The 56,229-nt window shown below is 73.0% G+C and carries 52 protein-coding genes and 1 pseudogene (2 of these 53 cut by a window edge); 28 read left to right on the top strand and 25 right to left on the bottom strand.

The genetic code is table 11. From position 1 onward, the window contains the following. Positions 1-328: the end of an NAD(P)/FAD-dependent oxidoreductase gene (locus HDA32_RS12855; RefSeq protein WP_179643407.1), read on the top strand. It extends 797 nt beyond the left edge of the window; the window shows 328 of its 1,125 coding nt (coding positions 798-1,125); its start codon lies off the left edge, out of view; the stop codon is at positions 326-328. A gap of 58 nt (positions 329-386) precedes the next feature. Here HDA32_RS12855 and HDA32_RS12850 read toward each other — a convergent pair whose 3' ends face one another. Together HDA32_RS12850 and HDA32_RS12845 are read right to left on the bottom strand one after the other, a co-directional pair. Continuing rightward, complete coding sequence (locus HDA32_RS12850) at positions 387-605, bottom strand: hypothetical protein (protein ID WP_179643406.1); 219 nt, start codon at positions 603-605, stop codon at positions 387-389. A gap of 232 nt (positions 606-837) precedes the next feature. Continuing rightward, on the bottom strand, positions 838-2,124 hold the full coding sequence (locus HDA32_RS12845) for an MFS transporter (RefSeq protein ID WP_179643405.1): 1,287 nt from the start codon (positions 2,122-2,124) through the stop codon (positions 838-840). Positions 2,125-2,171: 47 nt separating this feature from the next. On the opposite strand from HDA32_RS12845, the gene HDA32_RS31410 reads away from it, so the two are divergent. Both HDA32_RS31410 and HDA32_RS12835 read left to right on the top strand, forming a co-directional pair. Further along, on the top strand, positions 2,172-3,227 hold the full coding sequence (locus tag HDA32_RS31410; RefSeq protein ID WP_281370386.1) for an ArsR/SmtB family transcription factor: 1,056 nt from the start codon (positions 2,172-2,174) through the stop codon (positions 3,225-3,227). 9 nt (positions 3,228-3,236) lie between these two features. Then, a complete protein-coding gene (locus HDA32_RS12835; RefSeq protein WP_179643403.1) occupies positions 3,237-4,268 on the top strand; it encodes a Gfo/Idh/MocA family protein in 1,032 nt (343 codons plus the stop codon). Positions 4,269-4,320: 52 nt separating this feature from the next. Here the strand turns inward: HDA32_RS12835 and HDA32_RS12830 are convergent, their stop codons facing one another. The 3 genes from HDA32_RS12830 to HDA32_RS12820 form a co-directional block, all read right to left on the bottom strand. Further along, positions 4,321-4,566: a hypothetical protein gene (locus HDA32_RS12830; RefSeq protein WP_179643402.1), complete on the bottom strand. Its 246-nt coding sequence runs from the start codon at positions 4,564-4,566 to the stop codon at positions 4,321-4,323. A 230-nt stretch (positions 4,567-4,796) separates the two neighbouring features. Beyond that, positions 4,797-5,960, bottom strand: a complete 1,164-nt coding sequence (locus tag HDA32_RS12825) for a M20 family metallopeptidase (RefSeq protein ID WP_179643401.1) — start codon at positions 5,958-5,960, stop codon at positions 4,797-4,799. Between the two features lie 84 nt (positions 5,961-6,044). Then, complete coding sequence (locus HDA32_RS12820; protein WP_179646662.1) at positions 6,045-7,553, bottom strand: AbgT family transporter; 1,509 nt, start codon at positions 7,551-7,553, stop codon at positions 6,045-6,047. A 196-nt stretch (positions 7,554-7,749) separates the two neighbouring features. Between HDA32_RS12820 and HDA32_RS12815 the strand changes: the two genes are divergently transcribed. Both HDA32_RS12815 and HDA32_RS12810 read left to right on the top strand, forming a co-directional pair. Then, complete coding sequence (locus HDA32_RS12815; RefSeq protein WP_376766958.1) at positions 7,750-8,838, top strand: Lrp/AsnC family transcriptional regulator; 1,089 nt, start codon at positions 7,750-7,752, stop codon at positions 8,836-8,838. A 200-nt stretch (positions 8,839-9,038) separates the two neighbouring features. After that, the gene (locus tag HDA32_RS12810) at positions 9,039-11,087 is read left to right on the top strand and encodes an acyltransferase family protein (protein ID WP_312863162.1); all 2,049 of its coding nucleotides are present in this window, start codon (positions 9,039-9,041) and stop codon (positions 11,085-11,087) included. A gap of 168 nt (positions 11,088-11,255) precedes the next feature. Here the strand turns inward: HDA32_RS12810 and HDA32_RS12805 are convergent, their stop codons facing one another. The 3 genes from HDA32_RS12805 to HDA32_RS12795 form a co-directional block, all read right to left on the bottom strand. After that, positions 11,256-11,507, bottom strand: a complete 252-nt coding sequence (locus HDA32_RS12805) for a hypothetical protein (RefSeq protein ID WP_179643400.1) — start codon at positions 11,505-11,507, stop codon at positions 11,256-11,258. A 4-nt stretch (positions 11,508-11,511) separates the two neighbouring features. Further along, a complete protein-coding gene (locus HDA32_RS12800; RefSeq protein ID WP_179643399.1) occupies positions 11,512-12,399 on the bottom strand; it encodes a hypothetical protein in 888 nt (295 codons plus the stop codon). A 303-nt stretch (positions 12,400-12,702) separates the two neighbouring features. Beyond that, positions 12,703-12,972 carry a helix-turn-helix domain-containing protein gene (locus HDA32_RS12795; protein ID WP_179643398.1) on the bottom strand — a complete coding sequence of 90 codons (270 nt, stop codon included), beginning with the start codon at positions 12,970-12,972 and terminating at the stop codon, positions 12,703-12,705. Between the two features lie 49 nt (positions 12,973-13,021). Between HDA32_RS12795 and map the strand changes: the two genes are divergently transcribed. Beyond that, on the top strand, positions 13,022-13,786 hold the full coding sequence (gene map / locus HDA32_RS12790; RefSeq protein ID WP_179643397.1) for a type I methionyl aminopeptidase: 765 nt from the start codon (positions 13,022-13,024) through the stop codon (positions 13,784-13,786). 39 nt (positions 13,787-13,825) lie between these two features. On the opposite strand, the gene HDA32_RS12785 is transcribed toward map, so the two are convergent. The 4 genes from HDA32_RS12785 to HDA32_RS12770 form a co-directional block, all read right to left on the bottom strand. Next, entirely contained in the window at positions 13,826-14,602 is a 777-nt protein-coding gene (locus HDA32_RS12785) for a nucleotidyltransferase domain-containing protein (protein ID WP_179643396.1), read from the bottom strand. Between the two features lie 267 nt (positions 14,603-14,869). Then, entirely contained in the window at positions 14,870-15,784 is a 915-nt protein-coding gene (locus HDA32_RS12780) for a putative protein N(5)-glutamine methyltransferase (RefSeq protein ID WP_179643395.1), read from the bottom strand. A gap of 262 nt (positions 15,785-16,046) precedes the next feature. Next, positions 16,047-16,253, bottom strand: a complete 207-nt coding sequence (locus HDA32_RS12775) for a hypothetical protein (protein WP_179643394.1) — start codon at positions 16,251-16,253, stop codon at positions 16,047-16,049. A 45-nt stretch (positions 16,254-16,298) separates the two neighbouring features. Beyond that, positions 16,299-19,607: an ATP-binding protein gene (locus tag HDA32_RS12770; protein ID WP_179643393.1), complete on the bottom strand. Its 3,309-nt coding sequence runs from the start codon at positions 19,605-19,607 to the stop codon at positions 16,299-16,301. 127 nt (positions 19,608-19,734) lie between these two features. Here HDA32_RS12770 and HDA32_RS12765 point away from each other — a divergent pair, with 127 nt between their 5' ends. Further along, positions 19,735-20,613 carry an alpha/beta fold hydrolase gene (locus HDA32_RS12765; protein WP_179643392.1) on the top strand — a complete coding sequence of 293 codons (879 nt, stop codon included), beginning with the start codon at positions 19,735-19,737 and terminating at the stop codon, positions 20,611-20,613. A 26-nt stretch (positions 20,614-20,639) separates the two neighbouring features. Here the strand turns inward: HDA32_RS12765 and HDA32_RS12760 are convergent, their stop codons facing one another. From HDA32_RS12760 to HDA32_RS12750, 3 genes are all read right to left on the bottom strand, one after another. Continuing rightward, entirely contained in the window at positions 20,640-21,095 is a 456-nt protein-coding gene (locus HDA32_RS12760; RefSeq protein ID WP_179643391.1) for an SRPBCC family protein, read from the bottom strand. A gap of 15 nt (positions 21,096-21,110) precedes the next feature. Then, positions 21,111-21,428 (bottom strand): ArsR/SmtB family transcription factor, encoded by a 318-nt coding sequence (locus HDA32_RS12755; RefSeq protein WP_179643390.1) that lies wholly within the window; start codon positions 21,426-21,428, stop codon positions 21,111-21,113. Between the two features lie 107 nt (positions 21,429-21,535). Continuing rightward, complete coding sequence (locus HDA32_RS12750) at positions 21,536-22,081, bottom strand: hypothetical protein (RefSeq protein ID WP_179643389.1); 546 nt, start codon at positions 22,079-22,081, stop codon at positions 21,536-21,538. A gap of 156 nt (positions 22,082-22,237) precedes the next feature. Here HDA32_RS12750 and HDA32_RS31770 point away from each other — a divergent pair, with 156 nt between their 5' ends. The 3 genes from HDA32_RS31770 (at position 22,238) to HDA32_RS12735 (ending at position 25,095) form a co-directional block, all read left to right on the top strand. Continuing rightward, positions 22,238-23,485, top strand: a complete 1,248-nt coding sequence (locus HDA32_RS31770) for a sensor histidine kinase (RefSeq protein WP_179643388.1) — start codon at positions 22,238-22,240, stop codon at positions 23,483-23,485. Then, entirely contained in the window at positions 23,482-24,123 is a 642-nt protein-coding gene (locus HDA32_RS12740; protein WP_179643387.1) for a response regulator transcription factor, read from the top strand. The genes HDA32_RS31770 and HDA32_RS12740 overlap by 4 nt, the downstream gene beginning before the upstream one ends. Positions 24,124-24,282: 159 nt before the next feature. Then, a complete protein-coding gene (locus HDA32_RS12735) occupies positions 24,283-25,095 on the top strand; it encodes a class I SAM-dependent methyltransferase (RefSeq protein ID WP_179643386.1) in 813 nt (270 codons plus the stop codon). Between the two features lie 87 nt (positions 25,096-25,182). Here HDA32_RS12735 and HDA32_RS12730 read toward each other — a convergent pair whose 3' ends face one another. Then, positions 25,183-26,079: an NAD(P)H-binding protein gene (locus tag HDA32_RS12730; protein ID WP_246334323.1), complete on the bottom strand. Its 897-nt coding sequence runs from the start codon at positions 26,077-26,079 to the stop codon at positions 25,183-25,185. 44 nt (positions 26,080-26,123) lie between these two features. Between HDA32_RS12730 and HDA32_RS12725 the strand changes: the two genes are divergently transcribed. The 3 genes from HDA32_RS12725 to HDA32_RS12715 all read left to right on the top strand — a co-directional run bounded on the left by HDA32_RS12725 (position 26,124) and on the right by HDA32_RS12715 (position 29,696). Next, positions 26,124-27,041, top strand: coding sequence for an AraC family transcriptional regulator (locus HDA32_RS12725; RefSeq protein WP_179643385.1), 918 nt, complete (start codon positions 26,124-26,126; stop codon positions 27,039-27,041). 102 nt (positions 27,042-27,143) lie between these two features. Then, on the top strand, positions 27,144-28,019 hold the full coding sequence (locus HDA32_RS12720; protein ID WP_179643384.1) for a phosphotransferase: 876 nt from the start codon (positions 27,144-27,146) through the stop codon (positions 28,017-28,019). A 63-nt stretch (positions 28,020-28,082) separates the two neighbouring features. Further along, complete coding sequence (locus HDA32_RS12715) at positions 28,083-29,696, top strand: MFS transporter (protein ID WP_179643383.1); 1,614 nt, start codon at positions 28,083-28,085, stop codon at positions 29,694-29,696. Between the two features lie 77 nt (positions 29,697-29,773). Here HDA32_RS12715 and bioB read toward each other — a convergent pair whose 3' ends face one another. The 3 genes from bioB to HDA32_RS12700 form a co-directional block, all read right to left on the bottom strand. Then, positions 29,774-30,886 (bottom strand): biotin synthase BioB, encoded by a 1,113-nt coding sequence (gene bioB, locus HDA32_RS12710; protein WP_179643382.1) that lies wholly within the window; start codon positions 30,884-30,886, stop codon positions 29,774-29,776. 565 nt (positions 30,887-31,451) lie between these two features. After that, positions 31,452-32,414, bottom strand: a complete 963-nt coding sequence (locus HDA32_RS12705) for a TIGR03557 family F420-dependent LLM class oxidoreductase (RefSeq protein WP_179643381.1) — start codon at positions 32,412-32,414, stop codon at positions 31,452-31,454. A gap of 206 nt (positions 32,415-32,620) precedes the next feature. Further along, positions 32,621-33,181 (bottom strand): TIGR03086 family metal-binding protein, encoded by a 561-nt coding sequence (locus HDA32_RS12700; protein ID WP_179643380.1) that lies wholly within the window; start codon positions 33,179-33,181, stop codon positions 32,621-32,623. A 349-nt stretch (positions 33,182-33,530) separates the two neighbouring features. Between HDA32_RS12700 and HDA32_RS12695 the strand changes: the two genes are divergently transcribed. Then, positions 33,531-34,901 carry a sugar porter family MFS transporter gene (locus HDA32_RS12695; RefSeq protein ID WP_179643379.1) on the top strand — a complete coding sequence of 457 codons (1,371 nt, stop codon included), beginning with the start codon at positions 33,531-33,533 and terminating at the stop codon, positions 34,899-34,901. Between the two features lie 69 nt (positions 34,902-34,970). Here the strand turns inward: HDA32_RS12695 and HDA32_RS12690 are convergent. Both HDA32_RS12690 and HDA32_RS12685 read right to left on the bottom strand, forming a co-directional pair. Then, positions 34,971-35,548 (bottom strand): annotated as a pseudogene (locus HDA32_RS12690) (Uma2 family endonuclease). A gap of 112 nt (positions 35,549-35,660) precedes the next feature. Further along, on the bottom strand, positions 35,661-36,716 hold the full coding sequence (locus HDA32_RS12685; protein ID WP_179643378.1) for a sigma-70 family RNA polymerase sigma factor: 1,056 nt from the start codon (positions 36,714-36,716) through the stop codon (positions 35,661-35,663). Between the two features lie 74 nt (positions 36,717-36,790). Here HDA32_RS12685 and HDA32_RS12680 point away from each other — a divergent pair, with 74 nt between their 5' ends. The 3 genes from HDA32_RS12680 (at position 36,791) to pabB (ending at position 40,184) form a co-directional block, all read left to right on the top strand. Continuing rightward, positions 36,791-37,153 (top strand): VOC family protein, encoded by a 363-nt coding sequence (locus HDA32_RS12680; RefSeq protein ID WP_179643377.1) that lies wholly within the window; start codon positions 36,791-36,793, stop codon positions 37,151-37,153. Between the two features lie 87 nt (positions 37,154-37,240). Then, positions 37,241-37,825, top strand: a complete 585-nt coding sequence (locus HDA32_RS12675; protein ID WP_179643376.1) for a DinB family protein — start codon at positions 37,241-37,243, stop codon at positions 37,823-37,825. 166 nt (positions 37,826-37,991) lie between these two features. Then, the gene (pabB, locus tag HDA32_RS12670) at positions 37,992-40,184 is read left to right on the top strand and encodes an aminodeoxychorismate synthase component I (protein ID WP_179643375.1); all 2,193 of its coding nucleotides are present in this window, start codon (positions 37,992-37,994) and stop codon (positions 40,182-40,184) included. On the opposite strand, the gene HDA32_RS12665 is transcribed toward pabB, so the two are convergent. After that, positions 40,181-40,675, bottom strand: a complete 495-nt coding sequence (locus tag HDA32_RS12665) for a MarR family winged helix-turn-helix transcriptional regulator (RefSeq protein WP_312863161.1) — start codon at positions 40,673-40,675, stop codon at positions 40,181-40,183. The two genes, pabB and HDA32_RS12665, sit on opposite strands and share 4 nt — an antisense overlap. A 43-nt stretch (positions 40,676-40,718) precedes the next feature. Between HDA32_RS12665 and HDA32_RS12660 the strand changes: the two genes are divergently transcribed. Further along, on the top strand, positions 40,719-42,398 hold the full coding sequence (locus HDA32_RS12660) for an FUSC family protein (protein ID WP_312863160.1): 1,680 nt from the start codon (positions 40,719-40,721) through the stop codon (positions 42,396-42,398). 21 nt (positions 42,399-42,419) lie between these two features. On the opposite strand, the gene HDA32_RS12655 is transcribed toward HDA32_RS12660, so the two are convergent. Then, complete coding sequence (locus tag HDA32_RS12655) at positions 42,420-43,010, bottom strand: DUF1877 family protein (RefSeq protein ID WP_179643374.1); 591 nt, start codon at positions 43,008-43,010, stop codon at positions 42,420-42,422. Between the two features lie 121 nt (positions 43,011-43,131). Then, on the bottom strand, positions 43,132-44,445 hold the full coding sequence (locus HDA32_RS12650) for a lytic polysaccharide monooxygenase (protein WP_179643373.1): 1,314 nt from the start codon (positions 44,443-44,445) through the stop codon (positions 43,132-43,134). Positions 44,446-44,755: 310 nt separating this feature from the next. Here HDA32_RS12650 and HDA32_RS12645 point away from each other — a divergent pair, with 310 nt between their 5' ends. From HDA32_RS12645 to HDA32_RS12600, 10 genes are all read left to right on the top strand, one after another. Then, entirely contained in the window at positions 44,756-45,061 is a 306-nt protein-coding gene (locus HDA32_RS12645; protein WP_179643372.1) for a type II toxin-antitoxin system prevent-host-death family antitoxin, read from the top strand. Then, positions 45,058-45,324, top strand: a complete 267-nt coding sequence (locus HDA32_RS12640) for a type II toxin-antitoxin system RelE family toxin (RefSeq protein WP_179643371.1) — start codon at positions 45,058-45,060, stop codon at positions 45,322-45,324. Before HDA32_RS12645 ends, HDA32_RS12640 begins: the two co-directional genes overlap by 4 nt. A 127-nt stretch (positions 45,325-45,451) precedes the next feature. After that, the gene (locus tag HDA32_RS12635) at positions 45,452-46,141 is read left to right on the top strand and encodes a metal-dependent transcriptional regulator (protein ID WP_179643370.1); all 690 of its coding nucleotides are present in this window, start codon (positions 45,452-45,454) and stop codon (positions 46,139-46,141) included. Positions 46,142-46,220: 79 nt separating this feature from the next. After that, entirely contained in the window at positions 46,221-47,171 is a 951-nt protein-coding gene (locus HDA32_RS12630; RefSeq protein WP_179643369.1) for a metal ABC transporter substrate-binding protein, read from the top strand. Continuing rightward, on the top strand, positions 47,168-47,911 hold the full coding sequence (locus HDA32_RS12625) for a metal ABC transporter ATP-binding protein (RefSeq protein WP_179643368.1): 744 nt from the start codon (positions 47,168-47,170) through the stop codon (positions 47,909-47,911). Before HDA32_RS12630 ends, HDA32_RS12625 begins: the two co-directional genes overlap by 4 nt. Next, positions 47,911-48,801, top strand: a complete 891-nt coding sequence (locus HDA32_RS12620; protein WP_179643367.1) for a metal ABC transporter permease — start codon at positions 47,911-47,913, stop codon at positions 48,799-48,801. The genes HDA32_RS12625 and HDA32_RS12620 overlap by 1 nt, the downstream gene beginning before the upstream one ends. Before the next feature lie 185 nt (positions 48,802-48,986). After that, positions 48,987-49,526, top strand: coding sequence for a GNAT family N-acetyltransferase (locus HDA32_RS12615; protein WP_246334319.1), 540 nt, complete (start codon positions 48,987-48,989; stop codon positions 49,524-49,526). Between the two features lie 231 nt (positions 49,527-49,757). Beyond that, a complete protein-coding gene (locus HDA32_RS12610; RefSeq protein ID WP_179643366.1) occupies positions 49,758-51,143 on the top strand; it encodes an MFS transporter in 1,386 nt (461 codons plus the stop codon). After that, the gene (locus HDA32_RS12605) at positions 51,140-53,227 is read left to right on the top strand and encodes a molybdopterin oxidoreductase family protein (protein WP_179643365.1); all 2,088 of its coding nucleotides are present in this window, start codon (positions 51,140-51,142) and stop codon (positions 53,225-53,227) included. The genes HDA32_RS12610 and HDA32_RS12605 overlap by 4 nt, the downstream gene beginning before the upstream one ends. Beyond that, on the top strand, positions 53,224-54,657 hold the full coding sequence (locus HDA32_RS12600) for an FAD-dependent oxidoreductase (protein ID WP_179643364.1): 1,434 nt from the start codon (positions 53,224-53,226) through the stop codon (positions 54,655-54,657). The genes HDA32_RS12605 and HDA32_RS12600 overlap by 4 nt, the downstream gene beginning before the upstream one ends. Positions 54,658-54,885: 228 nt before the next feature. Here HDA32_RS12600 and HDA32_RS12595 read toward each other — a convergent pair whose 3' ends face one another. Beyond that, positions 54,886-56,229 carry the 3' portion of a DUF4132 domain-containing protein gene (locus HDA32_RS12595; protein WP_179643363.1) on the bottom strand. It continues 4,179 nt past the right edge of the window, so the window shows 1,344 of its 5,523 coding nt (coding positions 4,180-5,523); its start codon lies off the right edge, out of view; its stop codon occupies positions 54,886-54,888.

The raw sequence follows: 56,229 nt of genomic DNA, 5'->3' as shown, positions 1-56,229 counted from the left end.
GACCAGGGAACCGGAGGCCGGATTCGACCACCGGGTGACCGGCGGCGGGCTGCACCACGTCCTCTCCGAGGCGCTGGAGACGGCCCCGGGCCTGGCCGAGGCGACCGTGGTCGAGACCCGCGTCGGGTTCCGGCCGGCCGGTCGCGACGGCCTGCAGCTCCTGGGCGGCATCGAGTCGCTGCCCGGCGTCGTCGTGGCCACCGGCCTGGGCGCCGAAGGGCTCACCTACGGCCCCTACCAGGGGATGGTCGCCGCAGAGCTGGCGATGGGAAACGCCTCCGAGACCGACCTGACGCCGTTTCGTCCCGACCGCGCTGCGGCGGTCTGAAAGGCAGCGGCTCCGGCGGGCGCTCAGATGCCCGGGGCCTTCTTCGACGTCCCCGTGCTCAGAGCCGACGGCGACCACGAAGGAAGTAGGCGAGCGGGCCGATGAAGTCGACGAACGCAGCCATCGTCCAGAACCTCCGCGACCCGTTGATCCGCTCGGCCGGTCGTCGACGTAGGTCTATGAGGGCGGCCCCCGTCAGGCACACCTGGATGACGGCTCCGACCGCGATCCAGTGACGCTGCCTGCCGCTGAGATCGCGCCATCGCCGTCGCGCCATGCCGGTGCCCTCCCTGCGCTTACCGGCCGCCGTCTTCGACTTTACTCCGGTGGCGAAGGCCCAGGCCACCGGCCGGTCGTGGTCGGCGGGCTCTGGGCACGGCGGGCCTGCACTTCACCGGCGTCGAAGGACCGCGGGAGATCCTGAGCCCCTTACTCGTCGATGTGCCGTCGCAGAACCACTGCACCACCACGCGTCCCGGCCGACCGGCGGCCGCCCTCGCTCCTCGCTGTCAGCGGGCCCGTCGTGCGCGCCGGATCCACTCGTCCCGCGGCGATGCCGTCCCCTGCGTGCGGTGGCGCCGGGCGGCGCGGCCGGAGAGCAGCACCACGGCCAGCCCGCACACCCCGGCTCCGACGATGACCAGGTGCGGGGGTGCGAACTCCGCGGCGGCGCCGGCCGCGGCGAACCCGAGCCCCTGCGTGATCATCATCCCGGCCGAGACGACGGTGAGCGCGCGCCCGCGCAGCTCGTCGGGCGTCGCCGCCAGGACGAGCCGGTCCAGACCCAGCGTGTGGGCGAACCCGGTCCCGCACAGCATCAGCAACGCCACCGACACCGCCAGGCCGGGCTCGGCCCAGAAGAGCGGCATCGGCGCGAAGACCACCAGCGCCATCGGCACCATGAACCGGACCCGGACCGAACCGGGGAGCAGGGAGCCGGCCAGGAGCTCACCGGCGATCATCCCGATCGGCGCGGCCGACAGCAGCAGGCCGACTCCGGCGCTGCCGGCGCCGATGGAGGCCGACAGCGGCGCCGCCAGCGCCTCGGGGGCGATCGCCAGGGCCGGCGCCAGCCAGGTCAGCACCAGCAGCGGGCGCAGCCGCGGCAGTCGCAGCACCTCGGCCACTCCGGACAGCGACTCCCGCGCGACGGAGGCGGAGGGGCCGGAGGTCCGCCGGCGCGCCGGGCGCAGCCGGGTCCCCGCGCGCAGGATCACGGCGGAGGCCGCCATGGCGCCGGCGGCGACGAGCAGCGCGGTCGTCGTGGAGACGACCAGCAGTAGCGCGCCGCCCAGCGCGAACCCGGCGATCTGCGCGGTCTGCGCCGCCATGCGCAGCAGCGACCTGCCCAGCGGGTATCCGTCGCCGGCCAGCACATCGGGCAGCGCGGCCGCGCGGGTGCCCTGGAAGACCGGCGCGATGGTCCCGGTGGCCAGCAGCAGCAGGAGCAGCACGGGAACGGGTGTGCCCGGAACCGCCATGCAGGCCATCACGGCCGCGCTCACCGACTGGGTGAGCACCAGCACCGGTCGGGTGGGGAAGCGGTCGGCGACGGCCGAGAGCAGGGTGGCGCCCAGCAGGTAGGGGACGAAGCCGAGCGCGAAGGCCAGCGAGGACAGCAGCGGCGAACCGGTGCGCTGGTAGATGAGCACGGAGAGGGTGATCTGCACGGCGACCTGGCCGAGGATCGCGAGGATCTCGGCGAGGAGGACCACGCGGAACTCCGGCACCGCCATGACCTGGCGGTAGGTGGCCGGTGCCGGCACGGAGCCGTCGATGGGAAGAGGCTGGGTCATGCCGCCCAGGCTCAGCCGGGGCGGGGGCGCCCGCAATGGATTCGGATATGGTCGAATCGTTGGGAGGGGCCATGGCGCGGATCGTCTTCGGGCCGCGCGACGTGCTGCTGGTGCGGTTCGCGATGTCGCCGCTGTGGGAGACGCTGTCGGCGGCGCACACCGTGCTCACCGGCCACCGGCTGGCCCACCACCTGGCCTGGGCACGCCGGGTCGCACTGCCGCCGGAGCCCGTCCTGGCGCCGTTGCGGCTGGTGCTGGCGCAGCCGGGCTGGGTCCCCGACTTCCTCACCCCGCCGCCCGAAGGCCCGCTGACCGGAATCGACACCGAACTGGCGCGGGTGCGGGCCACGCCGCCGGAGCAGGTGATGGCGGAACTGCGGCCGTCCCTGCTGGATCCCGCCCGCGACCTGCCCGCGGACCCCGTCAGCCGGATGCTCGCCGACCCGGGGGCCGCGCGCGACGAGCTCGCCCGGTCGCTGGAGGCGTGCTGGGAGCACCTGGTCCGGCCGTACTGGCCCCGGCTGCGCGCCCTGCTCGACGCCGACATCGCGGTACGCGCCCGCACCCTCGCCGACAGCGGACTGGGGCGGCTGCTCGGCGAGCTGGACCCGAGAGTGCGCTGGGACGGCGGAATCCTGCACATCACGGGCGCCGACCGCGGCCTGCGGCACCTGGAGGGCGACGGCCTGGTACTCATGCCCAGCGCCTTCGTCTGGCCCGACATCATCCTGATCGCGGACCCGCCGTGGCAGCCCACGCTGGTCTATCCGGCGCGCGGCATCGGCGAGCTGTGGCGCCCGGCCGCGCGTCCCCCTCAGGCACTGGCCGCGCTGATCGGCCGCACCCGCGCCCGTCTGCTGGCGGCGCTGGGCGAGGCGGGCAACACCACGGCGCTCGCCGCGGCCCACGGCCTCAGCCGGGCGAGCGTGTCCGGCCACCTCACGGCCCTGCGCGACGCCGGTCTGCTGGAGTCGGCCCGGGTGGGCCGCCGGGTGCTCTACCGGCGGACGCCGCTGGGCACGGCGCTCCTCGGCGACGGAGACGGCGATGTCGGTGGCGATGGCGACGAGGCCGGGGCGGCCGACGGCGCGCCCCGAAACTAGGATGCCGCCATGCTGACAGAGACTTCCCCCGTCCGGTGGGGCATCCTGGGGACGGGCGCGATCGCCGAACGGTTCGTCCAGGGGCTGCGGGCCGTCGAGGGCGCCGAGGTCGCCGCAGTCGGGTCGCGCACCGACGCCACCGCGCACCGTTTCGCCGACCGCTGGGAGATCCCGCGGCGCCACGGCACCCACCGCTCCCTCGCCGAGGACCCCGAGGTCGACGTCGTCTACGTGGCCACGCCGCACCCCGCCCACCACGCGGCGACGCTGCTGTGCCTGGAGGCCGGCCGGCACGTCCTGTGCGAGAAGCCGCTGGCGCTCAACGCCGCGCAGGCGCGGGAGATGGTCGCGGCGGCCCGGAACGCGGACCGCTTCCTGATGGAGGGGATGTGGACCCGGTTCGCCCCCGCGATGCGCGAGATCGTCGCGCTGGTGGAATCGGGGACGATCGGCGAGGTCACGACGCTGATCGCCGACATCGGATGGCGCTCGGAGTACGATCCCGACAGCCGTCTGTTCGCCCCCGCGCTGGGCGGCGGCGCACTGCTCGACGTGGGCGTGTACCCCATCGCCCTGGCCTCGGTGTTCCTAGGCGAACCGGTCGGGATCGACGCCCGCGCGGTCAAGGCGCCCAGCGGGGTGGACTCCCAGGTCGGCCTGGTGATCTCGGGTTCTTCGGGCGCCGTGGGGCTGCTGAGCTGCTCCATCGAGACCGACATGCCCAACCGGGCCGTCATCGTCGGCACGCGCGGGCGGATCGAGGTCGGGGAGTGGTACAACCCCACCGGCTTCGTCCTGCACCTGCCCGGACGCGAGCCCAGGGAGTTCACGTTCCCCCGGCGGGCCAACGGCTTCGAGTACGAGGCGGCGGCCGTCACCGACCTGGTGCGCGCCGGCGCGCTGGAGAGCCCGCTGATGCCGTGGGAGGAGAGCCTGCGCATCGCCGACACCCTCGACGCGATCCGTGCGCGGATCGGCGTGGCCTACCCGGGCGAGCGCGGGACGCCCGACGCCGACGCCGCCGTCGGCGCCCGGCTCTGACCGAGGCTGCCGAAAAGCCGCGGCCGACCGCGGCCGCGAGCCGGGTGCGGTCTCAGCCCGGTTTCACCGAGGTCACCCGGAGTCGGCGGTAGTCGGCCCACCAGGTGCCGTCGTGGTGCAGGGCGGGGCGCAGCCGCACCGACAGCTCGGCGAGGAACGCCTCGGGGGCGATGACGTCGGCCAGCAGGTGGCCGCCGAACATCCTGACCCAGTTCGCCAGGCCCTGCTCGCCGCCCAGGCGGGTGGGGCGGTCGAACAGCCACGCGCCGGTCACCTCGAAGCCGGCGTCGGCCAGCACCCCGGCGTACTACCCCGGCGTATCATTAAATGGAACTCTCTTCCCAAATCATGAGACATGGGGATAGGGTGACGCGGCGTGCCGCCGTGGTATTCCGCACCGGAGTGCACCGGCTGAAGGAGCGGCCGGGGACCACCGCCGGAGAAGGATCCGACCGGCGGGCCGGTCGTCGGGAGCTCGCCGCCGAGGACGGCGGCGTCCGCCGCACGCCCCTCGGCGGGAGCACGAGGTTAACGTCCGCCGCGGGCGATCCGCTCCATCAGGCCGGCGACCGTCGCGACCTGGGTGGGGGTGCCGCTGACCAGGACGTGCTCGTCGCGGGAGTGCGGGCCGGCGCCCACGGCGCCCAGCCCGTCGAGGACCGGCCGGCCCAGCGCGGAGACGAGGTTGCCGTCGCTGGCCCCGCCCACCGCGATCGCGCCGAGGTCGGTGCCGAGCTCAGCCGCGACCTCCCGGATCAGCGCGAACATGCGCTCGGTGGCGGGGTTGGGGTTCATCGGCGGGCGGTTCCACTCGCCCGCGACCTCGATCTTGACGCGCGGGTCCGTGGCGGCGAGCGCGGTCAGGCCGGCGTCGACGCGGGCCGTTTCGGCTGGGTCCTGGATGCGCACGTCGACCTCGCAGGTCGCACGGCCGGCGACGACGTTGCGCCCGGTACCGCCGGAGATGACGCCCACGTTGACCGTGGTGCCCCGGTCCGGGTCGGCCAGGGCGGTGAGCGCGGGGACGATCTCGGCCAGGGCGTGAATCGCGCTCGCCCCGGCCGCGGGGTCCAGGCCGGCGTGGGACTCCACGCCGTGCGCGGTGACGTCGAACAGCCCCATGCCTTTGCGCTGGATCTTGACCATGCCCTCGCGGCTCGGTTCCAGGATGAGGGTGACGGCCACACCCTCGCTGGCCCGCTCGATGTACGGGCGCGACGCGGGGCTGCCGATCTCTTCGTCGCCGTTGAGCAGCAGCCGCACCGTGGGGCGGGGCAGGTCCGCCTCGCGCAGCGCGCGCAGCGCCCAGACACCCTGGACGATGCCGGCCTTCATGTCGAAGCAGCCGGGGCCGCTGAACCGGTCGCCGTCGATGCCGACCGGCCACTCGGCCAGGGTGCCGCGCGGCCAGACCGTGTCGTAGTGGCAGACGAGCAGCACGGTCTCGGCGGTGGTACCGGGATAGGTGGCCTCCAGGACGTCGCCGAAGGCGCCGCCGTCGTGGCGGGTCCGCTCGGCCGGCTCGCCCAGCCGCTCCGACAGCCAGGCCTCGATGCCGTCGAGCCCGGCGTCCAGCAGGGACTTGTCGTTGCTGGGGGTCTCCAGCTCCACCAGCCGGCGCAGGTCGGCGAGCATCTCGGGCAGGTCGCGTCGGGCCGCGGCCGCCAGGTCCGCCGTCACCGCTTCGCTCACGTCGTCACCTTCTCATGTCGGAAAAAGGGGTACAGGGGGCAAGGGAGCGCCCGCGCCGGGAGGCCCCCGGCGCGGGCGCCGCGGTCAGCGCACCGGTGCTCCCGGGCCCAGCGGGATGCCGAGGGCCCACCAGCCGAGGAAGAGCAGCGTCCAGCCGATCAGGATGGTCAGGGAGATCGGCAGGGTCAGCGAGATCAGCGTCCCGATGCCGGCGTCCCTGCGGTAGCGCTGCAGGAAGCCCAGCGCCATGACGAAGTAGGGGCTCATCGGGCTGATGACGTTGGTGCTGGAGTCGGCGATGCGGTACACCGCCTGCGTCGCCTCCGGCGGAACGTTGAGCAGCATGAACATCGGCACGAAGATCGGCGCGATCAGGGTCCACTGCGCCGATCCGCTGGTGATGAGCAGGTTCAGCGCGGCGGAGAACACGATCATGCCGAGGAACAGCACGATCGGGTGGACGCCGGCCGAGTCCAGCACTCCGGCGCCGCGGATCGCGACGATCTCGCCGATGCCGGTCCACTTGAAGTAGGCCAGGAACTGCGAGGCGGCGAAGAACAGCACGATCACGGGCGCGAGGTCGCGCACACCGGTGGTCATCGCCGCGGGGATGTCGCGCGCGGCGGTCACGGTGCCCACCGTGCGGCCGTAGACGACGCCGACCAGCAGGAACAGGATTCCCAGGATGTAGGCGACGCCGGTGATGATCGGCGAGCCGAGGACCGTGCCGTCCTCCCCGCGCAGCGGTGAGGCGGCGGGAGCCAGCGTCGCGACGAGGACCGCGGCGACGATCAGCACGGTGATGCCGGCGTTGCGCAGCCCGCGCCGCTCGGCGCCGGTCAGGGCCATCTCGCCGAGGTGCTCCTCCACGCCCTCGCCGTCGGCCTCCATGCCGGCGGTGCGCCTGGTCAGCACGAACTCGGTGACGAGGGTGATCAGGACGGCCAGGACGACGGCCGAGACCGCGGAGAAGAAGTAGTTGGCCAGCGGGGTGACCGTGTAGCCGGCGTCGATGAAGTTCGCGGCGCTGGTGGTCAGGCCGGCCAGGATCGCGTCGGTGGGCGTGATGAGCAGGGAGGCGTTGTAGCCGGCCGAGATCGACCCGAAGGCCACGACCAGGCCGAGGATCGGGCTGCGGCCGACGGCCTTGAACACCAGGGCGCCCAGGGGGATGAGCACGACGTAGGCGGCGTCGGAGGCGACGCTGCCGGTGATGCCGGTGAGCGCGACGACGAAGGTCAGCCACTTGGCGGGGACCCGGGTGACGCTGCCGCGCAGCATCGCGTTGAGCAGTCCGCTCCGCTCCGACACCGCGACGCCGAGCATGACGACGACGATCAGCGCCAACGGCGGGAACGTCGCGAAGTTGGTGACCGCGTCGCCGATGATGGTCTGCACGCCCTCGGCGGAGAGCAGGCTCTTGACCGCGATGCGCTCGCCGTCGACGGGGGAGACGGCCGAGACGCCCAGGGCGCTCAGCACGGCGCTGAGCACGATCACGAACCCCGCCATGATCGTGAACAGCCAGAACGGGTGCGGCAGCTTGTTGCCCGCCCGTTCGATGACCTGCAAGGTGCCCAGTAGCAGTGACATCGACCGCTTGGGGCGCGTGGAATTGGGCGTGGTCACCGGTGCTCCTTGGAATCGCCGATCGCACTGGGCGGGATGCCTCCCCGTCCCGCCGTTGACTAGTACATTGCACGCTCGATGGGTGAGTATGTCAACTGAGGGCATCGAAATGGGGGAAGCATTCAAGTCGACACGGCTCCGTGATCGGTATGATCCGGCTGTGGGTGAACAGGTGATACTGGACGAGCTCGACCTGGACCTCGTGGCGGCCCTGCAGCGGGCACCCCGGGCGCCGATCAACGTCGTGGCCGACGCCCTGGGGAGCTCGGCGAGCACCGTGGGGCGGCGGTTGCAGCGCCTCCAGGCCGAACGGCTCGTGCGGGTCATCGGGCAGGTGGACTGGACGCTGCTCTCCGACGCCCACCCGCGCCACCTCTGGGTCGACACCGTCCCGGGCCGGCTGCAGAGCGTGGCCCGCCGGCTCGCCGAGCGGCCCGAGACGCAGTTCGTGGCCATGACCAGCGGCCGGGCCGACGTCTACTGCGTCGTGCACCCGTCGAGCAGGGAGCGGGTCAAGGACCTGCTCACCCACGAGATCCCCTCCGTCGACGGCGTGGTCGCCACGCAGTCCGACCTCGTGCTGCGGCCGGTCACCCGGGCCGACGCCTGGCGGCTGGACCGGCTCGACCCCGAAGCGCTGCGGATCCTGCAGCCCCACACCGACGTCGGCGGCGACGAGGCCCCCCGTGCCTCCCAGGAGCCGCTGAGCGCGCAGGAGGCGCGCGCCGTCCGGATGCTGCACCACGACGCGCGGGCGAGCTCCGGCGAGGTCGCCAGGGAGCTCGGGGTCAGCCAGTCGACGGCCTACCGCCTGGTCCAGTCCCTGCTGGAGCGCAGGGCCGTGCGCCCGAGGGTGGAGGTGGAGCCGGGCCTGCTGGGCATGGAGCTGGAGGCGGTCCTCTCGCTGACCGCGCACCCCGGTTCGGTCGCCGACGTCGCCGACGCGCTGGGCGCGCACCCCTCCGCCCGCTACGTCTCGGTCGTCGCCGGCGCCTCCTCGGTGATCCACCACGCGGTGTTCCGGGACGAGGCGCACCTGGCCGACTTCCTCTCCGACGACCTCGCGCGCATCCCCGGCATCACGGCCCTCCAGGTCTCGGTGGTGCTGGACGTGCTGCGGCGCTACTGGATCGGCCGCGACGGCGTCCGGCTGGAGGAGCCGCGGCCGCTGCCCGCCGGCCTGGAGGAGGCCCTGTCCCATGGGTCGACCGCCGGCGCCGGACCGCCCGGCGCGCGGGAGGTTTCATAAGATTCCACGACAATTCGCTCGGATTCCTGAGTGAATGATGAGTGTTTCTGAGTGAAACCTGAGTAACATCGTGGCCGAAGCGTGATCTTGGCGCGGCGGAGGGGTCACCATGGGTTACCCCGAGGCGACGCACCTGCGTCGCCTTCGCATCCTGCCCCGCCCGTCCCCCCATCGCCGATGCGTCGCCTGGATTGAGCTCAGTGACAACCGAGACCGCCCCCGCGGCCGCCCCCGCCACCCGCGCGCCCGCCGACGGCCGCCGCTTCTACCCCGAGGTGCAGGGCCTGCGCGCCGTCGCCGTCCTGCTCGTGGTCGTCTACCACATCGATGCCGACCTCATCCCCGGAGGCTACGTCGGCGTCGACGTGTTCTTCGTGATCTCCGGCTTCCTCATCACGACGATGCTGATCCGCGAGGTCCACCGCGAGGGGCGGGTCTCCCTCGCCGGGTTCTACGTGCGGCGCATCCGCCGCATCCTGCCCGCGGCGACCCTGGTGCTGGCCGTCACCGGCGTCTGCGCCTACCTGCTGCTGCCCCTGACCCGGCTGGAGGACACCGCGCTCCAGTTGATCGCGAGCGCGGCCTACGCCGAGAACCTGTACCTGGCGCACCAGGCCGTGGACTACCTCGCGGCCGAGGCGGCCGAGACGCCGGTGCAGCACTTCTGGTCGCTGGCGGTCGAGGAGCAGTTCTACCTGGTGTGGCCGCTGCTGTTCATCGGCTGGGCCTGGATGCGGCCCCGCGTGCGCCGCGGCGGCGACCTGATCCTGGGGGCGACGCTGCTGGTCGCCGCCGCCTCGTTCGCGTGCTCGGTGTGGCTGACCGCCACCGAGCCGGCCCAGGCCTACTTCCTGCCGCAGACGCGCATGTGGGAGCTGGCCGTCGGCGGCGTGCTGGCGCTCGCGCTGGCCCGGTGGGGACTGCCGGAGCGGGTGCGGTGGCCGCTGGGCTGGGCCGGGCTCGCCGCGATCGCGGCCGCGGCCTGGGGCTACGACTCCGCGACGGCCTTTCCCGGCTACACCGCGGCGCTGCCGGTGCTGGGAGCGGCGGCCGTGATCGCGGCCGGGCAGGGGCGGTGGTCGGCCGGTGACGCGCTCGCCTGCGCGCCGGCCCGCTTCGTCGGCGACATCTCCTACGCGCTGTACCTGTGGCACTGGCCGGTCATCGTGTTCACCGTGAGCGTCTCCGAACGGGAGCTCACGCCCGTGACCGGCCTCCTGGTGCTGATGCTCTCGGTGCTGCTGTCCTGGGGGACCAAGATCACCGTGGAGGACCCGGTGCGCCGCGCCGCGGCGCTGCGCACGTTCAAGCCGGCGCTGGCCTTCGCGGTGGCCGCGATCCTGGTCGTCGCGGTGATCGGCGGCGGGCACCTGGCCAACCTCCAGCGGCTGCGCACCGTCGACTTCGACCCGGCCGTCCACCAGGGGCCGTCGGCGCTGGCCGAACCGGTGCCGACCGCGCTCACCGAGCCGGTCTACCCCTCACCGCTGGAGGCCGAGGACGACCTCCCCGACGTCTACTCCGACGGCTGCCAGGCCAGTAACGACGACACCGAGCCGCGCCACTGCGTCTACGGGCCCGACGACGCGGCCGTCGAGGTCGCGATCGTCGGCGACTCCCACGCCGCCCACTGGGTCCCCGCACTGCAGGAGGTCGCCGAGCGGCACGGCTGGCGGCTGCACACCTACACCAAGGCCTCGTGCGCGTTCACCGACACCTTGATCACGGTTCCGGAGGGCGCCCCCTACCTCCAGTGCCGGGAGTGGAACGAGGGGGTCATGCGGGAACTGGAGTCCCTGGGTCCCGACATGGTGTTCACCAGCTCCAGCGTGAACGCGAAGGCCGCCGAGGCGGAGTCGCGGGAGGAGGGCGACGAGCGGATCACCGAGGGCATGACGCGGCTGTGGGACGAGCTGTCGGACTCCGGGAGCAGGGTCGTCGTCATTCGGGACAGCCCGCGGACCAAGTCGCAGATCACCGAGTGCGTACTGCGCCACACCGACGACCTCTCGGCCTGCACCCGCGCGCGCGAGGACGCGCTGTCGCGCGAGGACCCGCAGGTGGAGGCGGCGCAGCGCACCGAGGCCCGGACCGACGTGCTGGACCTGACCGACCGGTTCTGCGCGGGACCTGACTGCCCGGCGGTGATCGGCAACGTGCTGGTCTACCGCGACAGCCACCACATCACCGCCACCTACTCCCGGCTGCTGGCCTCCGACCTCGACGACCGCCTGCACGAGGTGCTGTAGGCGGGTCGAGGGTCGCTGCGGGACATGTGAGAGTCACCGGAGATTCGACGTGCGCCCGCACGGTGGCCGTGCGCAAGACCTGACGGCCTCGCACACGGCCACCGGTGGAAAGCGGGGAGGCGCGTGTGATGACCCGACCGCACGAGGCCCTGAGGGCGCCCCGGCGTTTCAGTCGAACAGTTCTTCGGCGGAGTCGACGAAGGCGACACGATCTCCCCAGGCCTCGAGCTGGTCGATGCTGGTGCAGGAGGCGATCCGCTCACGGACCTCCTCACTCACCGCGACCCCGCGCGCGGCCATTGCCCGCAGGATCACCTTGGCCATTCCCCTGGCCTCGCCCCTGGCCTCGCCCCTGGCCTCGCCCTCGGCCACGTACTTGCGGGCGAACTCGCTCTTGTACTCGTAGGTCCTGCTCGCCATCGGATCAGTCGAAGAGTTCTTCGGCGGAGTCGACGAAGGCGACGCGGTCCACCCAGGCCTCGAGCTGATCGGTACTGGTGCAGGAGGTGATCCGGTCGCGAGCCTCCTCACTCACCGCGATCCCGCGCGCGGCCAACATCCGCAGGATCGCCCTGGCCTCGCCCCTGGCTTCGCCCCTGGCCTCGCCCCTGGCCTCGCCCCTGGCCTCGCCCTCGGCCACGTACTTGCGGGCGAACTCGCTCTTGTACTCGTAGGTTTTACTCGCCATCAACGCCTCCCAGTGTGCGCGGGCCGTGCCTGATAGTGCGGTCACCACATAGTCATGGTAGAGCCCGAACAGTTCGGAGCTCAGTGAATTCAACGCCTCCGCGCACGCCACGAGGGTGTCCTTGTCCTCCGCGCCGTGAGCCACGGCCGAGAGCACGGCGATCTCCGGTGCGGCGAGCGCCTGCTCGCGTGTGGTGACCACCGGCGTCCGGGCGCGGCCGAGGACCAAGGGGGCCAGGCTCCACCCGGGATGGCCCATCCCGATGGGCTCGCCGGCCCATTGGGCCGTCGCCTCGTCGGGGCAGATCACCAGCAGCACCGTGGGGCACTCCAGGCGGGCACGCATGGTGGAGACGTAGACCGGCCAGGAATAGCGCTTCCGGGCGTCCTTGGCGCGCTGGATCTCGACCACCACCGCCATGGTGTTGATTCCCTGGCGGCTCAGAGTCACTACTGCGTCGGCGCGGTACTCCTTCGGCTGGTTGTCGGTGCAGTCGCCTGAGGCCAGGCGCGTTTCGTCGTGGTCGGGTATCGGGACGCCGAAGGCGTCCTGCAGCAGACTCGCCGCGATCTGCGGGCGGTTGTGCAGGAACTCGATCGGCATCTCATGCTCGGTTGTCGGCATGGCGGGAAGCTATCGGAATTGCCGGTGGATTCGGGAATGGTTCCGGAAATCGCCATCGCGGCGACCATCAGCAGAAGTGTCCGAATACCCGGGTGCCGATATAGAAACTCTTCACCGCAATTGCGCCGGGGAATCCCCGGCCGATCCAGCCCTCTCACCGGGGTTCTGATCTGTGGAAGCACCGGAAGGTACGGGAACGGCCCCGCCCGCCGGTGACACCGGAGGCGCGGACCGACGCGGACCGCGCCCGCCATGGTGAAACCGGCAATATTCCGACCGAAACCGACCATGGCCGGCCTGGCATTACGAGGCCAGGGCCGGGTCCTGTCCGGGTTTGGGCAGGGCCGCGGCGATATCGTCCATGGAAAGTCCCAGCGCCTCGCTCAGCGCGGCGATCGTGAAGAACGCCGGGGTCGGGATGCGCCCGGTCTCGATCTTGCGCAGCGTCTCCACGGAGATCTCCGCCCGCGCGGCGACGTGGGCCATGCTGCGTTGCCCGCGCGCCTCGCGCAGGAGGCACCCCAGCCGCTCGCCGCGGTCGCGCTCGTAGGGGGTCAAGGGAACTCGAACCATGTCCGTGATACTAATACCGGTATAGTTATTGGTGAAGAGAGGGAGTGACATGGTCGAGCTGAAGACGCCCGCCGAGATCGAGGCGATGCGCGCCGCGGGGCGGATCGTGGCCCGGGCGCTCGACGCCGTGCGTGCGCACGCCGCCGCAGGAGTCCGGGTGCGCGAGCTCGACGAGGTCGCCGCCAAGGTGATCGCCGACGCCGGCGCCGAACCGCTGTTCCTGGGCCATCACCCGAGCGGGGCTCCCGCGCCGTTCCCCGACACCGTCTGCGCCAGCCTCAACGACGCCGTCGCGCACGGCGTCCCCACCGACGAGCGCATCGAGGACGGCGACGTGGTGAGCATCGACTGCGGGGCCCGCCTGCGCGGTTGGTGCGCCGACGCGGCGACCACCTTCATCGCCGGAGCGGCCGACCCGGCCGATGCGGCGATGATCGCGGCGACCGACCGGGCGCTGCGCGCCGGGATCGAGGCCGCGCGGCCGGGCCGCACGATCGGCGATGTCTCCGAGGCGATCGGCGGCGCCGCGCGCGGCGCCGGCTACGGGATGCTCGCCGACCACGGCGGCCACGGGATCGGGCGCGTCATGCACGAGGCCCCGCACGTGCCCAACGAGGGCCGGGGCGGACGGGGGATGCGGCTGCGGCCCGGCCTGGTCCTGGCGCTGGAGCCCATGCTCACCCGCGGGGGCGACGCCTACCGGATCGCCCCCGACGGCTGGACGGTGCGCACCGCCGACGGCAGCCGCGCCGCTCACAGCGAGCACACGGTCGCCATCACCGCCGACGGTCCGCTGGTTCTCACCGCCCCGTGAACCGGGCCCCCTTCCGCCTCCTCGCTGCGAAGGGCCGGGTCAGCCGTCCGTCGGGGCCGTGCCGAACGCCGACTCGAACAGCTCCCCGGCCGCGGTGACGGCCGCGGCCAGGGACTCGGGGTCGGAGTCCATGCCCGCGATGACGGCGTCGACGCCGCGCAGCCCGGCCCGGTCCAGCAGGGTCTTCTCGTTGGTGACCCACGCGCCGCGCGCGGCGAGGACCGCGTGCCCGGCCTGCACGGCCGCTGTCGCGACGGTTCCCGCGGTCTCGGCGTGCCGACCGCGCGGGGCGTGGTCGGCCTCGGCGTAGGCCAGGGTGAGGCGGCTGCTCGCCCGCCAGTGCCCGGCGGCGGCCGAGCGCAGCGCCCGCGGGTAGGACGGGCGGGGCAGTTCGCCGCGCAGCACCCGGTTGATCGCGAGTTCGCCGACGACCAGGTAGCTGGGGATCCCGGCCAGGTGGAACATCAGCGGCTCCCAGTGGAACCGGCCCTCCCGCGCCTCGGCGATCTCGTGCTCCACGGCGTCGAGGTCGCGGTAGTGCACGTCCACACGGCGTCCGTCGATGGTCAGCCAGGCGCCTCCGTTGAACGCTCCGCCGCCCCAGCCGCCGACCTCCGAGACCTCGCCCGGCCAGCCCAGGGCCCGCAGTCCGTCGGGGTCGAAGCCGCCGCGGTAGTAGAGGGCGAGGTCCCAGTCGCTGTCGGGCCGGTGGGTGCCCTGGGCCCTGGAGCCGCCGAGGCTGACCGCGCGGACGTTGGGCAGCGCGGCGAGCCGGTCGCCGACGTGGTCGAGGAATTCCTGGTCCTGCAATGTCATCACCTGTTCTCGGGAAGCACCGATCGATCACCGTCACCGGGGATCCGCCGATCCGGCCCGATGCGCGGACAGCGCGAAGCAGGCGCCGGAGCCCTGCTCGACGGCGCCGGACGGCCGGAGGGCGGATCAGCGCTTCACGGTCGGCGAGACTATCCGATCCACGCGCCCCGGCATCCGACGGCCGCGGGCGAGCCGCCGACCGGGTGCTCGACCACCTTCCGCGGCTGAGCGAGGTCGCCGACACCGTCATGGAGTCCGAGCCCGGAATCAGGGACTGAGCCGGTCCTTCGGAGGAGGTCCGGTCCGCTCCGGCGGGGCGGGCCCGGTCCCGATGACGACGGTGGCCTCCAGCTCTTCGGAATGGGCCACCCGCGGCACCAGCCCGCTGCGGCCGAAGATCTCGACGGCGCGCGGCGCCTGGCGCTCGCTCGTCTCGACCAGCATGTGGCCGCCCGGTGCCAGCCACAGCGGCGCCGCCGCGGTCACCCGTCGCAGGACGTCGAGCCCGTCGGCGCCGCCGTCGAGCGCCACCCGCGATTCGTGCATGCGGGCCTCCCTGGGCAGCAGCCCGACCTCCTCGGTCGGGACGTAGGGGGTGATGGCGATCAGGACGTCGACGCGGCCCCGCAGCGCGGCGGGCAGCGGCTCGTAGAGGTCGCCCTCGTAGACCCGGCCGCCGGCGGCGGCGACGTTGCGGCGGGCGCAGCGCACCGCGGCGGGGTCGATGTCGGCGGCGTGCAGTTCGACCCGTTCCAGGGCCGCGCCCACCGCTGCGCCCACCGCCCCCGAGCCGCAGCACAGGTCGGCGACGACGGCCGGTGGCCGGGGAAGGGGCTGATCAGCGGAGTCGGCGGTCGAGCGGGGATCGGCGGCGGTCCCTTCGACGGGACTCGCGGCCCGGCGGGCGAAGGCGGCGGCCTGGTGGACGAGGAACTCGGTGCGGCGGCGGGGCACGAAGACCCCGGGGTCGACCGCTATGCGCAGGCCGCAGAACTCCGCCCAGCCGAGGACGTGTTCGAGGGGCAGGCCGACGACCCGCCGTTCCACCATGGCGTCGAGTTCGGCCGGCGTCCGTGCCGTGGATGTGAGCAGATGCGCCTCGTCCTCGGCGAAGACGCAGCCGGCGGCGCGGAGCCTGGTGACGACGGCGGACCGGGGGAGAGGTGACGGTGAGACCGACAAGAGAGCCTTTCGGGATGCCTGCGGGCACTCCCTTCGGTCACCTGTGCCGGACTGGCCGCACGGCCGTGAGGGGGAGCACCCGGCCTGATCGAGCGTTGACGGGTCTCACCTCCTCGGTAGGTCCACCGTTGGCGACAGCAACGTTACCCGAGTCCCGCGGATGAACCGGACATCGTCTGCGGGGTGTCGCAGAACTCCCGTGGTCGGCCATTCGCGGAGGAACCCGGCGCCGCCCCCGGACCGCCGCCAAGGGGACGGGGCGTCAGGGGCTCGGACGGGCGCTCGGCGGGCTGATCCACGTCTCGTGCGGGTGCCGCCAGCGCAGGCCGTGCCGCGCCGCCGGATCCCGCACGAACACGGCCGTGCTGCGCCGGGCGCTGTGCGGCTCATCCGTCCGCTGGTGCTCCTCATAGACCGCCACGACGAGGCCGCCGTCGGCGGTGAGCACCCGCGCGTCGCGGATCTCCACGTCAATGCCGGGGGCGGTGCCGCGGGCGTGCGGCAGCGGCGCCGCTCAATCGAGGTGGTTCAGCGCCGTCCGTGCGGCGGTCGCCCAGTGTGGCGCCCCGGCCTTGGCGGCGATGTGCAGGGCCCTGCGGTAGTGGTCTGCGGCTTCGGCCCGGCGCCCGAGCGTGCGGGCGAGGTCGCCGAGGTGGTGTGCGACGGGGCCGAGGGTCAGCAGGCCGCTGCCCGCACCGGCCAGCTCCCCGGCGGCGGGGAGCAGCCGACGGTACGCGCGCTCCATCGAGGGGCGGTCGGCGACGGCGACGGCGGCCCGTGCGGCCAGGCAGGTGAGCGCCTCGTTGAGCAGGTCGGGGGGTGCGTCCGGTACGGGTGCAGCCTCGCCGGGGGCCGCTGTCGGGGAGGTCAACGGGCGGGCCCACGGCGCGTAGGGCCCCCAGGCCGCCCGGGCGTCCGCCGGCGGGGGCTCCCCGTTCTGGATGCGCAGGCACAGCAGCGCGAGGGGGAGGATGCCCTGCTCGACGCCCGGCATACCGCTGTCGGCGAGCCGTGTGCCCGCGGTGCGGTACGCGGCTTCGGCCTCGGCCGGGTGTCCTGCGGCGGTCATCCGGAGCGCGGTGTACCACTGCGTGAACACGCCGACGAGCGGGATCTCGTACCGTGCGCCCAGCCGGTCGGCGGCCGCCGCGTGGGCGTCGGCGGTGCTGAAGTCGGCGAGCGCGGAGTGGGCCTGGACGAGGATGAGGTGGCCGAGCACTTCGAAGGTCACCAGGCCGTGCCGGGCGGCCAGTTCGACCAGTTCGGTGCCGGTCTCGGCACGCTGCGGTGCCAGTCCGGCACGCTGGAAGGACTGCATGAAGCGGGCGTTGAGGGCCAGGGCGAGCAGGGCCGGATCGCCGAGGCGACGGGCGATCGCCTCCGCCCGGCGGGCGGCGCGGCGGCCGCGGTCGGTGAATGTGCCGCGCAGCTCCAGGGCGATGGTGCTGAGCAGGCGGCTGCGCTGCTCCTCGCGGTTGTCGGGCAGGGCGGCCAGGGTGCGTTCGGCCGCCTCGGCGACCTGCCGGGCCAGCTTCTCGTCGTCGTTGCGCGTCCAGACGGCGGGCACGTCGAAGGCCGTGATGACCTCCGCCGTGAGATCCGGATCGCCCAACTCCTCGGCCGCGGCGACCGCCTCCGCGCGGTGCCGCCGGGCGGCCTCCAGCCGGCCGGTCACGGCCAGCGCCCGCACCATGCCCATGACCGCCTCCAGCCGGCCTCGGACGTCGCCGTCGCCCGAGCGGTCGTGGGCTGTGACGGCATCCCGCCACAGCCGGGCCGCCTCGTGCGGGGCGAACCGCCGTTCCGCCTGGAACGCCGCGGCCCGCGCGTAGCGCGCGGCCCGGGCGGCCGTGGCGCACGTGGCCGCCCGGCCGAAGTGGTGGGCGAGCGAGGAGACATCGTCGGGGCGCAGCGTTTCGATCGCTTCCGCGACGGCCGTGTGCCAATGCGCCCTGCGCGGGCGGGAGATGCCTTCGTACAGGGTGTCGCGCACCAGGACGTGCGCGAACCGCAGGTCATGGGTGTCCTGCTCGGTGAGGAAGCCCGCGAGCAGCGCCGCGTCCAAGGCGTCGAGCAGGCCGTCCTCGTCGTCCGACAGGGACGCCAGCAGGTCCGGATCGATGTCGCGGCCGATCACGGCCGCCTGCTGCAGCAGTCGCCGGGCCGATGGCGGCAGCGCGGCCATCCGGTGGCGGATGACGTCCCGGACACCGGCGGGAACCGCGTCGAGCGCGGCGCTCCCCTCACTGGAGAAGAGCCGGGCGAGCTCCCGGGCGAAGAAGGGGTTGCCGCCGCTGCGCCGGTGGATCGTGTGGACGGTCCGCGCGTCGATGTCGTGGTGGACGACGGCCCGGACGAGCTCCCCCGTCGCCGTCTCGGGCAGGCCGCCCAGATAGACCCGGACCGGTTCCCGAGGGGCGAGCCGGGCGAGGGCCCCGGCCAGCGCCGGGGAGATCTCACCGGTCCGGTAGGTCCCGATCAGCAGCACCGGCCCGGGGACCGCCTCCGTGACCAGGGCGGTGAGCAGCTCCAGGGTCTCCTCCCCGGCCCGGTGCAGGTCGTCGAAGACCAGCAGGACGGGGCCCCGGTCCGCCACCGAGGCCAGGAGGGAGACGGCTTCGCGAAGGGCGCGGAACCGGGCAGCGGCGGGGTCCGCAGCCGGTGCGGAACCCGTGTGGCCGCCGGAACCGTCGGGCCCGGCGGCCACGTCGGCCAGCGCGTCGGCGATCTGCGTCCAGGGCCAGGCGGCCGGTGCACCGTCGTGCTCGGGGCTGCGGCCCCAGGCCGTCGTCCACCCGCGTGCCGCCAGCCCCCGCGTGAACGTTTCGGCGAGGGCCGTCTTCCCCGCCCCGGCATCGCCGGAGACCAGCGCCACCCCGGTCACGCCGTGCTGCGCTGCGGCCGCGGCGGCCTGCTCCAGCAGCTCCAGTTCCTGTGCCCGGCCGACGAACGGGCGCGAGGCGGACTCGCGCGGCGGCGCCGTTGCCTCCTGCGGCGGATCGGGGCGCGCGGCGGCGACGGCTCGGGTGCGGGGAGTGAGGTGCGGCGCCTGGGCGAGGACGTCGGTCTCCAACCGCCGCAGTTCGGGGCCGGGGTCCACGCCCAGCTCCGTCACCAGGGTCTCGCGGGCCCGGCGCAGGGCTGAGAGGGCATCGCCCTGCCGACCGGAGCGGTACAGTGCCAGCGCCAGATGCCGCCAGGCGTTCTCGCGCAGCGGATGAGCCAGGGTGTGCGCCTCCAGATCGGGTACGGCATCGACCGCCCGGCCCAGTTCCAGGAGTGCCTCGGCCCGCCGTTCCACGGCCAGCAGCCGCAGCCCGTCCAGCCGGTCGATCTCGCCGCGCGCCCACGGGTAGGCGGTGAACTCCGCGTAGGCGGGCCCCCGCCACAGCGCGAGCGCCTCCTCCAGCCGGGCCGGCACTTCGCGGGCCCGCCCCTCGGTGAGCAGCGGGCCGCTCCGTGCCACGGTCGCCTCGAAGCGCCGGGCGTCGACCGCGTCCGGGGCGGCCCGGAGCGCATAGCCGGGTGGCGCGGTCACCAGCAGCCGGGCGGGCCGTCGCGGCGGCCGGCCCGGTTCCAGGGCCCGGCGCAGCCCGGAGACGAAGGTGCGGATCGCCGCCACGGCGCCGTCCGGGGGCGTCTCCCACAGGTCCTCGACGAGCCGGTCGACGGGGACGGCCCGGCCTTCGGCGATCACGAGCCGTGCCAGCACCGCCCGGTGCCGCGGCCCCTTCAGGGCGAGCGGCCCGCGTTCATCGGCGGCCTCCAGCGGGCCCAGCACGCGGAAGGCCACCGCCGCCGCGCCTGCCGCCTCCCCGCTCATGCCGCCCAATGTATCCGGCCGCCCGCCGTGTCTCCTGGTCGCCGGCTGCCGCGCTCAGCCGTTGCTCATCGGCTGCTCATCCGCGCCCGGCAGGCTCGTACCCGACCGAACAGCGGAAGGAATCACCGTGGAACCGAGGATCAACGGATTCGACCACCAGCGCGTCCCCGTCGCCGACGGCGTCGCGCTCAATACCGCCGTCGGCGGCTCGGGCCGTCCGGTCGTGCTGCTGCACGGATTCCCCCAGACCCATCTGATGTGGCGGCACGTCGCGGCCGACCTCGCCGCCGACCACACCGTCATCTGCCCCGACCTGCGCGGCTACGGCGACAGCGACAAGCCCGCCGACACCGACGGGCACGCCTACTCCAAGCGCACCATGGCCGCCGACATCGTCGCCCTCGCACGGGCCCTCGGCCACGACCGCTTCGCCCTCGCGGGCCACGACCGGGGTGCCCTGGTCGCCGTCCGCGCCGGCCTCGACCACCCGGACGCGGTCACCCACCTCGCCTCGCTCGACGTGCTGCCGACCCTGGACATGTGGGACGTGCTGCGCGGAACCTCCGCCGCCGTCGGCTTCCACCTCTACCTGATGGCCCAGCCGGCCGGCCTGCCCGAGCAGCTGATCAGCGGCAGCCCGGACGCCTTCTTCGGCCACTTCCTGGACGCCTGGACCCGCGACCCCGATGCGATCCCCGCCGATGTGCGAGCCGCCTACCTGCAGGCGTCCCGTGCGGCCGTCACCTCCATCGTCGCCGACTACCGGGCATCGGCCGGTGTCGACGTCGAGCATGACGAGGCCGACCGCCGGGCCGGGAACCGGCTGCGCATGCCGGTGTCGGTACTGCAGCAGGACTGGGGCGCGACTCTGGGATACGACGCCGCCGCGCTGTGGAGAGCGTGGGCCCCCGAGCTGCGGCACACCACGGTCTCCTGCGGCCACTTCATGGCGGAGGAGGCCCCGGCCGAGGTCGTCAAGGCACTGCGTGAACTCCTGACCAGGTAGGGCCCGGGCGCGGAACTCGCCGGCCGTCACCGCGCCGCCGCCCGGACCTCCGCGTCGAGCGCGGCGAGCTGGCCGCCGGCGCCCTGCTCGCGCCAGGCCGGCTTCTCGTGCCCGTCGAGGTAGGAGCCCTGCTCGGTGACCACCAGCCGGGTGCCCTCGTCGGTGGGGGCGAACTGCACGGTGGTGAGTGACGCCGTCGCCAGGGTCTCCTCGGCGTACAGGCCCGAGGTGTAGACGATCCGGGTGTCCGGGACGATCTCGCTGTAGACGGACTCGAAGGTCAGGACGCGGCCGTCGCTGTTGCGGCCGCGGCTCGTCTCGTGGCCGCCGACGCGGAAGTCGAGTTCGTGCTCGGCCTCCGGCCCGGCGAACCAGCGCGCTTTGGCTGCGGGGTCGGCCCACATGGCGAACACGCGGGCCGGCGGCGCGGGGTAGTCGCGCTCCAGGGTGAACGTGGCGTGCTTGACGGAAGGGACGGACATCGTGCTCTCCTCTTCTCATTCTGTGGTGGCGGGATCCTCGGCGAGCTGGTCGCCGAGCCGGTCGAGGCGGCGTTCCCAGTCGGTCCGCCGCCGGACGATCCATTCCTCGACCGACCGCAGCGGCTGCGGTTCGATGTGGCAGGTGCGGACCCTGCCGACCTTTTCGGACCGCACCAGTCCGCACGCTTCGAGAACCTGCAGGTGCTGCATGACCGCCTGCAGCGACATGGCGTGTGACCGCGCGAGCTCACTCACCGAGGCGGGGCCCCGGACGAGCCGCTCGACCATGGCCCGGCGCGTGGCGTCGGCCAACGCGTGGAACACCCGATCCATCTGACCACTTTGGTTAAGCATGTACTTGACTATGCCTCTCCACTCCGAGGAAGGTCAAGAGTCTGCTTAACTATCTTGTACCGCTCCGCCTCCATGGTGACCTGCGGCTACGCGGTGCGGGTGCGGCGGCGGTGGTAGGCGCACGTGACAACAGCCAACAGCGGTCCCCACGCCAAAAGCGGCGCGTAGGCCGCGACGACCCAGCCTCCCGGCGGTTCGGCATCGGGCTGCTCGGGAACGTCGAAGAGCCCCGGACTCAGCGCGCGGGCCTGTTCCGGGGTCACGAGGTGGAAGATTCCGTTGAGCACCGCATAGGCGCAGAGAAGGGTGACCGCGGCCGCGCCGACCGAGGCGGGGATGACGACCGCGCGGGTCGGGAGGCGCCGACCGCCCAGCAGCGGGACCCAGCGCGGCACGATCTCCCCCCACGAATGGACCAGTCCGAGCGTGAGCAGCCCCAGGCCCATCTCCACTGCGCTGAGCACCAGCAGGTACCAGCCGTCGGCCAGGTCGGTCGCCACCACGAGCTGAGCCCGCCACACGGACGACGGCAACAGGCACAACGGCACCGCGTAGGCGGCCCGGAACGCCCAGCGCGGCGTTCCGGGGGATACGGCGGCGCGACGGCCATCGGTGGTATGCGCGGTTCCCATGAGCGACTCCCGTCGTGTCGGACCCCTGTCCCGCTTCGGGTGGGCGGCGGCTCCAGCCTCGGTGCACCGGCCCTCCCGGGGCGCCACCCCGACGAGTGAAACGGATCCCTCACGTGGGGGATCCGCCCTCCCGCGGCCCTTTGGCAGGATGAGACCGTGTCCACCGCTGCGGCGTTTCCACTGCGCCCCGTCACCTATCTGAGAGTGGTGTTCCTGCTGCTCGGGTCGGCGCTCGCGCTGTCGTTCGCGCTACTCGACGGCACGCTGATCCTGATAGCGGCCCGGCACCTGGAGGACTGGCTCACGATCGTGATCGCGGCCGTCGTCGTGGCCGTGCCGCCGGTCCTGGTCGGGCTGGTGGCGCCGGCGCGCCAGGTCGAGGCCGTGGCGGCCGAGTCTCTGCTCGGCGTGGATTTCCCCGACGGCGTCCCAGGGCCCGCGCACCGCACCGAGCAACGGATACGCGCCGCGGTGTGGTTCGTGGTGCACGTGCTCGCCGGCGGCGTGGTCGTGGTCGACGCCGCGACGCTGATCCCGCTCGGTCTGGCGCTGATCGCGGCGCCCTTGAACCTGTCCGCGGGCGATCCGGTGTCCTCGGTGGACTGGCTGCGCGCCACTGGCGGTTGGAGCGATGCCTGGATGCCGTTCGCCGGTCTGGCATGCCTGGTGATCGCGGTGGCGATTCCGGTGGGGCTGGGGGCGTTGCTGGCGCGGGCCGCGCCGGCGCTGCTCGGCCCGTCCTACGCCGAGCGGCTGCAGCGCCTGGAGGCCGTCACCGCGCGGCTCACCGAGCGCAACCGGATCGCGCGCGAGCTCCACGACAGTGTCGGGCACGCGCTCAGTCTGGTGACCCTGCAGGCGGTCGCCGCCCGCAAGCTGCTCACCCGCGACCCGGAGTTCGCCGACGGCGCGCTGGAGACGATCGAGTCGACGTCCCGATCGGCGACCGCGGACCTCGATCACATGCTCGGCCTGCTGCGCGAGGGGGCGGCACGCAAGGGTGCCGACCGGTTCCCGGCGCCCGACCTGGAGGTGCTGGATGAGCTGGTCGCCGCCACCAGGGCCGCCGGACTGGACGTGCGGGCGGACGTCCACGGCAACCTCGGCGGCCTGCCGACCGTCATCAGCCGGGAGGCGTACCGGATCGTCCAGGAGGGGCTGACCAACGCCCTGCGGCACGCCGTCGACGCCTCAGCGCGCCTGCAGGTCGCGAAGCGGCCCGGCTGCCTGGCCGTCACGCTGGTGAACCCGACCGCGGCCGGAGCTCCGTTGCGCCCCGGCCGAGGGCTGCGGGGCATGGAGGAGCGGGTGCACGCCTTGGGCGGGTCGATCACCAACGTCGCCGACGGCGGCACCTGGAGTCTGGCCGTTGAGCTGCCGCTGCCCAAGGACGGTGCCGCATGATCCGGGTCCTGATCGCCGACGACGAGCCCCTGGTGCGTCGCGGCCTGCGCGCCATCGTCGACTCCGAGCCCGACCTCGAGGTGGTCGGCGAGGCCGAGGACGGGGTGGTCGCCGTCGAGGCCGCCCGGAGCCTGGCGCCCGACGTGGTGCTGATGGACATACGGATGCCGCGCATCGACGGAATCCATGCCACGCAACTGCTCGGCAGGGTCGGTGCCGGTCCGGCCGTACTCATCGTCACCACCTTCGAAAACGACGACTACGTTTACGGCGCGCTCCGCTGCGGCGCCCGCGGCTTCCTGCTGAAACGCGCAGAGGGCGAGCAGTACGCGGACGCGATCCGCACCGTGCACCGCGGCGACTCGCTGCTGTTCCCGGCCGCGGTCCGCAACCTGGTGGGCAGGCACGGCACCGTGCGCGGCACCGGCCTGGACCACGCGAACCTCACCGAGCGGGAACACGAGGTGCTGCGGATGATGGCGCGGGGGCTGTCCAATGTCGAGATCGCCGAAGAGCTCGTGCTCGGAGTGGAGACGATCAAGACCCACGTCCGGAACGTGCTGACCAAACTCGGGGTCCGCAGCCGGATCCAGGCCGTGATCGCCGCCTACGAGAGCGGCTTCGTCCCGATCCGGTGAACGTATCCACTCGCGATGGACCGGCCCCGGCAGGACGGATCGCCGGCGTGACGAGGCCCCGTACACGGGGGGCGTGTCCTCCGGCAGCGGAGCGCGCGGAAAAGAAGGGGACACGCTGCTGCGGGGAAACGTAGGGTGCCCGCCATGGAGAATTCGGGCATGAGCGCCGGGACCGCGGCGCAGATCGCGCTCAACCGCCGGATGTGGGACGAGAGGGTGCCGATCCACGCCGTGAGCGACTTCTACGACGTGGCCGGCTTCCGCGCCGGCGCCGAGGTCCTCGACCGGTTCCAGCTCGACGAGCTCGGCGACGTCGACGGCAAGGACCTCGTGCACCTCCAGTGCCACATCGGCGTGGACACCCTGGCCTGGGCGCGCCGCGGCGCCCGCGTCACCGGACTGGACTTCTCGGTCCCCGCCACCGAGGTGGCCCGCTCCCTGGCCGCCGACCTCGGCCTGGCCGAGCGCGCAGCGTTCGTCGCCGCAGACCTCTACGACGCCCCCGCCGCTCTGGGCGGCCGGCGCTTCGACGTCGTCTACACCGGGGCCGGCGCGCTGTGCTGGCTGCCCGACCTGCCGAGGTGGGGCGATGTCGTGGCGAGCCTGCTGCGCCCGGGCGGAGTGCTCTACCTCGCCGAGTTCCACCCCGTCACCGACATCCTCGACGACGAGCGCGGGGGCGAGGTCACCGGGGACTACTTCGACACGCGCGCCCGCACCTACGAGGCCCCGGGCAGCTACGTCGACTGGAACGCGCCGACCGTGCACAACACCAGCGTCGAATGGCACCACACCCTCGGCGAGGTCGTCACCGCCCTGGCCGCCGCCGGGCTGCGGCTGGAGTTCCTGCACGAGCGCGACGCCACCATGTTCCAGCGCTACGGCTCCCTCGTCCGCGACAACGGCCGCTACCGCTTCCCCGACGGCGCCCCGCGCCCTCCCCTGATGTACTCCCTGGCCGCACGCGCCTGAGCCGCAGGGCGCCCCGGAGCGCCCCGCGCGTTCGACGACCGGCCCGGACGCCGTCCTCCGGTTCCTTCGGGGACCCCGTGCGGACGGTCAGGCCCAGGCGCCGGCCGCGGCGGCGCGTGCGGCCCAGGTGCCGAAGTCGACCGGTTCGCGGCCGAGCGCCCGCTGCACCCCGTCGGCGGGTTCGGCCGTGTACCCGGCGCGGTGCAGCGCGAACATCGTGCCGAGGGCCTCGGCGGCGGCCTCGGGGTGGCCTTCGGCGAGCAGTTCGGCGCGGTACTCCTCCGGCGCCAGCTCCACGTACCGGATCGGGCGCCCCGCAGCCTCCGCGATCGTCTCGACGGCCGCGCCGAAGGTCAGCGCGCGCGGCCCCGACAGGTCGTAGACCCGCCCGGCGTGGCCGTCCTCGGTCAGCGCGGCCGCCGCGACCTCGGCGACGTCCTCGGCGTCGACGAAGGGCTCGGGCACCGCGCCGATCGGCAGCGCCAGGCGACCGGCCCGCAGCGAGGCCCGCCACAGGTCCTCGTCGAAGTTCTGGTCGAAGTTGTTGGGCCGCAGGACCGTCCACTCGGCGCCGGAGTCGCGCACGGCAAGCTCACCGGCGAGCATGCCCTGGCCGAATCCCTCGCCGACGTGGTCGATGCCGCGGCCGGACAGCGCCACGAAGCGGCGCACGCCCGCGGCCTCCGCCCGCTTGACGAAGTCGCGCACCGAGACCGGATCGTCCGGCGCGACGAGGTACAGCGCAGAAGCACCCGCCAGGGCGCCGTCCCAGGAGTCGGGCCGGGACCAGTCGAAGCGCACCTCGCCGGAACGGGCGGCCGCCCGCACCGACGCACCCGCCGCGCGCAGCCGCCGCACCAGTCGGCGTCCTGTCTTGCCCGTCGCGCCCAGGACCAGGATCTCGTTCGTGTCGTGTTCGTCGTCATGGCAGTGAGTCAACCGGTCCGGGGCGGCGCGGACCATGGCCGTGCGTCCGGGGTGCATGCGCGATCGTCCGGTGCGCCGGACGGCGCGTCTATCGTGGCGCCATGGACGCGTTCGACGATCTGCTGCGGGGTGTGCGGGGCAACGGGGCCGTGTTCGGCCGCTCCGTGCTGTCGCCGCCGTGGGCGCTGCGGTTCACCGACGACGCCTCCCTGACGCTGTGCGTGCCGCTGCGCGGCGAGGGGTGGATCGTGCGGGGCAGCGAGGAGCCGCGGCGCATAGGACTGGGCGACGCGGCGATCGTGCTCGGTCCGGAGCCCTTCGTGTTCGCCGACGAACCGGAGGCGGCCGCGCGGACGGAACTGCTGCGGGAGGCCCACTGCGGTGGCGCGGGCCCGGCGGGCGATCCGCCGCCGACCGGGGACCTCGCCGGACGCACGGTGCTGCTGGCCGCGGCCTACCACGTCCGGGACCAGGCGCCGCGGCGGCTGCTGCGGGTGCTGCCGCCCGTGCTGGTCGTGCCGGACGACCACGACTGCGCGGCGATGCGGGACTACATCGAGGCGCAGGTCGGCGGGGACCGGCCGGGCCGCCAGATCGTGCTCGACCGCCTGCTGGACTGGCTGCTGGTGTGCACGCTGCGGGACTGGTTCGACCGCCCGGAGGCGGATCCGCCCGCGTGGTACCGCGCGCTCGGCGACGACGTGGTCGGTCCGGCGCTGCGGGCCGTCCATGAGGCGCCGGAACAGCCGTGGACGATAGCGTCCCTGGCCGCGGAGGCCGGGGTCTCCCGCACCACGCTGGCCAAGCGGTTCACCGAGCTGGTCGGCGAGTCGCCGCTGGCCTACCTGACGGAATGGCGGATGACGCTCGCCGCCGACCTGCTGGCCGAGCCCGGCGTGACCGTCGGCGCGGTGGCGCGCCGGGTCGGGTACGCGGACGCGTTCGGCTTCAGCGCCGCCTTCAAACGGGTCCGGGGCGTCAGCCCGACCGCGGACAGGAACGGGGAACGGGTCGGCTGAGGCGGGCCGCCTCGGTGTGGTGATGCGGTCGCCGGGCCGCGCCGACCGCCCTCGCCGCGAAGTCGCTCGCGGGCGAGCGGGGGCTGTGGTGTCCTGGACGGCATGCCCGACACGCAGGTCTCCCAGCCGCCTCCTCGCCGCGTGCTCGACGCCTTCGGGCTCACCGGGGAGCCCGAGCCGCTGCCCGGCGGGCAGGGGCGCGCCTTTCGCGTGGGCGGGGCCGTCCTCAAACCGACGGACGATCCCCTGGAGGCGGAGTGGAGCGCCGGGGTCATGCGCGGTGTCGCCCGGGGGCATGGTTTCGCCGTCCCTGAGCCGCTGCGCGTCGGCACCGGTCGGCACGTCGCCCACGGCTGGACCGCCACCGCGCTGGTCGCGGGCGCCCCCGGGCCGAGCGGCCGATGGGGCGAGCTGCTCACCGCCGCCCGGGCCTTCCACGCGGCCCTGGCCCGGGTGCCGCGCCCCGGCTTCCTGGAGCGGCGCCGACACCCGTGGGCCGTCGCCGACCGCGTCGCCTGGGCCGAGCAGAGCGCCGACACCGGTTCCGAGGCCGCGGCGGTGCTCACCCGGCTGCTGCGGCTGCGCCGCCCGGTCGAGATGCCGTCCCAGATCGTCCACGGCGACCTGACCGGCAACGTGCTCTTCGCCGAGGGCGGGGACCCCGTGATCATCGACTTCTCGCCCTATTGGCGTCCGGCGGCCTACGCCGAGGCCGTCGTCGTCGCCGACGGCCTGCTGTACCACCCCGGGGAGGTCCCCGTCGCCGACGTCGGCGACGCCGGAGCCCAGTGGACGCAGATGCTGGTCCGGGCGCTCGTCTTCCGGCTGGTCGCCGCCTGCGAGCTGGCCGGTCCGGGCGGCCGGATCCCCGAGGAGGAGATCCGCCGGTTCACCGCGGCCGCGGCCGTCGTGGCAGCTCGCGCGGCCACGGCCGGCACCGGCCGCCAGGAGCCGCCCCCCGCCGACGGCCTCCGTTGACCTCGAGTTAACTGGAGCTCCTAGCCTCGCGGTGACGTCGAGACCGAGCCGAGGAGATCGAACATGTCCGAGACCGCGCACCGAGCGGGGCTCCGCGAGTGGATGGGGCTGGTCGTGCTGGCTCTGCCCGCACTGGTGATCGCGCTGGACTTCACCGCGCTGCACTTGGCCGTGCCGCACCTGAGCGCCGACCTCCAGCCCACGAGCACGGAGATGCTCTGGATCGTCGACATCTACGGCTTCATGATCGCCGGGCTCCTGGTCGCGATGGGCACGCTGGGCGACCGGATCGGTCGCCGCAGGCTGCTGCTGGTCGGCGGGGCCGCGTTCGGCGCCGCCTCGGCGCTCGCCGCCTTCTCCAGCAGCACCGAGATGCTGATCGCGGCCCGCGCCCTGCTCGGGATCACCGGGGCCACCCTGCTGCCCTCCACCCTCTCGCTGATCAGCAACATGTTCCGTGACCCGGTGCAGCGCAGGTTCGCCATCGCGGTGTGGTCGGCCAACTTCATGCTCGGTGGAGCCATCGGACCGCTGGTCGGTGGTGCTCTCCTTGAGATGTTCTGGTGGGGCTCGGTCTTCCTGCCGGCGGTACCGGTGATGCTCCTGCTGATCCTCTTCGGCCCGCTGGTGGTGCCGGAGTTCCGATCCGGCTCCGCGGGCCGCGTGGACCTGGTCGGCGTCGCGCTGGCGATGGCTTCGATCCTGCCCGTGGTGTACGGGATCAAGGAACTCGCCAAGGTCGGCCCGGCCGCGGCGCCGCTGCTGTCCATCGCCGCCGGAGCCCTCATCGGCTGGGTCTTCGTGCGGCGGCAGCGGCGGCTCACCGATCCACTGCTCGACCTGGCGCTCTTCTCCCACCGCGGGTTCAGCGTGTCCCTGGGGGCCCAGACCGCCGGCCTGTTCGTGCTGGCGGCGACGCAGTTCTTCCTCATGCAGTACCTGCAACTCGTGCTCGGGTTGTCCCCGCTGCGCGCCGGACTGTGGACCGTCCCGGCCATGGCCGCGGGAGTCGCCGCGACCCTGCTGGTCCCCTTCCTGACCCGCAGGGTCCGCCCGGTGCGGGTGATCACGGGGGCGTTCGCCCTGGCGGTGGCCGGTCTCCTGATCATCGCCGCGGCCGGGTCCTCGGGGCCGGCCCTCGCCGTCATCGGCTTCACCGTCCTCAGCTTCGCCGTCAACCCGGCGATGGTGCTGACCTACGACATGATCATCGACAGCGCCCCGCCGGAGCGCGCCGGGACGGCCTCGGGGACCGCGGAGACCGGAAACGAGCTGGGCATCGCGCTCGGCGTGGCGATCGCCGGAAGCATCGGCGCCGCTGTCTACCGCCGTCAGTTGACGGGGGAGGCCCTTCCCGCGGACACGCCGCCGGAGGTGGCCGAGGCCGCCCGCGGCACCCTCGGCAGCGCGGTCGCGGCCGCCGAGGAGCTGCCCGGCCAAGTCGGTGAGCAGTTGTTCGCCGTGGCCCGCGACGCCTTCATGCAGGGGATGCGGCTGACCACCATCGTGCTGGCGGTGCTGCTGGCCGGTGTCGCGATCACCGTCGCGGCGCTGCTGCGGGGCACGGGCGCCGCCGCTGCGGACCGCGACGGGATCGCGGACGGCGGCAGCGGCGAGGACGACGGGCACAGCGGCGGGACCGAGTTCTCGGCCTCCACCAAGAGCGGTGAGCTGTAGCGGCGGTACCGCGCCGGCGCCCCCCCGGACGGTTCCTCCTCCGGGGACATCGGCGCGTCCGCGGGGCGGCCCGGTGGTCAGGCGTTGGGGGGCAGGGCGGTGCCGGCTCCGCGACGGCGGGGTTTGACCAGGTCGCGGCGGTGGGCGGGCTCGGCCGCCGCACCGTTTCCACTGCCTCCGTCGGCGCCGCCGGAGTCGGTGGCGGGGTCGGCGGCTGGGTCGTGCACGGTGAATCCGGCGTCGCGGATCATCTCCAGGTCGGCCGCGCCCGCCTGGCCTTCGCTGGTGAGGTAGTCGCCGAGGAAGATCGAGTTGACGACGTGCAGCGCCAGCGGCTGCAGCCCGCGCAGGTGGATTTCGCGGCCGCCGGCCAGGCGGACCTCGGCGTCGGGGAAGACCAACCGGGCGGCCACCAGAATGCGCAGGCAGCGCCGCGGGTCCAGGTCCCACTTCCCGGCCAGCGGGGTCCCCTCGAACGGGATGAGGAAGTTGACCGGAACCGAGTCCGGCTCCAGTTCGCGCAGCGCGGTCAGGGCGTCGATCAGGTCGTCGTCGGTCTCTCCCATGCCCGCGATGAGGCCCGAGCACGGCGACAGACCCGCGTGCTTGGCCCGCTGCACGGTGTCGACGCGGTCGGTGAAGTCGTGGGTGGTGCAGATGTCGCCGTAGCGCTCGCCGGAGGTGTTGAGATTGTGGTTGTAGGCGTCCACGCCCGCCTCGCGCAGCCGCTCGGCCTGGCCGTCGGAGAGCAGGCCGAGGCAGGCGCACACCTCCACATCGGGGTGGTCGTCCTTGATCTGCTCGATGGTCGAGCCCAGGCGGTCCACGTCGCGGTCGGTGGGGCCGCGGCCGCTGGCCACGAGGCAGACCCGTGCCGCGCCGGCGCCGACGCCGCAGTCGACGGCCTCGCGGGTCTGCTCGGGGCGCAGCCAGGTGTACTTGACGATGTCGGCCGCCGACCCCAGGCGCTGGGAGCAGTAGGAGCAGTCCTCGGGGCACAGGCCGCTCTTGAGGTTCACCAGGTAGTTGAGCTTGACCCGACGGCCGAAGTGGCGCCGCCGCACCCTGAACGCCGCGGCGACGGCGTCGAGCAGGTCATCGTCGGAGCAGGTGAGCACGGACAGCAACTCCTCGCGGGAGAGCGGTTCGCGCCGCAGGGCCTTGTCAGCGAGGGGTTCGAAGATCGTCATGGGGACGATCATCGGGGACCCCGATCACACTGCGCAGCGGACGAACGCGCCAAAACTTCGGCGCGGTGCTTTGTGGACCACCCACGAGCCGCCCGCCTTCCTCTGACCGGGGATGGTCGCTGCGGGGCCGCGGCCACACCGGCTCCGTGCAGAACGTCGACCACGGGCCGGTCGAGCTCGACGCGGAGGTCGCGCGGGTGCTCGGTGAAGGCACGGACGTCCGCAGCGTGGTATTCCGGGGCGTCCCCTCCCGTGTTCTGGCTCGCGGCGTTCCGGTGATGACGCCGCGCGGTCGCTCCACGCCCCCGCCCGCCCACTTCCGCCTCTCCGCGTAGTGCGCCCGCTCCTCCTCATCCACCTCCGGGAGGTCGGCCTCGGAAGCCGATCCCGCCGTTGATGTGCACTCCGGCCACACGGTCGGGGACGGCCTCGGCGATCTCCGGCGCCACGGAGGCGCCGAGGTCGCCGCCGTGGGCGCGGCGCCGGGACCGACACCAGGGACCGTTCAGGACGGTTTCCGTCCTGGATTCACGAGGAGGCGGTGATCGGGACCGCCGGGCGCCGCTCAGCGGCGCTTCTTCAGCTCCGGCAGCACCTCGTCGCCGTAGAACTCGAAGAAGTCGTCCTGGCGGTGCCCGACCTGGCCGACGTAGACGTCGTCGATGCCGGCGTCCACGTACTCCTGAAGGGCGTCGAGGTGGCGCTGCGGGTCGGGGCCGCACGGCATCGACTCGGCGATGCGCTCGGGCGTGATGAGTCCGGAGAGCTGCTCGTAGTGGCGCGGCAGCGGCAGCAGTTGGGACGCCTCGCCCGGGATCGCGTCGTTGGGCCACTTCTCGCAGGCGTAGCGCGCGGCCTCCTCGGCGTCGCTGCCCCAGCAGGCCTTCATCCCGGCCTGGATCGGCTTGCCCGCGCCGCCGCTGTCACGGAAGACCTCGATGGTGGAGGTGTCGGGTCCCATGAGGACCAGGCCGTCGCCGATGCGGCCGGCCATCCGCGCCGCCTTGTCGCCGAACGCCGAGACGTAGACCTGCGGGGCCTGCTCCGGCAGCGTGTACAGCCGGGCGGTGTCGACCTTGTAGTGCACGCCGTCGTGGTTGACCAGCTTGCCGGTCCACAGTTCACGCATGACCTCGACGGCCTCTTCGAGCATCTCGCGCCGTTCCGCCGCGGCCGGCCACGGGTCGCCGAGGATGTGCTCGTTGAGCGCCTCGCCGGTCCCCACCCCGAGGGTGAACCCGCCGCGCACCTGCGCCGCCGAGGTCGCCGCCGCCTGGGCGACGATCGCGGGGTGGATGCGCACCATGGGGCAGGTCACGGCGGTGCCGATCGGCAGCGAGGTGACCTCGCCGATCGCGCCGATCACCGACCACACGAAGGCGCTCTGCCCCTGGACGTCGAGCCACGGGTGGTAGTGGTCGGAGATCCACAACGCCTCGAACCCCGCCTCCTCGGCCCTGCGGGCCTGCCGGATGAGTTCACGCGGTGAGTGCTCCTCCGTGGCCAGGAAATACCCGAAACGCGACAAGGCGGTCCTCCAAGGCGGCAAGCGTGGTCAAAAGGCACCGGCCGACCGTCTTTCCCCGTGACGGCCGGCCGGTGTGGGTCCCATCCCGCAGGGTCGTGCTATCCGGATCGCCGCGTCTCTAACAAAAAATCCGGCGCGATTCGGCCGGTGCCCCCGAACATCCGCATTTGCCGGGAAACGTCTCCCTCCCTCCGGGACCGGACGGTTCAGGGGCGCCGTCCGGTGGCCGCGAGCAACCGGGTCTGGGCGTCGGCGTCGGCGGGGACCTCGACGGGCGGATCGAACAGCCCGCTGGCGCCGAAGTCCTGCCGCCCCACCCATTCCTCCAGCGCCTCGGCCAGCCCGGGGTCGAGCTTGTCGTCCTCCCCGATCGCCCTGGCCAGGTCCCAGGCGTGCACGGCCAGGTCGAAGGTCATCTGCCACAGGTAGACCGTCGCCGGCGCGTCCCCGAACGACAGGTGCACGGTGGAGTCCAGCACCCCCGGCCGCAACCAGGCGGCGCGCGCCTCGCGGGCGGCGATCTCCCAGGTGGCGGCGGGCTCCTCGCCCAGCCGGTCGCCGCCGTAGCGGTCGCCGGCCTCCTCGATCGTGCCGCCGGCCAGCAGGTGCGGCGCCCACAACTGCTCCTGGACCAGATGGTTGACCAGGTCGTGGACATCCCACTGCGTGCACGGCGTCGCATCGGCCCACTGGTGCAGCTGCACGGCGCGCACGCGCCGGTCGAACTCCGCCATCGCCTCGCCGTGGAGGTCGAGTGGTTCCGGCATGGTTCTTCTCCGTCCTTGGCGTCTTCCTCGCGACGTGGCCTGCCTACCCACTGTGCCCCGGGAGCAACGTCGCCGGGGCGGTCGACGCCGCGGACGAGCAGGCCACGGACGAGACGAGTGCGCTGAGTCACCCACCGGTGACCCGACGCGCGTGTAAGGCCGCGTTTTTCCGGAAGGTGACTCGTGTCACGGCTGTGTCGTACCGGTGGCCCTCACTCCCCGTGAGGGCCTTGAAGGGGTCCGCGTGAACAATCGGGTCCGATCCGGACGAGACGGATCGAAGGACGAACCCGGCTAGGAGTATCTCGTGTCAAGAGCAGGCCCAGAAGGAGCCAAAACCGGTGATGAGATGAACATCGTCCACGTGGCGCTCATCGCGGGAGCCGCCGCGATGGGCGGATTCCTCTTCGGCTACGACAGTTCGGTCATCAACGGGGCCGTCGCTGCCATCGAGGACCATTTCCAGGTCAGTTCCGCCGTCACCGGCTTCACCGTCGCCGCGGCCCTCCTCGGGTCGGCCGTGGGTGCGGCCATCGCCGGAGGCATGGCCGACCGGTTCGGGCGCATCCGCGTCATGCAGATCGCCGCCGTGCTGTTCGCGGCCAGCGCCATCGGCTCGGCGCTGCCGTTCACCATCTGGGACCTGATGGCGTGGCGGGTCGTCGGCGGCATCGCGATCGGCATCGCCTCGGTGATCGCGCCGACCTACATCGCCGAGGTCTCCCCGCCAGCCTACCGCGGCCGACTGGCCTCGCTGCAGCAGCTCGCCATCGTGCTGGGCATCGCGCTGTCCCAACTGGTCAACTACGGCCTCGCGGTCGGCGCCGGCGGCAGCGCGCTGGACTACATCGGCCCGCTGCAGGCATGGCAGTGGATGCTGGGCGTGGAGGTGCTCCCCGCACTGCTGTACTTCGTGCTGAGTCTGGGGATTCCCGAGTCGCCGCGCTACCTGGTGCGCATCGGCAAGGTCGAACGGGCGCGCACCGTCCTGCGCGAGGTCGAGGGCGGCGACATCGAGTACCGGATCACCGAGATCCGCCGTGCGCTGGGCTCGGAGACCAAGCCCCGGCTGAGCGATCTGCGCGGTCGGTTCGGGCTGCTGCCGATCGTGTGGATCGGCATGGCGCTGTCGGCGTTCCAGCAGTTGGTCGGCATCAACGTGATCTTCTACTACTCCGCGTCGCTGTGGCAGTCGGTCGGCGTGCAGGAGACCAACGCGCTGCTGCTGAGCCTGTTCACCTCCATCGTCAACATCATCGGCACGTTCATCGCGATCGCCCTGGTGGACAAGATCGGCCGCAAGCCGCTGCTGCTCATCGGCTCGGCCGGCATGGCCGTCGCGCTGGGGATGACCTCCTACGCCTTCAGCCACGCCCAGGTCGCGGGGGACGATGCGAACCTGCCGTTCGAGTGGGGCGTCGTCGCGCTGCTGTCGGCCAGCTCCTTCGTGCTGTTCTTCGCGCTGTCCTGGGGCGTGGTCGTGTGGGTGCTGCTGGGGGAGATGTTCCCGCTGCGCATCCGGGCGGCGGCGATGGCCGTGGCGACGGCGACGCAGTGGGTCGCGAACTGGCTGGTCACGGTCACCTTCCCGAGCCTGCGGGACTGGAGCCTGCCGGGCACCTACGCGATCTACACCGCGATGGCGGTGCTGTCCTTCGTCTTCGTCTGGAAGCTGATCCGAGAGACAAAGGGCCGGACCCTGGAGGAGATGGGCACCTGACCGCGCCCCGCTCTCCCGCATGGGGCCGCGACCGGAACCGAAGCCCTCGGTCGCGGCCCCGGCTGCCGGTCAGAGCCGGTCGATCTCGGCCAGGTCGATGTCGATGTCGAACGGGACGGTGAGCTTGAGCCGGTCGTGGTGGATGCCGGTGAGCGCATAGGCGCCCGTGGCCGGGTCAAGCTCGTAGACGTAGACGGTCGGCCGTCCCGACACCTCCTCGACCCGCCAGAAGTGGGTGATCCCGGCTCTGGCGTAGAGCTGCGGCTTGCGCTCGCGGTCGCGTTCCTCGGAGTCGGGGGAGACCACCTCGACCGCCAGCTCCACGGCTTCGGGACGGTAGGAGCTTTGCTCCATCCCTCCCTCGCCTTCGGCCCGCACGACCAGCACGTCGGGCTCGGGCCGCTGCCGCGGCCCCAGGGTCACCGTCATCTCCCGCCGCACCCGCAGACGGGCCGGAACGCGGCCCGCAGTCCCTGCCCCAGCAGGTGGACGGTCAGCATGTGGAAGAGCTTCTGCGGACTCGCGAAAACGAGGCTTCCGTCGATCCGTTGGGTGTGCGGGGGAAGGTCGGGCAGCCGGTCGAGATCGTCGGCGGTGAACCCGTCGGGGGGCGGCACCAGCCAGTCCGGTACGGGTTGGGCGCTCATGAAAATCAGGGTTTCCTCGTGGTCGGTCCGCCGATGCGGCTCAGCTTAGTCGGCAGGCCCCGGTCCCACGGGGTGGGAGGCGACGGCGTTCGGGCCGGGTGTCGCCGCCGGGTCAGGGCAGTGATGCGGGCAGGCCGAAGAGCGGGAAGTGGTCGCGGCCGATGAACGAGGTGATCTCGGCGATCCGCGCGCCGCGCAGGGTCAGCACGGTGATCGACCAGCCGAGGTGCGCGCCGGCGTCGTCGTCCCAGAGGTAGAAGCCCACGGCGGACTGGCCGTTGGCACTGGTCGGGAGATGCCGCCAGCTTCCGCATCCGGTCAGCGGGACCCGCACGGCGAAGTCGGTGACGGCGTCGAGGCCGCGGTACCAGTGCGCCAGCGGCGGCATCGACCAGGTGACGTCCTCGGTCAGCAGCGCGACCAGGCCGTCGGCGTCGCCGCGTTCCAGTGCGGCGGAGTACCCGACGGCGATCTCCCGCAGGCGCGCGTCGCCGATGTCCCGCAGCGTCTGCTGCTGGGTGCGGGAGGGGACCTTTTCCGCGACGATCCGGCGGGCCCGCGCCAGGGCGGAGTTCACCGACGTGGTCGAGGTGTCCATCATGGTGGCGATCTCGGCGGCGGAGAAGCCGAGGACCTCGAAGAGCAGCAGCGCCGCCCGCTGGTTGCCCGGCAGGTGCTGCAGGGCGGCGACGAAGGCGAGTTCGACGGCTTCGCGCTGCTCGTAGCGCGCGTCGGGGCTGAGCCGGCCGTCGCCGAGGCCCGCGTCGGGGTAGGGGCCCAGCCAGGCGATGTCGCCCAGTGGGGCGTCGCCGACCACGGCGCGGTCGCTGGACGGGCCGAGGTCGACCGGCAGCGCCCGCTTGCCGCGGCGTTCGACGGTGTCCAGGCAGGTGCGGGTGGCCACGGTGTAGAGCCACGAGCGCAGCGAACTGCGGCCCTCGAAGCGCGCGAGCCCCCGCCACGCCCGCAGCAGGGCGTCCTGCAGGGCGTCGTCGGCGTCGTGGGTGGAGCCGAGCATGCGGTAGCAGTGGGCGTGCAGCTCCCGGCGCAGGGGCTCCACGAGGCGGGTGAACGCGGCGTCGTCCCCGTCGCGCGCCCGATCCAGATCGGGCCCCTCGGCACCCTCCGCTGCCGTATCCGCGGACCGCGCGGAAAAATCGTCGCTCATGAGCGACGATTCTGCCCCATGGCAGCAGTCTCCTTCTCGACCGAGCATCACCGCCCCTGCCGAGGAGGACCCTCATGACGCCGACCGGACACCACCCCGCGCCCGCGTGGTTCGACATCTCCAGCCCCGACGCCCCGCGAGCGCGGCGCTTCTACCGGGAGATGTTCGGCTGGCCGGTGAACGCCCTGGACGAGAGCTACGCGCTGGTGGGCGCGGAGGGCGGCCGACCGGCGGGCGGAATCGGCCAGGCCGGTCCCGGCAGCCCCTACACCGGGATCGTCGTCTACTTCCAGGTCGACGACGTCGACACCGCGCTCACGCGGGTCGAGCGGCTCGGCGGCAGCCGAACGCTGGACCCGCAGAGCCTGCCCGGCATGGGGCGGATGGCCGTGTTCACCGATCCCGACGGCAACCCCGTCGGCCTGCTGAGTCCCTGACCTCCGCGACAGCGGGGCACCGACGACCCGACCGATCCGCCCCGGACGCGCAGGAGGCCACGACCCGATACAGGAGGCAGCCCGGCCATGACGGAACCGAAATCAGATCTGCACCGTTACCTGCAGGAGGCCCGCGAAGCCCTGCTGTGGAAGCTCGACGGGCTCTGCGAGTACGACGTCCGCCGCCCCATGACGCCCACCGGCACCAACCTGCTGGGATTGGTCAAGCACCTGACCGGCGTGGAGCTGCTGTACCCGGGATACGTGTTCGGCCGGCACTTCGGTGAACCGGTGCCCTGGTTCGGCCCTGACGCGGAACCCGACGCGGACATGTGGGCGACCGCCGAGGAGTCGCGCGACGAGATCGTCGGACTCTACCGCCGGGTGTGGACGCACTCGGACGAGACGATCGCCGCGCTGGCGCCGGATGCCGTCGGCCGGGTGCCGTGGTGGCCGGACGACCGGAGCGAGGCGACGCTGCACCGGGTACTGGTGCACGTGATCGCCGAGATCCATCGGCACGTCGGGCACGCCGACATCGTGCGGGAGCTCGTCGACGGGGCCACCGGACTGCGGGAGGACGACCGCAACATGGCGCCGGGCGACCAGGCGTGGCGGGAGAGCCATCGGAGCCTGTTGGAGCGTACGGCCCGGGAGGCCGCCCGGAGCTGACCCCGCCCTGCTGCCGCGTCCGCACGCGGCGGCCGCACCGCGGCCCCCTCACCGGCGCCGACCGGGAGAACGGCGCACCGTCCGCTCCGGGGTGGCGCGCCCCTCCCGCTTTTCGTGCGCCTTAACCTGGAATGTCGCGATCGGCCGGCGAGGGGAGGCTGCGGGCGTGCGCGTGCTGCTCGTGGACAACCACGACTCCTACACCTACAACCTGTTCCAGTTGATCGCCGAGGTGGTCGGGGTGGAGCCGACCGTGCTGACCAATGACGACCCGCGCTGGGACACCGTCGACCCGGCCGGCTTCGACGGCGTGGTGATCTCGCCGGGACCGGGCCGGCCCCAGCACGCGCGCGACGTCGGCCGTGTGCCGCGCCTCCTGGACCGCCCGGACCTGGCCGTGCTCGGGGTGTGCCTGGGCCACCAGGCGATCGCGCACGCGGTCGGCGCCCCGGTCGTCTCGGCGCCGGTCCCGCGACACGGGCACCTCAGCCGGGTGCACCACACCGGCGAGGAGCTGTTCGCCGGAGTGCCGCAGGACTTCACCGCGGTCCGCTACCACTCGCTGCGCGTGTGCGAACCGCTGCCGCCGGAGCTGGCCGCGACCGCCTGGGCCGAGGACGGCGTGGTCATGGCGCTGCGGCACCGCGCGCTGCCGCGCTGGGGCGTGCAGTTCCACCCCGAGTCGATCGCGAGCGAGCACGGGCGCGCGCTGATCGCGAACTTCCGCGCGCTGGCCGCCCGGGCCCGCGGCGCCAGGACGGTCCACTCCGCCCCGGCGCGGGTGACCGAAACCCGGGAGGAGGACGCGGACGCGGAGCCGTCCGAAATTGGCCGGACGGGGAGAGTGTCCCGAAGTGCCCATTCTGAACTGGGTGAACATCGGACCTCGGTGTCCGAAACCCCGGCGCGGGGCGGGCGTCCGCACCCCGGGCCGCTGCGTTATCGGACGCTGCCGGGCGCCGTGGACGCCGAGGCCGCCTTCGTCCGGCTGTACGGCGAAAGCGAGCACGCCTTCTGGCTGGACAGCAGCCTGGCCGCGGACCCGGCCCGCTTCTCCTTCCTCGGCGACGCCGACGGGCCGGGCGGCGAGGTGCTGACCTACCGGGTCGGCGAGGGCGCCGTGACCGTCCGCGCCTCCTCCGGCGCCCGCCACCGCGAGCCGGGGAGCATCTTCGACGTGCTGCGGCGCCGCGTCGCGCACCGGCCGCGCGCGCTCGCCGACCTGCCGTTCGACTTCACCGGCGGCTACGTCGGCTACTTCGGCTACGAGCTCAAGGCCGACTGCGGGGCCGCCGCCGCGCACCGCGCGCCGACGCCCGATGCGGTGTGGCTGCGCTGCGACCGCTTTCTCGCCGTCGACCACGTCGAGGACCGCACCTACCTGGTGGCGCTGGGACCCGGCGCCGAGGAGTGGCTCGCCGCGACCGCCGACACGCTCTCCGGACTGGCGCCGGCCGGGGCGCGCCCCGGCCCGACCCCCGGCCCGACCGCCGACCCCGAACCGCACCTGGAGCGCCCCCGGGAGGGCTACCTCACCGACGTCAAGGAGTGCCTGGGCCACCTCGCGGCGGGGGAGAGCTACGAGATCTGCCTGACCAACCGGCTGCGCCTGCCCGCGCCAGCCGACGACCTGGTCTTCTACCGGCGGCTGCGCCGGATGAGCCCGGCGCCCTACGCCGCGCTGCTGCGCCTGGGGGAGACGACCGTGCACAGCGCCTCACCCGAGCGGTTCCTGCGCGTCGACGCCGAGGGCGTGCTGGAGAGCCGCCCCATCAAGGGCACGGCGCCCCGCCGCGCCGATCCGGCCGAGGACGCGCGCCTGGCCGAGGAGCTGCGCACCAACGCCAAGACCCGCGCGGAGAACCTGATGATCGTGGACCTGCTCCGCAACGACCTGGGCCGGGTGTGCGAGGTCGGCAGCGTGGAGGTGCCGGCGTTCATGTACACCGAGTCCTACGCCACCGTCCACCAGCTCGTCTCCACGGTCCGCGGCCGACTGCGCCCGGACGTGTCCCCGGTCGAGGCGGTCCGCGCCTGCTTCCCCGGCGGGTCGATGACGGGGGCCCCGAAGCCGCGCACCATGGAGATCATCGACGGCCTGGAGTCGAGCGCACGGGGCGTCTACTCCGGCGCGCTGGGCTACATCTCCCACGGCGGGACCGCGGACCTGAGCATCGTCATCCGCACGGCGGTGCGGACCGGGGACGACCTGACGATCGGGGCCGGTGGCGCCATCGTCCTGGACTCCGATCCCCGGGACGAGTACGACGAGATGCTGCTGAAGGCCTCGGTCCCGCTGCGCGGCCTCCCCCCGTCCGCACCGGAGCCGGACGTCCCCGTTCCCGGCGAGCGCGACTAGGAGCGGGTGGCGCCCTCCAAAGGGGCGAGGACCTTGGTCAGCAGTGCGGCGAGGCGGTCGCGTTCGGCCTGGGAGAGGGCTACCAGGACATCGGCCTCGGCGTGCAGGCTCCGCGGTAGCAGCCGGTCGATGAGCGCGCGGCCGGCGTCGGTGAGGCGCACGTCGACCTCGCGGCGGTCGCGGGCGGAGGCGGTGCGGGTGAGCAGTCCGTCGCGCTCCAGCTTGGCCAGGCGCTTGGTGGTCGCGGCGCCGGAGGAGAGCGTCTCGCGGGTGAGCTGGCTCGGGCGCAGCCCCACGTCGGCCCGGCGCAGCGCGCTGAGCACCTCGAACTCCGGTCGGATGAGACCGGCCTCGGCGAACGTCTCCTCGGTGATCTGGTTCACGAGGGCGGCCATCCGAAGGACGCGCCCCACCACCTCCATGCTGGACACGTCCAGGTCAGGACGCTGCTCACGCCACTGAGCGGAGATACGTGCCACGGTGTCACCCACCGAAAACTCCTTCACTTGTAAAATACATTAGAATAATTTACTTGTGAACGACTTAGTGTTGAAGCGCCACGGCCCCCTGTTCCTCCTCCTGCGGGTCCTGAGCCCGCGCGACGCCCTGCGGCTGCGCGCGCTCTTCGGCGGCGTCGCCGTCCCGTCCCTGCGCATCGGGGTGTGCGTGACGATCCCGTTGGTGGCGCTGCTCACGCTGGACCGCGTCGACCTCATCCCCTACGCCGCGTTCGGTTCGTTCACCGCACTGTACTGTCGCAACGATCCCTACGCCCGCCGTGCCCGGCTGCTCGCCCTGGTCGGCGCAGGCCTGGTGCTGTGCGTCCTCACCGGGGCGCTCACCTCGCTGCTCACCGACAGCGGAGTCGTCAAGGTCATCGCCGTCGCGGCGGTCGCGGCGGCCGCGAAGCTCGTCGCCGACGCCCGTGCGCTCGGACCGCCGGGCGGACTGATGTTCGTGTTCGCCGCCGGCGCCGCGGCCTATGCTCCGCAGGCCTGGTCGACGCTGCCGTGGGTGGCCGCCTCGACAGCGTCCGCGGCGCTGCTGTGCTGGTGCGTCGCACTGCTGGGCCGGTTGGCGCACCGCACCGCGCCGCAGCGCCTGGCGACCGCCCGCGCACTCGTCGCGGTCGCGGCGTTCCTCACCGCGGAGGGGGCGGCGCTGCCCGCCGCGCGCCACCAGGCCCACCTGGAGGTGCGGCGCTCCTGGCAGGCGCTGCAGGACGGTTCGGTCACCGCCGGATCGGAGGCGGTCCACAGGCTGGAGGCGCTCACCGCGCGCGCCGAGTCCCTGCTGCACGCGCCGGGCACGCCGCCGACCAACGCCAGGACAGCCGCCGGACTGCGCGAGCTCGCCCGCCGGACGCGGCTGCGCCGGCTGCCGGACGTGCTCAGCACCGATTCCGAACGCGCCGAACCGCGTTCGCGCGCGGAGCAGGTCCGCGGCGCCGCATCGACGGACCGCCCCCTGGCGCCGCGCGCCGGGCTGCGCCGCCTCTCGCCTCTCCTCCCCGGCGCCGCGCGGGTGGGCGTCGCCTGCCTGCTCGCCGGGCTGACCGGCATCGCACTGGGATTCGACCACGCCTACTGGGCGCTCGTCTCGGCCGGCGCCGTACTGCAGACGGTGAACGTGACCACGACATGGCACCGCACGCTCCAGCGGGCAGCCGGCACCCTCCTCGGCGCCGGCCTGGCCATCGCGCTCTTCGGCCTCGATCCCGCGCCCGCGGTGATCCTCGTGGTGATCGTGGCCTGCCAGATCGGCGCGGAGCTGGTCGTCATGGTCAACTACGCGTTCGCGATCGTGTTCGTCACCCCGCTGACGCTCGCCCTCACCCATCTGACGCATCCGGCGCCGACCGACGCGGTGGTGGCCGAGCGGGTGGCCGCGACCCTGATCGGCGCGCTGATCGGGGTGGTCGTCAGCATCGCCGTGGTCAATGGCGGCGCCCTCCCGCGGCTGCGCGCGGCGCTGCAGTCCTGCATGGAGGCGGAGGCACGGCTGCGCCGGGTGCGGGAGGAGTCCCCGGAGGAGGTGCCCGCCGCCCGCGACCGGCTCGCCCACGCGGTGGTCGCGCTGCGCGAGGCCTACTCCGTGGCCGGCGGCGAACCGTGGACGAACGGGTTCTCCACCGAGGAGGTCATGGACGCCGAGCAGGCCGCCTACGCCGCGCTGACGGCGGCGTCCCGGCGGGAAACCGCACCCGCCGGCTGATCGCGTACTGCGCGGAGGGAGCTACATTATGTTCTTGATGACGGTGTCGCCCCCGGCCGCCGCCCGTGCGTAGAAGTCGCGGAGCAGGTCGAAATCGCGGGCGAGGGAGCCGTTCTGGACCATGTCGCCCTCGGCGTCCGGTCGGCCCGGCTCCGCGGTGGTGCCGAAGGAGTACGGCCCTACTTCGCGCAGCAGCGGGTGGCGCTCCCGGATCAGGGCGTCCCGGTCGACGGCCTGCAGATGGGCGTGCACGGCGCGCACCTCGTCGGGCGTCAGCAGCAGAGGGGTCTTCAGCCGGGCGGCGCCGCCGTCGGGGCTGAGGACGAGACCCCCCATGACCACGTCGCGGGCGGGGGCCTCGCCGGTCGGCACCATGTCGTCGTCGGTGTTCTCGCAGCCGGTCAGCAGCACGTGCAGGGCGTCCCAGGTACGGGCGGTCCACACCTCCTCCAGGACCTGCAGCGCTGCGGAGGGGTCCTGCTCCGGCTCGTCCGGCATGTCCCACCACGCCTGCAGCAGTCGGTCACGTCCGGCTCGCACCCCGTCCGGATGGTCCAGCAGGGCCAGCACCTGTTCTTGGTCGTGCCGGGTGAGCCACATCCAGAATCCCATGCCGCCCGATCCTAGGATCGGGCCGCGGCGGCGGCACCTTCTTTTCCTTCACGGGAGGGGCGGCGGAGGAGGGGGCGAGGGGTCCCCCTCCTCCGCCGCCGGGGCGGGAAGCGGTGCGGGGTCAGCCGGTGGAGCAGGCGGTGCCGTTGAGCGTGAACTCCGTCGGCGCCTGCGTGGCCGACGGCGCCTCGGCGTTGAACCCGAAGCTCACCGATCCGTGGTGCGGGATGGTGGCGTTCCAGGAGGCGTTGCTCGCCGTCACCGTCGCCGCGGACTGGCTGACCTCGGCGGACCAGCCGTTGGTGACAGCCTCGCCGTTGGTGAAGTCCCACTCCAGGGTCCAGCCCTCGATGGGGGTCATGGTGTCGTTGGAGACGGTGACCTCGCCGGTGAACCCGCCGTGCCAGGAGCTCGGCGTGGCGTAGGTGACCGTGCAGGAGGTGTCCTCGGGCTCGCCGGTGGTGAAGGCGGTGGCCGGGGACGGGTCGGAGGTGTTGCCTGCGGCGTCGCGGGCGACCGCGTAGACCTCGTACCCGGTCTGCGGGGACAGGCCGGTGAGGGTGGCGCCGGCGCGGCTGGTCGTCGCGAGCACCTCGTCGGTCCCGGCGTCGTGGACGGTGTAGCCGGTCACCCCGGTGTCGTCGCTCGAGGCGTCCCAACCGAGCCGGGCGGAGGTGCCGGTCACCCCGTCGACCTCGGGTGCGCCGGGGGCCGTGGGGGCCTGCTCGTCCGGTTCGCCGCCTCCACCGGGCGCGTCGCCCTCGAAGACGACGTCGGAGCAGTTGTAGAAGGCCTCGGGGCTGTCGGAGCGCTGCCAGATCGAGTAGATGATGTGCCGACCGCTCTTCTCCGGCAGCGTCGCGTCCCAGTAGTACTCGTCGCCTTCGGGGCCGCCCCCGCGGATCGGCGGGTCGGTCACCTGGTCGAAGGGCGCGGGTTCCAGGTCGTCCCAGCCCAGCGGCTCGTCGGGGTTCCAGCCGTCCTTGGTGATGTACTGCGACCAGGTGCCCGGGTGCCGCGCCCAGGCGTTGTACCGGAAGGTGATCTCGCCTCCGGAGCGCAGGGTGGTCGTGGGCCAGTCGTCGCCGACCGCGTTGAAGGCGTCGAAGGGGTCGGTCGGGCCGCACAGCTCGCCGTCGGCGATGATCTCCTGGTGCCGCCCGCCCGCGTCGCTGATCAGGTTGCCGAACCAGTTGTAGAAGGGGTAGTTGCCGCCCTCCTCCAGGGCCTGCGCGCAGGCGGGGTTGGTCGGCTGGACGTTGCCGCCCTCGCCTCCCTCGATGCCGTCGACGTAGCAGGCGTAGGTGCGCGTGGCCGGATAGGTCAGCCCGCCGTGCGCTTCGGCGCGGTCGGCGGGCAGCGCGACGGCCGCCGCGGCCGCGAGCCCGGCGCAGGCGCCCAGCGCGGCCGTTCTGCTCAGTGTCCTCATCCTCATGGGAACTCCTCGGGGTGAGCCGTTACGGCTGCTCTGCTCGTGGGGGAAGCCCGCGGGGCGCGCTCCGTGGCGGGCGCGCGGCCGGATGGCCGTTGCGGGCCGGGACCGACGTGGGTTCCTCCTCGCGCGGGACACTGTTTGGGAGCGCTCCCAAAAAGGAGAGTGGTTCAGATCACACCACTTGTCAACACAAGGCAACAGAGGACTAACCCAGAGGAGACATCAACCCGGCCCGCAAGTCGCTCAGCGGATCGACTCCGTTCCACTCAAAAACTATCCGTTCAAGACGTACATGTTGTACGTTGATTCCATGACTGCTGAACCGATCGGTCCGTCCGAAGGCGATGGGCGGACGAGTGAGAGAGAGTGGGCGTTGACGGATGCCAGGGGAAGGCTTCCGGAACTCGTCGACGACGTTCGTGATGGAGACATTCTCTTCTTGACCCGATACGGACGCCGAGTAGCCGCGCTCGTGCCGCCGGACGTCGCGGAGAACTACGAACGGATGGAGGACGCCTACTGGGGGCGCAGGGCAACAGAGGCCCTTGAGAGGAACGAGCCCGCTGTTCCCTGGGACGAGGCAGTGGCCGAACTCGAAAGGGACGCCCGGCAGTGAGCCGATACCGTCTTCAGGTCGACCGAGACGCACTGCGGACATTGGCGAAACTGGACAAACCCATACGGCGGCGCGTGCAGACCGCCATTGACCGGCTCGCCGAGGATCCCCGGCCGCAGGGAACCCGTGCCCTGGCCGGGTTCCCAGGACTGCTGCGCATTCGCGTCGGCGATTACCGTGTCATCTACACCGTTCGCGACGAGGAACTCCTTGTTCTGGTGGTGGACATCGGCCACTGGGGGGAGATCTATCGAGGCATGTAGTGGTGCATCCCCGATGCCGCTACCGATTCTCCCGCCCTTGCCCCGCGAGGCACCGACGGGCCGATCAGACGTTGAAGCATCTCCGCCGAATCAGCGCCGGTCAGCCGGTCGCGGTAGCGTATCGGGCATGGGGACTGAATCCGGCCGGCCATCCACGTCGGTCGAGGACTACGTGAAGGTCGTTTACGACCTTCAGGAGCGCGGTTCGGGACCGGTGACCATCTCGCGGGTGGCCGAGCGGCTGTCGGTGTCCAACTCCTCGGTCTCGGGCATGCTGCGCAAGCTGAGCGAGCTGGGTCTGGTCGAGCACCAGCGCTACGGCGACGTCCGGCTCACCGACACCGGCGACAAGCTCGCGCTCGCGGTGCTGCGCCGGCACCGCCTCATCGAGCTGTACCTGGTCGAGGCCCTGGGCTACTCCTGGGACGAGGTCCACGACGAGGCCGAGATCCTGGAGCACGTCGTCTCCGACCAGTTCGTCGACCGGATCGCCGAGCACCTCGGCCACCCCACCGTCGATCCGCACGGCGACCCCATCCCGTCCCGCGACGGCGAGATCCTGGAGCGCGACACCCGCCTGCTGTCCCACCTCGACACCGGGACCACCGGCGTGATCGTGCGGGTCAACGACTCCGACCCCGATCTGCTGCGCTACCTCGCCGACCAGGAGGTCGGCATCGGGATGCGCGTCGAGCTCGTGGAGCGCCAGCCCTTCGGCGGTCCGCTCATCATCCGGCTCGGCGCCCCGGAGGCGCAGCGCGAGCAGTCGCTGGGCCTGGTGGCCGCCGACGCGCTGTGGATCGCCCCCGCGGTCTGACGCCCGTCCCGCCCACTCCGGCCGACACGGGGCGCCGGAACCGATCGAGTGCCAAGAGTCGTGTGATAAGAAGTTAGGCGTGCCGAACATCAAAGATTGGCCGACCTTCGCCCGGTTCCTGCCGATCACCGCCCTCTCGGCAGCGGTCCTGGCCGCACCGGCCTGCTCCAACGTCTCCTCCTCGGTCGCCGACGACGGCCGCCCAACGGTCCTGACCACGTTCACCGTGCTCGCCGACATGGCGCGCAACGTCGCGGGCGACGCCGTGCGGGTGGAGTCCATCACCCGTGTCGGCGCCGAGATCCACGAGTACGAACCGACACCCGACGACCTCGTGCGCGGCCAGGGCGCCGACCTGGTCCTGAACAACGGACTCGGCCTGGAGCGCTGGTTCGAGCAGTTCACCGAACGCGTCGAGGCTCCCGATGCCGTGCTCAGCGACGGGGTCGAGACCATCCCCATCTCCTCGGGCTCCTACCAAGGAGAGGCCAATCCACACGCCTGGATGTCGCCGGAGAACGCGCTGGTCTACGTCGACAACATCCGCGACGCGCTGACCGAGCTCGATCCCGGCAACGCCGAGACCTACGCCGCCAACGCCGAGGACTACAAGGCCGAGATCACCGAGATCGACGACTTCCTCCGCGCCGAGCTGGCCACGCTGCCCGAGGAGCACCGGGCGCTGGTGACCTGCGAGGGCGCCTTCTCCTACCTCGCGCGCGACGCCGGCCTGCGCGAGGCCTACCTGTGGCCGGTCAACGCCGACTCCGAGGGCACTCCGCAGCAGATCGCCTCGGTGGTGGAGTTCGTCGAGGCCAACGACGTGCCCGCGGTCTTCTGCGAGAGCACCGTCAACGACGGCGCGCAGCGCCAGGTCGCGAGCGAGACCGGTGCGGCCATGGGTGACCCGCTCTACGTCGATTCGCTGTCGGAGGCCGACGGGCCCGTACCGACCTACCTGGACCTGCTGCGCCACGACGCCGAGGCGATCGTTACAGGCCTGGGCGCCGGGGCAGGGGAGGGCGCATGAATTCTCCCGCGGTGTCAGTGGAGGACGTCACCGTCCGCTACGGCGACGTCCTGGCGCTGGAGGGCGTGAGCCTGACGGTGCCGCCGGGCCGCATCTGCGGCCTGCTCGGCACCAACGGCTCGGGCAAGTCCACCCTGTTCAAGACGGTGGTCGGCACGATCACCCCCGAACGCGGCCGGGTGCGCCTGCACGGATCGACGCCGGCACAGGCGCGCAGGCGCGGTCTGATCGGCTACGTCCCGCAGTCCGAGCAGGTCGACTGGGCGTTTCCGGTGCGGGTGGTCGACGTGGTGATGATGGGCCGCTACGGCCACATGGGCATCACCCGGCGTCCCCGCAGGGCCGACCGCGAGGCCGTCGCCGAAGCGCTGGAGCGCACCCACCTCACCGAACTGGCGCACCGCCAGATCGGTGCGCTCTCCGGCGGCCAGCGCAAACGCGCGTTCGTGGCGCGCGGCATCGCCCAGGGCGCGAGCGTCTTCCTCCTCGACGAGCCGTTCGCGGGCGTGGACAAGCGCTCGGAGGCGACCATCGCCGATGTGCTGCGCTCCATGCGCGACGAGGGGCACGCACTGCTGGTCTCCACCCACGACCTGGCGAGCGTGCCGGGGCTGTGCGACGAGGCGGTGCTGCTGCAGCGGCGCGTGGTGGCCAACGGCGCGCCGGACGAGGTACTGACGCCGGAACGGCTGTTCGAGGCGTTCGGCATCGACATCCGGCCGGCGGGGGAGGCGGCGTGATGGGCGCGCTCGTGGAGTGGTTCACCGTCCCCTTCCAGTTCGACTTCATGCAGCGGGCGCTGCTGGTCAGCGTGGTGGTCGGCGCGGTGTGCGCGGTGCTGTCGTGCTGGATGACGCTGATCGGCTGGTCGCTGCTCGGCGACGCCGTCTCGCACGCGGTGCTGCCCGGCGTGGTGCTGTCCTACCTGCTCGGGGTGCCGTTCGCGGCGGGCGCTCTGGTGTTCGGCGCGGGCTCGGTCGCGCTGATCGGCGTGGTCAACCGCACCTCGCGGGTCAAGGAGGATGCGGCGATCGGGATCGTGTTCACCACGATGTTCGGCATCGGCGTGGTGCTGATCTCCAAGATCCCCAGCCAGACCGACCTGATGCACATCCTCTTCGGCAACGTGCTGGGCGTCTCCGACTCCGAGATCACGCAGATCCTGCTGATGGCGGCGGTGACGCTGGCCGCGGCCGCGCTCAAGCACCGCGACCTGACCCTGTTCGCCTTCGATCCCACCCACGCCCACGCCATCGGCCTGAGCCCGCGCCGACTGGAGGCGCTGCTGCTGGGACTGCTGTCGGTGACGGTGGTCATCGCTCTGCAGGCCGTGGGCATCATCCTGGTGGTGGCCATGGTGATCATCCCCGGCGCGACCGCCTACCTGCTCACCGACCGCTTCGAGCGGATGCTGGTGATCTCGGTGGCGGTGTCGGTGGCGGCCTCGGTCCTGGGCACCTACGCCAGCTTCCACCTCGACCTCGCCACCGGCGGCGCGATCGTGGTCGCCCAGGCGATCGCCTTCGCCCTGGCCTACCTGTTCTCCCCGACCCAGGGAGTGGTGCTGCGCCGCCGCCCGGCTCGGCGCTCCCCGTCAGAGCCCGAGAACGCACACGTCAGAGAAGCTTGACGGGCTCCGATGCGGAGAGACCCGCCTGCGTCAGGATCGAGGCCGTCGTTCCGCGAGGAACGTCCCGACCCCACGCATCGGTACGACGACCTGCCGACCGTCGGAATGAACGAGCTCGACGTGGCTTCCTCTGGTCGACACAGAGAAGCTTGCCCCGGCCCGACCCGTGTTCCATCCTGGCCGGTATGGCCATGCGACCGCGGGGCGGCAGGTATTCGGCGAAGGTGGTGGCGGAGCCCGTCCGCACCGAGCGGCTCGTACTGGAGCCGCTGCGGGTCGAGCACGCGGAGGAGATGGCGCGGGCGCTGTCCGACCCGGCGCTCTACACCCACATCGGGGGCGCCCCGCCGAGCCCGGCAGGGCTGCGCTCGCGCTACGAGCGGCTGGTCGCCGGCTCCGGGGAGCCGGGCGTGTCCTGGTGCAACTGGGTGATCCGCGACGGCGCGGGCACGGCGGTGGGCACCGTGCAGGCCACCATCGGCCCCATTCCCGGCGGCCTCGGCGCGGTCATCGCCTGGATGGTGGGCACGCCCTGGCAGCGGCGCGGGACCGCGACCGAGGCCGTGCGCGCCCTCATCGACTGGCTGCACGAGCGCGGTGTGCACCCGGTGACCGCGCACATCCACCCCGACAACACCGCCTCCGCCGCGCTGGCGCGCGCCTGCGGGCTGCACCGGACCGATCGGTGGGCCGACGGCGAACTGGTGTGGACGGAGGCCCCCTGACCCCTGCCCCGCCCGGATGAGACCGATGCCACTCTGGCCGGGTGCCGGTGCGCCGGAACACCGGACGAACCCGTAGAAGTCCACAGCTCAGCGCCTTTGCCCCGGATCTCACCGCGAGCGGCCGCGACGCGTGAGGGAGTTGTTTCCTCCGTGTTACAGCAGGTCACATGGTGGCAATGGCCGCTTCCTAGCCTCATCGGCACAACCCCGCCGAGCGTGGAAGGCTGGAACGTGGCCGCCGATACCCCGATATCCCCCCGACGTTCAGGGGGGCGCTGGATCTCCCATTGGGACCCCGAGAACGAGACGTTCTGGCGCGAGCAGGGCAGCCGGACCGCCAACCGCAACCTGTGGTCGTCGATCTTCGCCGAGCACCTGGGCTTCTCCGTCTGGAGCCTGTGGTCGGTGCTCGTGCTGTTCATGACGCCCGAAACCGGATTCTCCTTCTCGCCCGAGCAGAAGTTCCTGCTGGTGTCCGTGGTCGCCTTCGTCGGCGCCGTGCTGCGGATCCCCTACACGCTGGCCGTGCCCAGGTTCGGCGGCCGCGACTGGACCCTGGTCTCGGTGGTCGCGCTGCTGGTCCCGACGGTGCTGGCGGTACTGCTGATCCAGCGGCCGGAGACGCCCTACTGGCTGTTTCTGGTCCTGGCCGCGACCGCCGGCCTGGGCGGGGGGAACTTCTCCTCCTCGATGTCCAACATCAACTTCTTCTTCCCCGAGCGCAGCAAGGGCTGGGCGCTGGGCCTCAACGCCGGCGGCGGCAACATCGGCGTCGCCACGGTGCAGCTCGTCGGCCTCGCCGTGATCGCGGTGTTCACCGTCGGCAACGGGCACTTCGTGCCACTGGTCTACCTGCCGCTGCTGCTGCTGGCCGCCTGGGTCGCCTGGCGGCACATGGACAACCTCGCCGGCGCCCGCGCCGACGTGGGCGCCCAGCTCGCCGCGGTCAAGGACAGGCACGCCTGGATCATGTCGTTCCTCTACATCGGCACGTTCGGCTCCTTCATCGGTTTCGGGTTCGCCTTCGGCCTGCTGCTGCAGAACCAGTTCGACCGCACGCCGATGGAGGCCGCCTCGGTGACGTTCATCGGCCCGGCGCTGGGCTCGCTCGTGCGTCCCGTCGGCGGATGGCTGTCCGACCGCTTCGGCGGCGGCCGCATCACCCTGTGGAACTTCGCCGCCATGGTCGTCGGCACCGGCGTGATCATCCTGGCGGTGGGCCGGGACTCGCTCGCGCTGTTCCTCGCGGCGTTCGCGGTGCTGTTCGTCCTCACCGGCATCGGCAACGGCTCCACCTACAAGATGATCCCGGCGATCTACTCGGCCAGGGCCGAGGACATGATCGCCGCGGGCACCCCGCGCGCGAGGGCTCTGGCCGAGACCAAGCGGCTCGCCGGCGCGCTGCTGGGGCTCGTCGGCGCGGTCGGCGCGCTCGGCGGCGTCGGCATCAACCTCGTCTTCCGCGAGTCCTTCGCCGCCGCCGGCTCGGCGACGCCGGCGTTCGTCGCCTTCCTTGTCTTCTACGCGGTGTGTATCGCGGTGACCTGTCTGGTCTATCTGCGCCGTCCTGTCAGCGCGGCCGGGCGGCCCGCCGGGCAGAGCAGCGGGGTGTCATGACCGCCACGCACTGCCCGTACTGCGCCCTGCAGTGCACCATGCGCCTGGAGCCGGGCGCTGATGGCCGGCCGGCCGCCCGCCCGGCGCCGTTTCCGGCCAGCCGGGGAGGGCTGTGCCGCAAGGGCTGGTCGGCGGCCGAGCTGCTCACGGTCTCCGACCGGCTCACCGCCCCGCTGATGCGGCCGCGCCGCGGCGCGGCGCTGGAGCCGGTGGGCTGGGAGGTGGCGCTGGATTGTGTGGCCGGGCGGCTGCGCGGGCTGCGCACCGAGTGCGGCCCTGATTCGGTGGCGGTGTTCGGCGGCGGCGGGCTGACCAACGAGAAAAGCTACCTGCTGGGCAAGTTCGCCCGCCTGGCGCTGGGCACCTCCCAGATCGACTACAACGGCCGGTTCTGCATGTCCTCGGCCGCGGCGGCGGGCCTGCGCGCCTTCGGCCTGGACCGCGGACTGCCGTTCCCGGTCGCCGACCTGGCCGAGGCGGAGGTGATCCTGCTGGCCGGCGCCAACGTCGCCGAGACCATGCCGCCACTGATGGGGCACCTGTCCGGCGCACGGCTGATCGTGGTCGACCCCCGGCGCAGCGCGACCGCGGAGCGGGCCGTGGCGGGCGGCGGCCTGCACCTGGCCCCGCGGCCGGGCACCGACACCGCGCTGGCCCTGGGCCTGCTGCACGCCGTGCGGGCCCAGGGGCTGGCCGACGCCGGCTACATCGCCGAGCGCACGGCCGGATTCGAGCAGGCGTGGGCGCACGCGGCGGCGTGGTGGCCCGAGCAGGCCGAGCGGCACACCGGCGTGCCGGCGGGCGACATCCGCGCCGCGGCGCAGATGCTGGGGGCTGCCTCGGGCGCCTACATGCTGACCGGGCGCGGCACCGAGCAGCACGCCAAGGGCACCGACACCGTCTCGGCCTGGATCAACCTGGCGCTGGCGCTGGGCCTGCCGGGCCGGCGCGGTTCCGGCTACGGCTGCCTGACCGGCCAGGGCAACGGCCAGGGCGGGCGCGAGCACGGGCAGAAGGCCGACCAGTTGCCCGGCTACCGCCGGATCGACGACCCGGACGCGCGCGCCCACGTCGCCGGCGTGTGGGGGGTGGAGGCCGAGGCGCTGCCGGGGCCCGGGCGCAGCGCGTTCGAGCTGCTGGACTCCCTGGGGGCCGAGGGCGGGGCGCGCGCGCTGCTGCTGTTCGGGTCCAACCCGGTGGTCTCAGCCCCGCAGGCCGATCGTGTCCGAAACCGGCTCGAAGGACTGGATCTGCTGGTCGTCGCCGACTTCGTGCTGTCCGAAACCGCGGCGATGGCCGATGTGGTCTTTCCGGTCACCCAGTGGGCCGAGGAGGAGGGCACCATGACCAACCTGGAGGGCCGGGTGCTGCGGCGGCGCCGCGCGACCCAGGCGCCGCCGGGGGTGCGCACCGACCTGGAGGTCGTGTCCGGCCTGGCCGTCCGCCTGGGCCGGTCGGCCGCGGAGTTCCCGACCGAGGCCGATGCCGTGCTGGCCGAGTTGGGCGCGGCCTCGGCCGGCGGAGCCGCCGACTACTCCGGGGTGACGCCCGAGCGGCTGGAGGCCGGCGAGGCGCTGCACTGGCCGGTGCCCGCCGGCGGCGCGGCCACCCCGCGGATGTTTCTGGAGGCCTTCGCCCACCCCGACGGGCGCGCCCGCTTCGCCGCGGTGGCCCACCGCGGCCCGGCCGAGACCACCAACGCCGAGTACCCGCTACTGGCCACCACCGGGCGGCTGCTCGCCCACTACCAGTCGGGCGCCCAGACCCGCCGGATCGGCGAGCTGGCCCGGGCCGAACCCGAATCCTACGTGGAGGTCCACCCCGACACCGCCGCCCGCAGCGGGCTGGCCGAAGGGGCGTGGGCCCGGGTGGTCTCCCGGCGCGGCGCGGCACTGGCCCGCGTACGGCTGCGCTGCGACGCCCGCACCGACACCGTGTTCCTGCCGTTCCACTTCGCCGGCGCCCAGCGCGCCAACCTGATCACCAACCCCGCGCTGGACCCCATCAGCCGAATGCCCGAGTTCAAGGTGAGCGCCGTCCGGCTGGAGCCGGCCACCGACGCCGACCAAGGAGAACACCCGTGACACAGCAGCCCCGGCACGTCGCCGTCATCGGCCACGGCATGGTGGGGGCGCGCTTCGTCGAAGAGGTGGCCCGCCGCGACCCCGACGGCCGACGCGTCCGGCTCACCGTGGTCGGCGCCGAGGCCGAGCGCCCCTACAACCGCATCCTGCTGCCCGAGGTGGTCACCGGGCGCCTGGACCTGGACGATCTGGCCCTGCCCGAAGCGGACTCCGCGGCCGTCACCGTCCGCCGGGGCGTGGCGGCCACCGCCGTCGATCCGGCGGCGCGACGCGTCGCCCTGGACGACGGGACCGGGCTGGACTACGACGAGCTGGTGCTGGCCACCGGGGCCCGCGCCGCCTTCCCCCCGGTCGCCGGGCTGTCGGAGGACGACGGCGCGCCGGCGCCGGGGGTGACCGCGCTGCGCGGTGTCGAGGACTGCCGGCGGCTGATGTCGCTGGTGCGCCCCGGAGCGCCCGCCGTGGTGCTGGGCGGGGGCGTGCTCGGCCTGGAGGCCGCCCGCGCCCTGAGCGAGGGAGGCGTGCGAGTGTCGGTGGTGGAGTCCTCCCCGTGGCTGATGCGCCGCCAGATCGACCAGGCGGCGGCCTCGATCCTGAGCGAACGCCTCACCGCCATCGGCATCGCCGTGCACTCCTGGCGGGTCGCGGCGCGCTGGCTGCCCGGCACCGGCCTGGAGCTGGACGACGGCCGGGTCCTGGCCGGCGACGCCCTCATCGTCACCGCCGGGGTGCGCGCCCGCACCGAGCTGGCCGCCGGGGCCGGGCTCGCCGTGGAGCACGGCGTCGTCGTCGACGACGCGCTCACCACCGCCGACCCGCGTATCCACGCCATCGGCGACTGCGCCCAGCACGCCCGGGGCGGCGCCGGACTGGTGCAACCCGGCTGGGAGCAGGCCGCGGTACTGGCCGACCTGCTCACCGGCACCGCACCAGGCGCGCGCTACCGGGGCGTGCGCCCGGTGACCCGGCTCAAGGCCGAGGGCATCGAGCTGGCCTCGCTCGGCGACGCCGACGCCGACGGCACCGCCGAGACCGTCACCGTCTCCGACCCGCACGGCGGCCGCTACGCCAAGCTGTCGGTACGCGGCGACCGCGTCGTCGGCGCCATCCTGCTCGGCTTCCCCGACTCCGCCGCCACCATCGCCCAGCTCTACGACCAGGACGCGCCGGTACCCTCCGACCGGCTCGCCCTACTGCTCGGCGCCGCCCGGCCCGAGCCGCGGATCGCCGACCAGGCCGGCCCGGCGCTGGTGTGCCGGTGCAACGGTGTGAGCCGGGAACAACTGGAGGAGGCCTGGCTCGACGGCGCCCGCACCCGCCAGACCCTCGCCGAGCAGACCCGCGCCACGACCGGCTGCGGCGGCTGCGTCCGCGACGTCAACGCCCTACTGGCCGGCTGGAACAACGAGAGACCCGCCCCCGCCAGGTGATTCTCTTGCCGACCTCGACGTTGGGTTTCAACCTCGGCCCCGGGACGGAGTGGGCGCGCGGGCGGGCCCCCTCCACCTCGACCCCAGGGGGCCGTGAAGGCTGGCCCCAGGAGGGACGGCGTGCACCGTCGCCCGGCCACCCCGGGTTTGCGTCCTTGGGCTGAGGTTCACGGCCCCCAGTGGCCGAGGTCAAAACTCAAGGTCGAGATCGGCGCAGACCGGAAGGGGTCACGGCCGCGAGTCGCGCCAGGCCGCGGTGAAGACGTCGGTCAGCGGCACGGCCGGGACGTGGACGAGCATCCCGGGGCCGCCGCCCGGGGTGCGCGTGAGCTTGTCGACCTCGACCCCGACGGAGCTGTACCCGTGCTCCCGCCACGGCCCCGGGGCGAACAGCGTCCGCGCCGCACCCTTCCTGGTGCCGGTCACCACGAGCTTGGTGGCGGCCAGCTCGGCCGCCGCCGCGGCGCGCCGCTCCTCGTCCCAGCCGTTCCAGCGCCGGACGTTGGCGTCGTCGGGGTCGGGCAAGGCGATGACCTGCAGATACAGCCGGGCGGCGTCCTCGCTGAGACCGTGGGCGGCCGAGGCCTCCGCCACCAGGCGGGGGACCGAGTGAAGCGGATCCTGGCGGGGGCCGTCCACGGATTCGAGGTCGTCGGCCATGCGCGCGCTCGCCTCGGAGAGCAGGAAGGCCACGTCGGTGAGCACCCCGGGCGCGGCGACCGGGGTGCGACGCCGGTCGGAGCGGGGCTGTGAACGGGTGAACTCCTCGGTGAGGCGCCCCAGCAGCGGGTCGGCGGGCCCGTCCAGCCACGCGGGGCGCAGCCACAGGACGTAGTCCTGGCCGCCCGGAACCAGCACCAGGGCGCCGCCGACCGCCAGTTCCCCATCGGCCAGGTGCGTCGCCACGGCCCCCGCGACCTTCTCCATCGCGGCCACGCGCACTCCGCCGCGGACCCGCACACGCGTGGCCGGGTCGGCGCACGCGGCGCGCAGGGCGCGCAGCCTCTCGGCGGCGACCGGACCGGCGGGGTGCCCCGGCGGCAGCAGGTAGGCCGGCCCCGCGGCGGCGGAGCGGGCGCCCTCGACGCGGAGGGCCCGGGCCTGCGTGGCCAGCAGGTCGAGCAGCGCCTCGGGGTGGGGGAGGTCGCCGTAGAAGTGGTGGCCGACGATCCCGGTCCACACCTCGTCGGGCACGGGGGCGATCCGCGGGTGCCGCCGCAGCCAGTGGGCGGCGGCGCGGGCGGCGTCGGGCCCCTGGCTCCACAGTTGCTCCGGGTCCTCCGGCACGAGCGCCTCGATCAGCTCGTCGGGCTCAGCTCCTCCGGTGGTCCGGCTGAGAAAGCGCGCCGCGGCCCAGACGTTGCGCTCGGTCAGGCCGAGGGCGGCGAAGTGCGCCCGGTCGGCGTTCCACACCTCCGTGGTGTTCCTCGACCAGCCGCCGTCGGAGCCGGTGAACGGCGACAGCAGTACCGCGGCCTGCGCGACGGAGACCCCCGTGGCCTCGGCGAACGCCATGACCGCAGCCTCCCTGCCCCGGGCGGCGCCGCGCCGTTCGCACAGGTCGGCGACGGC

Origin of the sequence: Spinactinospora alkalitolerans (assembly GCF_013408795.1) — a bacterium.
GTDB lineage: Bacteria > Actinomycetota > Actinomycetes > Streptosporangiales > Streptosporangiaceae > Spinactinospora > Spinactinospora alkalitolerans.
Note: the sequence above shows the minus strand (reverse complement) of the source record. Positions and strands in the feature narration are given on the sequence as shown.

Bases quoted from the DNA above. Each gene is read 5' to 3' on its own strand.
- HDA32_RS12850 (WP_179643406.1), bottom strand. From the start codon at position 605: ATGGCGCGACGGCGATGGCGCGATCTCAGCGGCAGGCAGCGTCACTGG.
- HDA32_RS12845 (WP_179643405.1), bottom strand. From the start codon at position 2,124: ATGACCCAGCCTCTTCCCATCGACGGCTCCGTGCCGGCACCGGCCACC.
- HDA32_RS31410 (WP_281370386.1), top strand. From the start codon at position 2,172: ATGGTCGAATCGTTGGGAGGGGCCATGGCGCGGATCGTCTTCGGGCCG.
- HDA32_RS12835 (WP_179643403.1), top strand. From the start codon at position 3,237: ATGCTGACAGAGACTTCCCCCGTCCGGTGGGGCATCCTGGGGACGGGC.
- HDA32_RS12820 (WP_179646662.1), bottom strand. From the start codon at position 7,553: ATGTCACTGCTACTGGGCACCTTGCAGGTCATCGAACGGGCGGGCAAC.
- HDA32_RS12805 (WP_179643400.1), bottom strand. From the start codon at position 11,507: ATGGCGAGCAGGACCTACGAGTACAAGAGCGAGTTCGCCCGCAAGTAC.
- HDA32_RS12800 (WP_179643399.1), bottom strand. From the start codon at position 12,399: ATGCCGACAACCGAGCATGAGATGCCGATCGAGTTCCTGCACAACCGC.
- HDA32_RS12795 (WP_179643398.1), bottom strand. From the start codon at position 12,972: ATGGTTCGAGTTCCCTTGACCCCCTACGAGCGCGACCGCGGCGAGCGG.
- map (WP_179643397.1), top strand. From the start codon at position 13,022: ATGGTCGAGCTGAAGACGCCCGCCGAGATCGAGGCGATGCGCGCCGCG.
- HDA32_RS12785 (WP_179643396.1), bottom strand. From the start codon at position 14,602: ATGACATTGCAGGACCAGGAATTCCTCGACCACGTCGGCGACCGGCTC.
- HDA32_RS12770 (WP_179643393.1), bottom strand. From the start codon at position 19,607: ATGAGCGGGGAGGCGGCAGGCGCGGCGGCGGTGGCCTTCCGCGTGCTG.
- HDA32_RS12760 (WP_179643391.1), bottom strand. From the start codon at position 21,095: ATGTCCGTCCCTTCCGTCAAGCACGCCACGTTCACCCTGGAGCGCGAC.
- HDA32_RS12755 (WP_179643390.1), bottom strand. From the start codon at position 21,428: ATGGATCGGGTGTTCCACGCGTTGGCCGACGCCACGCGCCGGGCCATG.
- HDA32_RS12750 (WP_179643389.1), bottom strand. From the start codon at position 22,081: ATGGGAACCGCGCATACCACCGATGGCCGTCGCGCCGCCGTATCCCCC.
- HDA32_RS12740 (WP_179643387.1), top strand. From the start codon at position 23,482: ATGATCCGGGTCCTGATCGCCGACGACGAGCCCCTGGTGCGTCGCGGC.
- HDA32_RS12735 (WP_179643386.1), top strand. From the start codon at position 24,283: ATGAGCGCCGGGACCGCGGCGCAGATCGCGCTCAACCGCCGGATGTGG.
- HDA32_RS12730 (WP_246334323.1), bottom strand. From the start codon at position 26,079: ATGCACCCCGGACGCACGGCCATGGTCCGCGCCGCCCCGGACCGGTTG.
- HDA32_RS12725 (WP_179643385.1), top strand. From the start codon at position 26,124: ATGGACGCGTTCGACGATCTGCTGCGGGGTGTGCGGGGCAACGGGGCC.
- HDA32_RS12720 (WP_179643384.1), top strand. From the start codon at position 27,144: ATGCCCGACACGCAGGTCTCCCAGCCGCCTCCTCGCCGCGTGCTCGAC.
- HDA32_RS12715 (WP_179643383.1), top strand. From the start codon at position 28,083: ATGTCCGAGACCGCGCACCGAGCGGGGCTCCGCGAGTGGATGGGGCTG.
- bioB (WP_179643382.1), bottom strand. From the start codon at position 30,886: ATGACGATCTTCGAACCCCTCGCTGACAAGGCCCTGCGGCGCGAACCG.
- HDA32_RS12700 (WP_179643380.1), bottom strand. From the start codon at position 33,181: ATGCCGGAACCACTCGACCTCCACGGCGAGGCGATGGCGGAGTTCGAC.
- HDA32_RS12695 (WP_179643379.1), top strand. From the start codon at position 33,531: ATGAACATCGTCCACGTGGCGCTCATCGCGGGAGCCGCCGCGATGGGC.
- HDA32_RS12685 (WP_179643378.1), bottom strand. From the start codon at position 36,716: ATGAGCGACGATTTTTCCGCGCGGTCCGCGGATACGGCAGCGGAGGGT.
- HDA32_RS12680 (WP_179643377.1), top strand. From the start codon at position 36,791: ATGACGCCGACCGGACACCACCCCGCGCCCGCGTGGTTCGACATCTCC.
- HDA32_RS12675 (WP_179643376.1), top strand. From the start codon at position 37,241: ATGACGGAACCGAAATCAGATCTGCACCGTTACCTGCAGGAGGCCCGC.
- HDA32_RS12655 (WP_179643374.1), bottom strand. From the start codon at position 43,010: ATGGGATTCTGGATGTGGCTCACCCGGCACGACCAAGAACAGGTGCTG.
- HDA32_RS12650 (WP_179643373.1), bottom strand. From the start codon at position 44,445: ATGAGGATGAGGACACTGAGCAGAACGGCCGCGCTGGGCGCCTGCGCC.
- HDA32_RS12645 (WP_179643372.1), top strand. From the start codon at position 44,756: ATGACTGCTGAACCGATCGGTCCGTCCGAAGGCGATGGGCGGACGAGT.
- HDA32_RS12635 (WP_179643370.1), top strand. From the start codon at position 45,452: ATGGGGACTGAATCCGGCCGGCCATCCACGTCGGTCGAGGACTACGTG.
- HDA32_RS12625 (WP_179643368.1), top strand. From the start codon at position 47,168: ATGAATTCTCCCGCGGTGTCAGTGGAGGACGTCACCGTCCGCTACGGC.
- HDA32_RS12620 (WP_179643367.1), top strand. From the start codon at position 47,911: ATGGGCGCGCTCGTGGAGTGGTTCACCGTCCCCTTCCAGTTCGACTTC.
- HDA32_RS12615 (WP_246334319.1), top strand. From the start codon at position 48,987: ATGGCCATGCGACCGCGGGGCGGCAGGTATTCGGCGAAGGTGGTGGCG.
- HDA32_RS12605 (WP_179643365.1), top strand. From the start codon at position 51,140: ATGACCGCCACGCACTGCCCGTACTGCGCCCTGCAGTGCACCATGCGC.